At 41.7% G+C, this 47,789-nt stretch carries 46 protein-coding genes, 2 pseudogenes and 1 riboswitch; of the genes and pseudogenes, 14 read left to right on the top strand and 34 right to left on the bottom strand.

The window, feature by feature from the left end; genetic code table 11:
* Positions 1-998, top strand: a pseudogene (locus tag SMSK597_RS12675) (transposase); the annotation flags it as partial.
* A 165-nt stretch (positions 999-1,163) separates the two neighbouring features.
* Here SMSK597_RS12675 and SMSK597_RS04940 read toward each other — a convergent pair.
* The 3 genes from SMSK597_RS04940 to SMSK597_RS04930 all read right to left on the bottom strand — a co-directional run bounded on the left by SMSK597_RS04940 (position 1,164) and on the right by SMSK597_RS04930 (position 5,074).
* Entirely contained in the window at positions 1,164-2,039 is an 876-nt protein-coding gene (locus SMSK597_RS04940) for a DUF4435 domain-containing protein (RefSeq protein ID WP_001087490.1), read from the bottom strand.
* A complete protein-coding gene (locus SMSK597_RS04935) occupies positions 2,032-3,393 on the bottom strand; it encodes an AAA family ATPase (RefSeq protein WP_001281685.1) in 1,362 nt (453 codons plus the stop codon). The genes SMSK597_RS04940 and SMSK597_RS04935 overlap by 8 nt, the downstream gene beginning before the upstream one ends.
* A gap of 136 nt (positions 3,394-3,529) precedes the next feature.
* Positions 3,530-5,074: a peptide chain release factor 3 gene (locus SMSK597_RS04930; RefSeq protein WP_001025440.1), complete on the bottom strand. Its 1,545-nt coding sequence runs from the start codon at positions 5,072-5,074 to the stop codon at positions 3,530-3,532.
* 213 nt (positions 5,075-5,287) lie between these two features.
* Between SMSK597_RS04930 and gatC the strand changes: the two genes are divergently transcribed.
* The 6 genes from gatC (at position 5,288) to nusB (ending at position 10,019) form a co-directional block, all read left to right on the top strand.
* On the top strand, positions 5,288-5,590 hold the full coding sequence (gene gatC, locus SMSK597_RS04925; RefSeq protein WP_000705419.1) for an Asp-tRNA(Asn)/Glu-tRNA(Gln) amidotransferase subunit GatC: 303 nt from the start codon (positions 5,288-5,290) through the stop codon (positions 5,588-5,590).
* The gene (gatA, locus tag SMSK597_RS04920) at positions 5,590-7,056 is read left to right on the top strand and encodes an Asp-tRNA(Asn)/Glu-tRNA(Gln) amidotransferase subunit GatA (RefSeq protein WP_000143708.1); all 1,467 of its coding nucleotides are present in this window, start codon (positions 5,590-5,592) and stop codon (positions 7,054-7,056) included. Before gatC ends, gatA begins: the two co-directional genes overlap by 1 nt.
* Entirely contained in the window at positions 7,056-8,498 is a 1,443-nt protein-coding gene (gene gatB / locus SMSK597_RS0102105; RefSeq protein WP_001008658.1) for an Asp-tRNA(Asn)/Glu-tRNA(Gln) amidotransferase subunit GatB, read from the top strand. Before gatA ends, gatB begins: the two co-directional genes overlap by 1 nt.
* Before the next feature lie 131 nt (positions 8,499-8,629).
* A complete protein-coding gene (gene efp, locus SMSK597_RS04915) occupies positions 8,630-9,190 on the top strand; it encodes an elongation factor P (RefSeq protein WP_000568643.1) in 561 nt (186 codons plus the stop codon).
* Positions 9,191-9,211: 21 nt separating this feature from the next.
* The gene (locus SMSK597_RS04910) at positions 9,212-9,601 is read left to right on the top strand and encodes an Asp23/Gls24 family envelope stress response protein (RefSeq protein ID WP_000510574.1); all 390 of its coding nucleotides are present in this window, start codon (positions 9,212-9,214) and stop codon (positions 9,599-9,601) included.
* On the top strand, positions 9,594-10,019 hold the full coding sequence (gene nusB, locus SMSK597_RS04905) for a transcription antitermination factor NusB (protein ID WP_000203636.1): 426 nt from the start codon (positions 9,594-9,596) through the stop codon (positions 10,017-10,019). The genes SMSK597_RS04910 and nusB overlap by 8 nt, the downstream gene beginning before the upstream one ends.
* 220 nt (positions 10,020-10,239) lie before the next feature.
* Here nusB and SMSK597_RS04900 read toward each other — a convergent pair whose 3' ends face one another.
* The 13 genes from SMSK597_RS04900 to SMSK597_RS04840 form a co-directional block, all read right to left on the bottom strand.
* On the bottom strand, positions 10,240-11,007 hold the full coding sequence (locus SMSK597_RS04900) for an acetyl-CoA carboxylase carboxyl transferase subunit alpha (RefSeq protein ID WP_001017388.1): 768 nt from the start codon (positions 11,005-11,007) through the stop codon (positions 10,240-10,242).
* Positions 11,004-11,870, bottom strand: a complete 867-nt coding sequence (gene accD / locus SMSK597_RS04895; RefSeq protein ID WP_001173362.1) for an acetyl-CoA carboxylase, carboxyltransferase subunit beta — start codon at positions 11,868-11,870, stop codon at positions 11,004-11,006. The genes SMSK597_RS04900 and accD overlap by 4 nt, the downstream gene beginning before the upstream one ends.
* 36 nt (positions 11,871-11,906) lie before the next feature.
* Positions 11,907-13,274, bottom strand: coding sequence for an acetyl-CoA carboxylase biotin carboxylase subunit (gene accC / locus SMSK597_RS04890; protein WP_000488687.1), 1,368 nt, complete (start codon positions 13,272-13,274; stop codon positions 11,907-11,909).
* An 11-nt stretch (positions 13,275-13,285) separates the two neighbouring features.
* On the bottom strand, positions 13,286-13,708 hold the full coding sequence (gene fabZ / locus SMSK597_RS04885) for a 3-hydroxyacyl-ACP dehydratase FabZ (protein ID WP_000565515.1): 423 nt from the start codon (positions 13,706-13,708) through the stop codon (positions 13,286-13,288).
* Positions 13,705-14,190 carry an acetyl-CoA carboxylase biotin carboxyl carrier protein gene (gene accB, locus SMSK597_RS04880; protein WP_001052236.1) on the bottom strand — a complete coding sequence of 162 codons (486 nt, stop codon included), beginning with the start codon at positions 14,188-14,190 and terminating at the stop codon, positions 13,705-13,707. Before accB ends, fabZ begins: the two co-directional genes overlap by 4 nt.
* Positions 14,191-14,192: 2 nt before the next feature.
* Complete coding sequence (gene fabF, locus SMSK597_RS04875) at positions 14,193-15,428, bottom strand: beta-ketoacyl-ACP synthase II (RefSeq protein WP_000774067.1); 1,236 nt, start codon at positions 15,426-15,428, stop codon at positions 14,193-14,195.
* A 21-nt stretch (positions 15,429-15,449) separates the two neighbouring features.
* On the bottom strand, positions 15,450-16,181 hold the full coding sequence (gene fabG / locus SMSK597_RS04870; protein ID WP_001176196.1) for a 3-oxoacyl-[acyl-carrier-protein] reductase: 732 nt from the start codon (positions 16,179-16,181) through the stop codon (positions 15,450-15,452).
* A gap of 40 nt (positions 16,182-16,221) precedes the next feature.
* Positions 16,222-17,145 (bottom strand): ACP S-malonyltransferase, encoded by a 924-nt coding sequence (gene fabD, locus SMSK597_RS04865; protein ID WP_000167639.1) that lies wholly within the window; start codon positions 17,143-17,145, stop codon positions 16,222-16,224.
* Positions 17,138-18,112 carry an enoyl-[acyl-carrier-protein] reductase FabK gene (gene fabK / locus SMSK597_RS04860; protein WP_000857441.1) on the bottom strand — a complete coding sequence of 325 codons (975 nt, stop codon included), beginning with the start codon at positions 18,110-18,112 and terminating at the stop codon, positions 17,138-17,140. Before fabK ends, fabD begins: the two co-directional genes overlap by 8 nt.
* Positions 18,113-18,229: 117 nt before the next feature.
* Complete coding sequence (locus tag SMSK597_RS04855) at positions 18,230-18,454, bottom strand: acyl carrier protein (protein WP_000257838.1); 225 nt, start codon at positions 18,452-18,454, stop codon at positions 18,230-18,232.
* Positions 18,455-18,513: 59 nt separating this feature from the next.
* Positions 18,514-19,488, bottom strand: coding sequence for a beta-ketoacyl-ACP synthase III (locus tag SMSK597_RS04850; RefSeq protein ID WP_000852945.1), 975 nt, complete (start codon positions 19,486-19,488; stop codon positions 18,514-18,516).
* Positions 19,488-19,922 carry a fatty acid biosynthesis transcriptional regulator FabT gene (gene fabT, locus SMSK597_RS04845; protein ID WP_000386353.1) on the bottom strand — a complete coding sequence of 145 codons (435 nt, stop codon included), beginning with the start codon at positions 19,920-19,922 and terminating at the stop codon, positions 19,488-19,490. Before fabT ends, SMSK597_RS04850 begins: the two co-directional genes overlap by 1 nt.
* A 91-nt stretch (positions 19,923-20,013) precedes the next feature.
* On the bottom strand, positions 20,014-20,799 hold the full coding sequence (locus SMSK597_RS04840) for an enoyl-CoA hydratase (protein ID WP_000400060.1): 786 nt from the start codon (positions 20,797-20,799) through the stop codon (positions 20,014-20,016).
* Positions 20,800-21,205: 406 nt separating this feature from the next.
* On the opposite strand from SMSK597_RS04840, the gene SMSK597_RS04835 reads away from it, so the two are divergent.
* From SMSK597_RS04835 to serS, 3 genes are all read left to right on the top strand, one after another.
* Positions 21,206-22,570 carry an aspartate kinase gene (locus tag SMSK597_RS04835; RefSeq protein ID WP_000869642.1) on the top strand — a complete coding sequence of 455 codons (1,365 nt, stop codon included), beginning with the start codon at positions 21,206-21,208 and terminating at the stop codon, positions 22,568-22,570.
* 2 nt (positions 22,571-22,572) lie between these two features.
* On the top strand, positions 22,573-22,944 hold the full coding sequence (locus tag SMSK597_RS04830; RefSeq protein WP_000079363.1) for a DUF956 family protein: 372 nt from the start codon (positions 22,573-22,575) through the stop codon (positions 22,942-22,944).
* Positions 22,945-23,157: 213 nt separating this feature from the next.
* Positions 23,158-24,432 carry a serine--tRNA ligase gene (serS, locus tag SMSK597_RS04825; RefSeq protein ID WP_000884238.1) on the top strand — a complete coding sequence of 425 codons (1,275 nt, stop codon included), beginning with the start codon at positions 23,158-23,160 and terminating at the stop codon, positions 24,430-24,432.
* Positions 24,433-24,456: 24 nt separating this feature from the next.
* Here the strand turns inward: serS and SMSK597_RS04820 are convergent, their stop codons facing one another.
* From SMSK597_RS04820 to SMSK597_RS04795, 7 genes are all read right to left on the bottom strand, one after another.
* Positions 24,457-25,356: a TDT family transporter gene (locus SMSK597_RS04820; protein WP_000735976.1), complete on the bottom strand. Its 900-nt coding sequence runs from the start codon at positions 25,354-25,356 to the stop codon at positions 24,457-24,459.
* 227 nt (positions 25,357-25,583) lie between these two features.
* Complete coding sequence (locus SMSK597_RS04815; protein ID WP_004237463.1) at positions 25,584-26,132, bottom strand: carboxymuconolactone decarboxylase family protein; 549 nt, start codon at positions 26,130-26,132, stop codon at positions 25,584-25,586.
* A 131-nt stretch (positions 26,133-26,263) separates the two neighbouring features.
* On the bottom strand, positions 26,264-27,586 hold the full coding sequence (locus SMSK597_RS04810) for an alanine/glycine:cation symporter family protein (protein ID WP_000891464.1): 1,323 nt from the start codon (positions 27,584-27,586) through the stop codon (positions 26,264-26,266).
* 90 nt (positions 27,587-27,676) lie between these two features.
* A riboswitch (glycine riboswitch) is annotated at positions 27,677-27,765 on the bottom strand.
* Positions 27,766-27,964: 199 nt separating this feature from the next.
* Entirely contained in the window at positions 27,965-28,318 is a 354-nt protein-coding gene (locus SMSK597_RS13750) for a DUF6287 domain-containing protein (RefSeq protein WP_004237462.1), read from the bottom strand.
* Positions 28,281-29,024 carry a hypothetical protein gene (locus tag SMSK597_RS04805; RefSeq protein WP_004237461.1) on the bottom strand — a complete coding sequence of 248 codons (744 nt, stop codon included), beginning with the start codon at positions 29,022-29,024 and terminating at the stop codon, positions 28,281-28,283. Before SMSK597_RS04805 ends, SMSK597_RS13750 begins: the two co-directional genes overlap by 38 nt.
* A 61-nt stretch (positions 29,025-29,085) precedes the next feature.
* A complete protein-coding gene (locus SMSK597_RS04800) occupies positions 29,086-30,147 on the bottom strand; it encodes a hypothetical protein (RefSeq protein WP_001035288.1) in 1,062 nt (353 codons plus the stop codon).
* Positions 30,148-30,173: 26 nt separating this feature from the next.
* Entirely contained in the window at positions 30,174-31,127 is a 954-nt protein-coding gene (locus SMSK597_RS04795; RefSeq protein ID WP_025169657.1) for a hypothetical protein, read from the bottom strand.
* 216 nt (positions 31,128-31,343) lie between these two features.
* Here SMSK597_RS04795 and SMSK597_RS04790 point away from each other — a divergent pair, with 216 nt between their 5' ends.
* Entirely contained in the window at positions 31,344-32,273 is a 930-nt protein-coding gene (locus SMSK597_RS04790) for a helix-turn-helix domain-containing protein (protein ID WP_001150389.1), read from the top strand.
* 49 nt (positions 32,274-32,322) lie between these two features.
* On the opposite strand, the gene SMSK597_RS04785 is transcribed toward SMSK597_RS04790, so the two are convergent.
* The 3 genes from SMSK597_RS04785 to zapA form a co-directional block, all read right to left on the bottom strand.
* The gene (locus tag SMSK597_RS04785) at positions 32,323-34,659 is read right to left on the bottom strand and encodes an endonuclease MutS2 (RefSeq protein ID WP_001035044.1); all 2,337 of its coding nucleotides are present in this window, start codon (positions 34,657-34,659) and stop codon (positions 32,323-32,325) included.
* A gap of 198 nt (positions 34,660-34,857) precedes the next feature.
* Positions 34,858-35,406 (bottom strand): CvpA family protein, encoded by a 549-nt coding sequence (locus tag SMSK597_RS04780; RefSeq protein ID WP_000624349.1) that lies wholly within the window; start codon positions 35,404-35,406, stop codon positions 34,858-34,860.
* Positions 35,403-35,705, bottom strand: a complete 303-nt coding sequence (zapA, locus tag SMSK597_RS04775) for a cell division protein ZapA (RefSeq protein ID WP_000002019.1) — start codon at positions 35,703-35,705, stop codon at positions 35,403-35,405. The genes SMSK597_RS04780 and zapA overlap by 4 nt, the downstream gene beginning before the upstream one ends.
* Before the next feature lie 86 nt (positions 35,706-35,791).
* Between zapA and rnhC the strand changes: the two genes are divergently transcribed.
* The 3 genes from rnhC (at position 35,792) to recD2 (ending at position 39,901) form a co-directional block, all read left to right on the top strand.
* A complete protein-coding gene (rnhC, locus tag SMSK597_RS04770) occupies positions 35,792-36,673 on the top strand; it encodes a ribonuclease HIII (RefSeq protein ID WP_000146884.1) in 882 nt (293 codons plus the stop codon).
* A gap of 3 nt (positions 36,674-36,676) precedes the next feature.
* On the top strand, positions 36,677-37,291 hold the full coding sequence (gene lepB / locus SMSK597_RS04765; protein WP_001083986.1) for a signal peptidase I: 615 nt from the start codon (positions 36,677-36,679) through the stop codon (positions 37,289-37,291).
* Between the two features lie 243 nt (positions 37,292-37,534).
* Positions 37,535-39,901, top strand: a complete 2,367-nt coding sequence (recD2, locus tag SMSK597_RS04760; RefSeq protein WP_000454526.1) for an SF1B family DNA helicase RecD2 — start codon at positions 37,535-37,537, stop codon at positions 39,899-39,901.
* A 195-nt stretch (positions 39,902-40,096) separates the two neighbouring features.
* Here the strand turns inward: recD2 and tig are convergent, their stop codons facing one another.
* From tig to mvk, 8 genes and pseudogenes are all read right to left on the bottom strand, one after another.
* Positions 40,097-41,380 (bottom strand): trigger factor, encoded by a 1,284-nt coding sequence (tig, locus tag SMSK597_RS04755; RefSeq protein ID WP_000116491.1) that lies wholly within the window; start codon positions 41,378-41,380, stop codon positions 40,097-40,099.
* Between the two features lie 160 nt (positions 41,381-41,540).
* Positions 41,541-42,173 carry a response regulator transcription factor gene (locus SMSK597_RS04750; RefSeq protein ID WP_000698410.1) on the bottom strand — a complete coding sequence of 211 codons (633 nt, stop codon included), beginning with the start codon at positions 42,171-42,173 and terminating at the stop codon, positions 41,541-41,543.
* Between the two features lie 13 nt (positions 42,174-42,186).
* Positions 42,187-43,183: pseudogene (locus SMSK597_RS04745) on the bottom strand (envelope stress sensor histidine kinase LiaS).
* The gene (liaF, locus tag SMSK597_RS04740; RefSeq protein WP_001224647.1) at positions 43,180-43,878 is read right to left on the bottom strand and encodes a cell wall-active antibiotics response protein LiaF; all 699 of its coding nucleotides are present in this window, start codon (positions 43,876-43,878) and stop codon (positions 43,180-43,182) included. The pseudogene SMSK597_RS04745 and the gene liaF overlap by 4 nt, the downstream one beginning before the upstream one ends.
* A 76-nt stretch (positions 43,879-43,954) precedes the next feature.
* Positions 43,955-44,965, bottom strand: a complete 1,011-nt coding sequence (gene fni / locus SMSK597_RS04735) for a type 2 isopentenyl-diphosphate Delta-isomerase (protein ID WP_000210634.1) — start codon at positions 44,963-44,965, stop codon at positions 43,955-43,957.
* Complete coding sequence (locus tag SMSK597_RS04730) at positions 44,949-45,956, bottom strand: phosphomevalonate kinase (protein ID WP_000226749.1); 1,008 nt, start codon at positions 45,954-45,956, stop codon at positions 44,949-44,951. The genes fni and SMSK597_RS04730 overlap by 17 nt, the downstream gene beginning before the upstream one ends.
* Before the next feature lies 1 nt (position 45,957).
* Positions 45,958-46,896, bottom strand: a complete 939-nt coding sequence (gene mvaD / locus SMSK597_RS04725; RefSeq protein WP_000373471.1) for a diphosphomevalonate decarboxylase — start codon at positions 46,894-46,896, stop codon at positions 45,958-45,960.
* Positions 46,878-47,756, bottom strand: coding sequence for a mevalonate kinase (gene mvk, locus SMSK597_RS04720; RefSeq protein WP_000162301.1), 879 nt, complete (start codon positions 47,754-47,756; stop codon positions 46,878-46,880). The genes mvaD and mvk overlap by 19 nt, the downstream gene beginning before the upstream one ends.
* Between the last annotated feature and the right edge of the window lie 33 nt (positions 47,757-47,789).

Here is a 47,789-nt window from a genome sequence, read left to right as displayed (position 1 = left end):
TCGTTTCAAGTGTTATCACTGCTCGAAAATGATGGTAGCTGAGACTTCTATGACCGATATTGCCCATCAGCTGTTCATTTCAACTTCAACTGTCATTCGAAAACTCAATGATTTCCACTTTGAGTGTAACTTTAGACATCTGCCTGAGATTATGTCTTGGGATGAGTATGCCTTTACCAAGGGAAAGATGAGTTTCATTTCTCAGGACTTTGAAAAGCTCAATATAATCACTGTTCTTGAGGGGAGAACACAAGCTGTCATTCGAGATCACTTTCTTAAATACGATAGAGCCATTCGTTGTCAGGTGAAAATCATTACTATGGATATGTTTAGTCCCTACTATGCCTTAGCTAAACAGCTTCGCTTTCGAATTTCTAGGCTCAGGCTGAAACAGTCTCCCAGACTGTTTCACTCCCAAATGCTAAAATCGTTCTAGATCGTTTTCACATTGTTCAACATCTTAGCCGTGCTATGAGTCGTGTTCGTGTCCAAATCATGAATCAATTTGAACGAAAATCTCATGAATATAAGGTCATCAAACGTTACTGGAAGCTCATTCAACAGGATAGTCGTAAACTCAGCCATAAGCGATTTTATCGCCCTACTTTTCGTATGCACTTGACGAATAAAGAAATTCTAGACAAGCTTTTGAGCTATTCAGAAGACTTGAAACACCACTACAATCTCTATCAGCTCTTACTTTTTCACTTTCAGAACAAGGACCCTGAGAAATTCTTTGGACTCATTGAGGACAATCTAAAGAAGATTCATACTCTTTTTCAGACTGTCTTTAAAACTTTTCTCAAGGATAAAGAGAAAATCGTCAACGCTCTTCATTACCTTATTCTAACGCCAAACTGGAAGCGACCAATAATCTCATCAAACTTATCAAGCGCAATGCCTTTGGTTTTCGGAACTTTGAAAACTTCAAAAAACGGATTTTTATCGCCCTAAATATCAAAAAAGAAAGGACGAAATGTGTCCTTTCTCGATCTTAGCTTTTCTTCTACCCACTACAGTTGACAAAGAGCCAAAAAACAATGACATAGGAAAAACGAGCATCTCCATTTACGGAAATGCTCGTTTTTTGATATCTAGAAGTAGTTTCTGTCCTGCCTCTTTTTTAATTGTCTAACTTTTTGGGGTCAGTACAATAGAGATACTTAATCTACACTCTCTGTGATATAGTTTGAAATATCTTTATATAAGATAGTCTGTTGAAAGTCATATGAATCAACCACTAGAAGTATAAAATTCCAAAACTCTCTTTCTTTACCCTCTCCAAAATTATACGCTTTTGCAGAATCATTAAATAGTTTCATAAAAATTGGTAAAAAATCATGTCCATTAATAATTTGATAATCTTCTAATTCCTCTCTGTTTATACTGCAAATCTCTTCTTCTAAAAGTTTAACATAGTTTTCTCTATTAGATACAAAATCCGGACTTAAATAATACTGAAGATCAATAATCTCTTTTTTTATCGAATCTATTTTTTTATAAAACGACTTTTTGAAGTATGGTAATTTCTTTTTTCCATTTTGACCACTGAACCTCAGTTTAAATTTATCATCTCCGTCTTTATTATTTACATAACGATATAAACCAATTTCAAAACTTATTTCTTTTGCTTTATCAAGAGGATTTTCCGCTTCTCTTATTTCACCAGAATCGATAAAAGATTGTATATTAAACAAAGATAGAAAAAGAGTTTCCACATCATGATAATCTGTCAAAAAGACCCTATTACAGTTTGTTCTGTTCTCTCCAGTAATATGAGTTAAATCCGCATCTATTATTCCAATAGTCATCCGTTGTTCAACTACGTCAAGATCAGAATTAGTTACCATTTTGACTACTTCTTCCCACCCATTTACTGGAAAAAATTTCATATTTTCATGTTTTCTAGAAAAAAATGTTTTATACGCCATAACATCTGTCTCGCTTTCAACATAAACCTGAAATCGATTATTTTTTTCAGACATTCTATAACGATTTTGATACCTTATTGAATTCATTCCATTAATCATACTATTCATTCGAACTCTCCAAAACACCACTTAAATCATTAGTAAGTGCCCAGTTGTCATCAATAATATCTGGTGAATGTGTTGCTATAATCACTCTAAAGTTATTTTTTTCTATAATCCCCTGCAAATCCTGTATAAAGGCATTTTGCCACTCAACATGCAATGAAATTTCCGGTTCATCAATTAAAATAATTGAGTCTTTGTCTGTCAAAAATATTAGTTTAAAAAATAAATTGAACTCATTTTTTTCTCCCGAAGACAGTTTATGTAATGGAATATTTCTTTTCTCTACCGATGTTGATTTGACTAAAAATCCTTTATCTCTATCAATGTACAATTCTTTATGTTCAAATCTTTCATTAATGATCTTTTTGAATAAACTAACATTATTCTTCAATTTGTCATATTTTTTTAATTTCTCTTCTGTATTTCTAATGTATAAATCAATAGCATTTGCTGACTCTTTTGCCTGCTCAATAGTTATCGCTTTTCGATTCTCCTCAGAAGATAATAATCCCATCCTTGATAAAATTTGAGTTTTTTTAATCAATTCGTTATAGCGATTAAGTATACTATGTTCATCAACTGGATTATTTTGGGAATAATTAACTAAATCAAAAACAAAATTCGAATCCAACTTCACTGATACTTCATTGTATTCTTTTTCTGTTTCGTTTATCATCCGAACCAATTCTTTAGCATAGTATGTTATATTTTCTCGAGTAGCTAGTTCCCCATCTTCAATATTATAAATACGTTGTGTTTCAACAAATTCTGTTTTATTAGCATCAATTATTTTAGCTATTTTACCTGTTATTTTCTCTTTCTCAATAGGAGAATAAACTCTTCTCTGAACAAGCTGATTCCCAAATTCTTCAATTAGTTCAGTTCTTGAATACTGGAGACCAGTTTCCTCATCTAAAAATCTATTATAACTTATCTTATTTATTGTAGGCATAATTTTAGATATTTCAATAGCCTTTTGATTGATATCTGATGGAGAATAATAAGAACGTTTTGAAATATTCTCCAAGATAGTTAAATCAAATTCAAAGGATTCTTCTTTTTTTCCGCTTTCGTTGATTTCAAATAATAATTTATCGTCTCGTTCTACTTTGTTAACACTCCATCGAGAGCCGTCATTTAATACAAACTCAATTGAATCAAATTCTAAATCTATAAAAAACTCCCACTTAAGGCTAAAAAAATTATCAATGGCATTCAAAAAGTATGTTTTTCCAATTCCATTTTTCCCAATAATAATAGTAATTCCATCATCTTTTAAAAAAACACTATGATTAAATGTTCCGAACAAACCATTAATTGAAAATGAACTTATCCTAAAATTATTTAAGTCACTCACTTATTTTCTCACTTTCATACTCTGAAACTTTTTCTTCAAACGTTCTAACCTTATAATATAAACCAAAATATCAATTTACCATGAGGCTAACAGTCAAAACATGAAGAATTATTTTACTGCGTAATGTAATTATTTTTTACATCTTTTCTTCCAACTCCACGTCTGGATACTTGTCCGCAAACCAGCGGAGGGCAAAGTCATTTTCAAAGAGGAAGACTGGTTGGTCAAAACGGTCTTTAGCCAAAATATTTCGACTTGATGACATGCGTTCATCCAAGTCCTCAGGCTTGATCCAACGAACGGTCTTTTTACCCATTGGGCTCATGACTACTTCAGCGTTGTACTCACCTTCCATACGATGCTTAAAGACTTCAAACTGAAGTTGACCTACAGCGCCTAGCATGTACTCACCTGTTTGATAATTCTTGTAAAGCTGAATAGCTCCTTCTTGCACCAATTGTTCAATCCCCTTGTGGAAGGATTTTTGCTTCATGACATTCTTAGCAGAAACTTTCATGAAAATTTCAGGTGTAAAGGTTGGCAGTGGTTCAAATTCAAACTTGTTTTTTCCAACTGTTAAAGTGTCCCCAACCTGATAAGTACCGGTATCGTAAACACCGATAATATCACCTGCCACGGCATTGGTCACATTCTCACGACTTTCTGCCATAAACTGAGTAACATTCGAAAGTTTAGCTCCCTTACCAGTACGAGGCAAGTTGACACTCATACCACGCTCAAATTCACCTGATACGATACGGACAAAGGCGATACGGTCACGGTGGCGAGGGTCCATATTGGCTTGGATTTTAAAGACAAATCCTGAGAAATCCTTGTCGTAAGGATCCACAATTTCGCCATCTGTTTTCTTGTGTCCATGTGGTTCTGGAGCAAACTTGAGGAAGGTTTCAAGGAAGGTCTGCACACCAAAGTTTGTCAAAGCTGAACCGAAGAAGACTGGTGTCAATTCTCCAGCCAGAATCGCTTCCTCTGAAAACTCATTTCCAGCTTCATTTAAAAGTTCAATATCATCCTTGACTTGCTCGTAGAAAGGATTGGTGCCAAAAAGCTTGTCCCCATCTTCTAGACTAGCGAAACGTTCATCCCCCTTGTAGAGTTCCAAGCGTTGATTATAGAGATCATACAAGCCTTCAAAAGCTTTCCCCATCCCGATAGGCCAGTTCATCGGATAGCTCGCAATGCCCAAGACTTCTTCCAACTCTTGCAAGAGGTCTAGTGGCTCACGACCGTCACGGTCCAACTTGTTCATAAAGGTAAAGACTGGAATGCCACGGTGTTTCACAACCTCAAACAATTTCTTAGTTTGGGCCTCGATACCCTTGGCAGAGTCCACAACCATGACCGCAGCATCCACCGCCATCAAGGTACGATAGGTATCTTCTGAGAAGTCCTCGTGTCCTGGCGTATCAAGGATATTCACGCGCTTACCATCGTAGTCAAACTGCATAACAGATGAAGTAACCGAAATTCCACGTTGCTTCTCGATATCCATCCAGTCAGACTTGGCAAAAGTTCCTGTTTTCTTACCTTTAACCGTACCAGCCTCACGAATCTCGCCCCCAAAGTAGAGCAACTGCTCAGTAATGGTTGTTTTCCCCGCGTCCGGGTGAGAGATGATGGCAAAGGTACGACGTTTCTTAATTTCTTCTTGAATATTCATAAGTTCTCTTTCTTTGATTCTCTATTTTTAGTTTGTTCAATAGCTAAGAATGATTTTTACATTGGATTTTACCATTCCTTTCAACACTCCATTATATCGGATTTTAGCATTTTTTTCAATTTCTATTTCTTTTCACTTCCCCCTCCCTTATTTATAGGAAAATATGGTAAAATAGAACAGACTAAAAATCATCATTTCACGAAAGGATGCAAGATGAAAATTACGCAAGAAGAGGTAACACACGTTGCCAATCTTTCAAAATTAAGATTCTCTGAAGAAGAAACTGCTGCCTTTGCGACTACCTTGTCCAAGATTGTAGACATGGTTGAATTGCTGGGCGAAGTCGACACAACTGGTGTTGCACCTACTACGACCATGGCTGACCGCAAGACCGTACTCCGCCCTGATGTGGCCGAAGAAGGAACAGACCGTGATCGCTTGTTTAAAAACGTACCTGAAAAAGACAACTACTATATCAAGGTACCAGCTATCCTAGACGATGGAGGAGATGCCTAATGACTTTCAACAATAAAACCATTGAAGACTTGCACAATCTCCTTGTCTCTAAGGAAATTTCAGCAACTGAATTAACACAAGCTACGCTTGAAGATATCAAGTCTCGCGAGACAGCTATCAACGCTTTTGTGACCATCGCTGAGGAGCAAGCTCTTGCCCAAGCTAAAGCCATTGATGAAGCTGGAATCGACGCTGATAATGTCCTTTCAGGAATTCCACTTGCAGTTAAAGATAATATCTCTACTGACGGTATTCTCACAACTGCAGCCTCAAAAATGCTCTACAACTACGAGCCTATCTTTGATGCAACAGCAGTTACCAATGCAAAAGCCAAGGGTATGATTGTCGTTGGGAAAACCAACATGGACGAGTTTGCCATGGGTGGTTCAGGTGAGACTTCTCACTACGGTGCAACTAAAAACGCTTGGGACCACAGCAAGGTTCCTGGTGGTTCTTCAAGTGGTTCTGCTGCAGCTGTAGCTTCAGGACAAGTCCGCTTGTCACTTGGTTCTGATACTGGTGGTTCTATCCGCCAACCTGCCGCTTTCAACGGGATCGTTGGTCTCAAACCAACCTACGGAACAGTTTCACGTTTCGGGCTCATTGCCTTTGGTAGCTCATTAGACCAAATCGGACCTTTTGCTCCTACTGTTAAGGAAAATGCTCTCTTGCTCAACGCTATTGCTAGCGAAGATGCCAAAGACTCTACTTCTGCTCCTGTCTGCATTTCTGACTTTACTTCAAAAATCGGTCAAGACATCAAGGGTATGAAAATTGCTTTACCTAAGGAATACCTAGGCGAAGGGATTGACCCAGAGGTTAAGGAAACCATTCTGAATGCCGCTAAACACTTTGAAAAACTTGGTGCTATCGTTGAAGAAGTCAGCCTGCCTCACTCTAAATACGGTGTTGCTGTATACTACATCATCGCTTCATCAGAAGCTTCATCAAACTTGCAACGCTTTGACGGTATCCGTTATGGCTACCGCGCAGAAGATGCGACTAATCTTGATGAAATCTATGTAAACAGCCGTAGCCAAGGTTTTGGTGAAGAAGTGAAACGTCGTATCATGCTAGGTACTTTCAGCCTTTCATCAGGTTACTACGATGCCTACTACAAGAAAGCTGGACAGGTCCGTACCCTCATCATCCAAGATTTCGAAAAAGTCTTTGCGGATTATGACTTGATTTTGGGACCAACTGCTCCTAGTGTTGCCTATGACTTGGATTCTCTCAACCACGACCCAGTTGCTATGTACTTGGCTGACCTCTTGACCATCCCAGTCAACTTGGCTGGCCTCCCAGGAATTTCGATTCCTGCTGGATTCTCTCAAGGTCTACCTGTCGGACTGCAATTGATTGGTCCTAAGTACTCTGAGGAAACTATTTACCAAGCTGCTGCTGCTTTTGAAGCAACAACAGACTACCACAAACAACAACCCGTGATTTTTGGAGGTGACAACTAATGAACTTTGAAACAGTCATCGGACTTGAAGTCCACGTAGAGCTCAACACCAATTCAAAAATCTTCTCACCTACTTCTGCCCACTTCGGAAATGACCAAAATGCTAACACTAACGTGATTGACTGGTCTTTCCCAGGAGTTCTGCCAGTTCTCAATAAAGGGGTTGTCGATGCTGGTATCAAGGCAGCTCTTGCCCTCAACATGGACATCCACAAAAAGATGCACTTTGACCGCAAGAACTACTTCTACCCTGATAATCCCAAAGCCTACCAAATTTCTCAGTTTGATGAACCAATCGGCTACAACGGTTGGATTGAAGTCGAGCTAGAAGACGGTACGACTAAGAAAATCGGTATCGAACGTGCTCACCTAGAGGAAGACGCTGGTAAGAATACCCATGGTACAGATGGTTACTCTTATGTCGACCTCAACCGCCAAGGGGTGCCATTGATTGAGATTGTATCTGAAGCAGACATGCGTTCTCCTGAAGAAGCCTATGCTTACCTAACAGCCCTCAAGGAAGTTATCCAGTACGCTGGTATTTCTGACGTCAAGATGGAAGAAGGTTCTATGCGTGTGGATGCCAACATTTCCCTTCGTCCTTATGGTCAAGAGAAATTCGGTACCAAGACAGAGTTGAAGAACCTCAACTCCTTCTCAAACGTTCGCAAAGGTCTTGAATACGAAGTCCAACGTCAAGCTGAAATCCTTCGATCAGGCGGTCAAATCCGTCAAGAAACACGCCGTTACGATGAAGCTAACAAAGCAACCATCCTCATGCGTGTCAAGGAAGGGGCTGCAGACTACCGCTACTTCCCAGAACCAGACCTACCACTCTTTGAAATCTCAGACGAGTGGATTGAGGAAATGCGTACAGAGTTACCAGAGTTTCCAAAAGAACGCCGTGCGCGTTATGTATCTGACCTTGGTTTATCAGACTACGATGCTAGTCAGTTGACTGCTAATAAAGTCACTTCTGACTTCTTTGAGAAAGCTGTTGCCCTCGGTGGCGATGCTAAACAAGTCTCTAACTGGCTCCAAGGGGAGGTTGCTCAATTCTTGAACGCCGAAGGCAAGACACTGGAACAAATCGAATTGACACCAGAAAACTTGGTTGAAATGATTGCCATCATCGAAGACGGCACGATCTCGTCTAAGATTGCCAAGAAAGTCTTTGTCCACCTGGCTAAAAATGGCGGTGGCGCGCGTGAATACGTGGAGAAAGCAGGTATGGTTCAAATCTCAGATCCAGAAATCTTGATTCCAATCATCCACCAAGTCTTCGCCGATAACGAAGCTGCCGTTACCGACTTCAAGTCAGGCAAACGTAACGCAGACAAGGCCTTCACAGGATTCCTTATGAAAGCAACCAAAGGCCAAGCCAACCCACAAGTTGCACTTAAACTTCTTGCACAAGAATTAGCGAAGTTGAAAGAAGATTAATATGTAAAAGAAACCAGCCCTGAGGTTGGTTTTTTTCGCTCCTAACAAATTCCAATAACTATTTTGGCTTTATTTCCAGAAGATTTTATGGTAAAATGAAGAGTAATAATATTTATTAAAGAGGTAAAAACATGATTGAAGCAAGCAAATTGAAAGCTGGTATGACATTTGAAACTGCAGACGGAAAATTAATCCGCGTTTTGGAAGCTAGCCACCACAAACCAGGTAAAGGGAACACAATCATGCGTATGAAATTGCGTGATGTCCGTACTGGTTCTACATTTGACACAAGCTACCGTCCAGAAGAAAAATTCGAACAAGCTATTATCGAAACTGTACCAGCTCAATACTTGTACAAAATGGATGAAACTGCCTACTTCATGAACACTGAAACTTACGACCAATACGAAATCCCAGTCGTAAACGTTGAAAATGAATTGCTTTACATCCTTGAAAACTCTGATGTAAAAATCCAATTCTACGGAACTGAAGTAATCGGTGTAACTGTACCAACTACTGTTGAATTGACAGTTGCTGAAACACAACCATCTATCAAAGGTGCTACTGTTACAGGTTCTGGTAAACCAGCGACTATGGAAACTGGACTTGTTGTCAACGTTCCTGACTTCATCGAAGCTGGACAAAAATTGATCATCAACACTGCAGAAGGAACTTACGTTTCTCGTGCCTAATCTCTAGAAAGAGGTCATTCTATGGGAATTGAAGAACAATTTGGCGAAATCGTTATCGCTCCACGTGTACTTGAAAAAATCATTGCCATCGCAACTGCTAAAGTTGATGGTGTCCACTCATTTTCAAATAAATCCGTATCTGATACCCTATCAAAACTCTCTCTTGGTCGCGGCGTCTACTTAAAAGAAAACAATGAAGAGCTAACTGCTGACATCTATCTCTACCTTGAGTACGGTGTGAAAGTACCAAAAGTGGCTCTTGCTATTCAAAAAGCAGTCAAAGATGCTGTTCGTGATATGGCTGATGTGGAACTTTCTGCTGTCAACATCCATGTTGCAGGAATTGTTCCAGATAAAACACCAAAACCTGAGTTGAAAGATCTATTTAACGAGGACTTCCTCAATGACTAGTCCATTATTAGAATCTAGACGCGAACTTCGTAAATGCGCTTTTCAAGCTCTTATGAGCCTTGAATTCGGCACAGATATGGAAACAGCTTGTCACTTTGCCTACACGCATGACCGTGAAGATGCAGATGTGCAAATCCCTGCCTTTCTTCTGAACTTGGTTTCTGGCGTTCAAGCTCAAAAAGACGAGTTGGATAAACAAATCAACCAGCACCTCAAGTCAGGCTGGATAGTTGAACGATTGACCTTGGTCGAAAAAAACTTACTACGCTTGGGTATCTTTGAAATCACATCATTTGATACACCTCAGCTGGTAGCAGTCAATGAAGCTATTGAACTTGCTAAGAATTTTTCAGATCAAAAATCAGCCCGTTTTATCAATGGACTACTTAGTCAATTTGTAACTGAAGAAAATGAATAATCGAAAAGGTGTTTGGAAGACCAAACACCTTTTGACTTTCCCCTCTGCACAGAGTAAAAAACACATAAAAACTAGAACTGACTACCAGTTCTAGTTTTTGCGTATTCTAAAGAATTATACTCAATGAAAATCAAAGAGCAAACTAGGAAGCTAGCCGTAGGCAGTACTTGAGTACGGCAAGGCAAAGCTGACGTGGTTTGAATTTGATTTTCGAAGAGTATTAGTATTTTCTAAATCGTTGATAGCGTTCTTCCAACAACGCTTCTAACGATTTTTGTGAAAGTTTAGCTAACTCAGCTTGAAGTTCTTTCTTGACACTCTTAATCAGTTCTTTACTAGAAAGTCCTGCTTCAGAAATCACCTTGTCCACCACGTCCATTTCTAGCAGCTCATGTGAAGTGATTTTCATCAGTTCTGCTGCTTCCATGGCACGACTGCCATCCTTCCATAGAATGGAAGCAAAGCCTTCTGGACTGAGAATAGCATAAATAGAATTTTCCAGCATCCAAACACGGTCTGCGACTGCTAGAGCCAAAGCCCCACCTGAACCACCTTCACCGATAATGATAGCGATAATAGGAACTCTCAAATCACTCATTTCCATGAGATTGCGAGCGATAGCTTCCCCTTGACCGCGTTCTTCCGCTCCCACACCAGGATAGGCACCTGCTGTATTGATAAAGGTCACAACTGGACGGCCAAACTTTTCAGCCTGTTTCATCAACCGTAAAGCCTTGCGGTAGCCTTCTGGATGCGGTTGGCCAAAATTCCGTTTGAGGTTGTCTTGTAAGCTCTTGCCTTTTTGGATACCAACCACTGTTACAGCTTGGTCTCCAAGCCAGCCAATACCACCAACAACTGCACCATCATCTCGAAAAGAACGGTCACCATGTAATTGGATAAAGTCATCAAAAATGCCTGCAGCAAAGTCCAAGGTTGTCAAGCGACTCTGCTCACGCGCTTCTCTGACTATTTTTGCAATATTCATCTTGGACTCCCTCCGTGCAATCTGACTAGGCTAGCAATCGTATCTGGTAAGTCTCTTCTTTTGACAATAGCATCCACAAAGCCATGTTCCAATAAGAATTCTGCCTTTTGGAAATCCTCAGGTAAGCTTTCACGAACCGTATTTTCAATCACACGACGCCCAGCAAAACCAACCAAACTTTGTGGTTCAGCTAAAATGATATCGCCTTCCATAGCGAAGGAAGCTGTTACACCACCTGTCGTTGGATCTGTCAAAATGGTTAGGTAAAAGAGACCAGCATTTGAATGCCGTTTAACCGCTGCAGAAATCTTGGCCATCTGCATGAGACTCATGATCCCTTCCTGCATACGGGCTCCACCAGAGGCTGTGAAGAGAACAACTGGCAACTGTTCAACAGTCGCATACTCAAACAAGCGAGTGATTTTCTCACCTACAACTGTACCCATAGAAGCCATGATAAAGTTGGAATCCATAATACCAAGAGCCACAGTCTGACCTTTAATAAGAGCAGTTCCTGTCACAACGGCTTCATCCAGACCTGTTTTTTCACGCATAGTTGCTAGTTTCTTTTGATAACCAGGGAAATGCAAGGGATCCTTGCTTTCAATCCCTGTAAACAATTCCTTGAAGGTTCCCATATCAATCGTCAAAGCCAAGCGTTCTTGGGCAGAAATACGAAAGGTATAGCTACAATGTGGACAGATACGCTCACTTCCCAGATCCTTCTGATAAATGGTATACTTACAGCCTGGACACTGGGAGAATAATTCATCTGGAACCTCTGGCTTGGCTTGAGGTTTTTCCCTAACCGAACGATTGGGATTGATTCGAATATACTTATCTTTTTTACTAAATAGAGCCATTGATTCCCCTTTTCGGTTTAAACTCTTGAAGTCATTTTATTCTTTTTCTTGATATTTAGGTAAGAAGGTTTCCATCAAGAAGGAAGTATCATAATCCCCAGCAATAACATTGCGATCTGAAATGAGGTCAAGCTGGAAATCTGCATTGGTCTGCACCCCTTCAATCTCTAGTTCATAGAGGGCACGTTGCATTTTCATCAAGGCATCAAAACGATTTTCGCCGTGTACGATGATTTTGGCAATCATACTATCATAATAAGGTGGAATGGTATAGCCTGGATAAACTGCTGAATCCACGCGCAAGCCAACTCCACCACTTGGCAGATGGAGATTAGTAATCTTACCTGGACTTGGAGCAAAGTTAAAGGCTGGATTTTCTGCATTGATCCGACACTCGATGGCATGACCACGTAGGACAATATCTTCTTGCTTAACAGACAGTGCCTGACCTGCCGCAATGCGAATCTGTTCCTTAACGATATCTACACCTGAAACAAACTCTGTTACTGGATGCTCTACTTGTACACGAGTATTCATCTCCATGAAATAGAATTTACCACTGGCTTCATCAAAAAGAAACTCAATGGTCCCTGCATTTTCATAACCAACAGACTCTGCAGCTCGAACAGCAGCAGAACCAATTTCATGACGCAGCGTTTTTCCGATTGCAATTGAAGGACTTTCTTCCAAAACCTTTTGATTATTTCGTTGAAGAGAACAATCTCGTTCCCCCAAGTGAATCACATTTCCGTGTTCATCTCCTAGGATTTGAACCTCGATGTGACGAGCTGGATAGATAACTCGTTCTATGTACATGGCACCATTGCCATAATTGGCCTTGGCTTCACTAGAGGCAGTTTCAAAGGCTGAAACGAGGTCCTCTGGTTTTTCAACCTTACGAATCCCTTTACCACCTCCACCTGCTGAAGCCTTTAGCATAACAGGATAGCCAATTTTTTCAGCAACAATCAAAGCTTCCTCAGAGTTATGCACTTCTCCATCCGAACCTGGAATGACAGGCACACCAGCTTTGATCATCTGAGCACGCGCATTGATCTTGTCTCCCATCATATCCATGACATGACCAGATGGACCGATAAACTTGATACCAACTTCTTCACACATGGTAGCAAATTTGGAATTTTCACTGAGAAATCCAAAACCTGGGTGAATGGCTTCTGCCTCAGTCAAGACTGCAGCTGATAGAACCGCATTGATATTGAGATAAGACTCAGTTGACTTACCAGGACCGATACAAACAGCCTCATCTGCCAAAAGCGTATGAAGGGCTTCCTTATCAGCAGTTGAATAAACCGCCACCGTCGCAATCCCCAGTTCACGCGCCGCACGGATAATACGAACCGCAATTTCACCACGATTGGCAATTAAAATTTTTCGAAACATGGAGAACCTCCTTAGTTCCCTATTGCAAAGGTTAGAGTACCACTAGCTGCAAGCTTGCCATCCACTTCAGCCTTGGCTTCAACCACAGCAATGGTGCCTCGACGTTTTACAAAAGTCGCTGTCATAACCAATTGGTCGCCTGGTACAACCTGCTTCTTGAATTTAACCTTATCCATACCAGCGTAAAAGACCAGTTTTCCTTTATTTTCAGGTTTTGATAACTCCAAAACACCAGCTGTTTGCGCCAAGGCTTCCATGATCAGAACACCTGGCATAACTGGGTATTGAGGAAAATGGCCGTTAAAGAAAGGCTCATTGATGGTCACATTTTTGATGGCAACAATGGTATCCTCACTCACTTCCAAGACACGGTCCACTAGGAGCATAGGATAACGGTGGGGAAGGGCTTCTTTGATTCCTTGAATATCGATCATTTGATGCGTACCAATCCTTTACCAAACTCAACCATTTCTTCGTTAGAGACGAGAATTTCCGTTACCACACCATCCTTAGGTGCTGGAATTTCATTCATAACTTTCATGGCTTCGATAATGACCAGTGTTTGACCTTTTTTGACACTATCACCAACTGTAACGAAGGCAGGTTTATCAGGACCAGCAGCCAAGTAAGCCACCCCAACAAGTGGGCTCTCTACAACATCTCCCTCAGCAGCCACATTTGTTTCAGCTAGCGCCGAAGTTGCTTCCACTACAGTTTCTTCTGGAGCAGATGTAGGTGCCACTGGACTCGGTGTTGCTAGAACGGGTGCTGGAGCGACTTGAGCTGCAACTTCAGGCACTGGTCTAGCTTCATTCTTGCTAAACTGCAACTCATCCGTCCCATTTTTATAAGAAAATTCTCTCAAACTTGACTGGTCAAATTGGGCCATCAAGTCTTTAATATCGTTTAAATTCATACTTATTTATTCTCCCAACGTTTGAAAGCAAGAACTGCATTATGGCCACCAAAACCAAAGGTATTTGAAATAGCGTATGGAATTTCTTGCTCCAAGCCTTGTCCATAAACGACATTGGCTTCGATATAATCTGATACTTCACTTGTTCCAGCTGTCATTGGTACAAAGTTATGACGCATAGCCTCGATTGTTACGATAGCTTCTACTGCACCTGCAGCCCCCAGCAAATGTCCTGTGAATGATTTGGTTGATGATACAGGTACTTCCTTACCAAGAACAGCCACGATCGCACCACTTTCTCCTTTTTCATTAGCAGGAGTTGACGTTCCGTGAGCATTGACATAGGCTACTTGCTCTGGAGAAATCTCAGCTTCCTCCAAGGCTAATTTGATGGCCTTGATAGCTCCCTGACCTTCTGGATGTGGTGAAGTCATGTGGTAGGCATCACAAGTATTTCCGTAACCAACCACTTCAGCAAGGATAGTAGCCCCACGTTTTTCAGCGTGTTCAAGGCTTTCAAGAACCAACATCCCAGAACCTTCACCCATGACAAAACCATTACGGTCCTTATCAAATGGGATGGAAGCACGAGTTGGGTCCTCTGTAGTTGAGAGAGCAGTTAGGGCTTGGAAACCAGCAATAGCAAAAGGTGTAATAGAGGCTTCTGAACCACCTACCAACATAACGTCTTGGAAACCAAATTTAATTGAGCGGAAGGCATCCCCAATCGCGTCATTTGATGAAGCGCAGGCAGTATTGATGGATTTACAAACACCGTTTGCTCCAAAACGCATAGCAACATTTCCTGAAGCCATATTTGGTAAGGTTTTTGGAAGGGTCAATGGTTTCACACGTTTTGGTCCTTTGTCACGGAGTCGAAGCACTTGATCTTCAATTTCCTTGATTCCACCAATACCAGAGGCCACGATAACACCAAAACGATCCTTGTCAAGAGCCTCTACATCAAGACCTGCATGATTGACAGCTTCTTGAGCTGCATACAAGGCATATAAAGAATAGTTATCGAAACGATTAGTATCTTTCTTAACAAAGTATTTATCAAAAGGAAAATCTTGGATTTCTGCTGCATTATGCACATCAAAGTCACTATGATCAAATTTTGTGATTGGACCAATTCCGATTTTTCCAGTTGTCAAACTGTTCCAAAATTCTTCTGGTGTATTTCCGATTGGAGATGTTACTCCATAACCTGTTACTACTACGCGATTTAGTTTCATCTTTTTCACCTCTAGCTTCTGCTACATACTGAGGCCGCCATCAATGGCAACCACTTGACCAGTTAGATAATCTTGGCCTGCTAAAAATACTGTCAAATCTGCAACCTGCTCCGCCTGCCCAAATTCTTTCATAGGAATTTGCGTCAGCATGGCATCTTTTACCTTGTCTGATAGAATAGCTGTCATATCGGACTCAATCATTCCAGGTGCAATAGCATTAACCCTAATATTGCGATTGGCCACTTCACGCGCCACAGACTTGGTAAAACCAATCAAACCAGCCTTAGAAGCAGCATAGTTAGCTTGACCAATATTTCCCATCAAACCAACAACACTAGACATATTAATGATAGCACCTTCTCTGGCTTTCATCATCGGTTTCAAGACTGATTGTGTCATGTTAAAGGCACCAGTCAGGTTAACCTTGAGAACTTTTTCAAAATCCGCTTCTGTCATCTTGAGCATCAGGGTATCTTGGGTAATTCCTGCATTGTTGACCAAAACATCTACTGAACCCAGCTCAGCAATAGCTTGCTCAACCATACGCTTAGCGTCTGCAAAATCCGACACGTCTCCTGAAATGGGAACTACCTTGACACCATAGTCTGCAAACTCGGCTAGCAAGTCCTCTGAAATTGCCCCACGGCTGTTTAAGACAATGTTGGCTCCTGCTTGAGCAAACTTGTGGGCAATGGCAAGACCAATTCCACGACTCGAACCTGTAATAAAGATATTTTTATTTTTTAGTTGCATTCTTTTCTCCTGTTTCCTCTTGTATTTATGGAAGAAGGGATTACTCGTTTTCTAGCAAGGCTTCCAAACTCGCCTGATCTTCAACATTGGCTAGTTTAACCGTTTTATCAATTTTTTTGACAAAGCCTGACAAAACTTTCCCCGGTCCAATCTCGATAAAGTTGGTTACGCCTGCTTCTTGCATAACCGCAATACTTTCATAGAAACGAACTGGTTCCTTGACCTGACGCGTCAAGAGTTGTGCGATATCTTCTTTTTTCATGACAGCTGCTTCTGTATTGCCGACTAGGGGACAAGTAAAATCTGAAAAACTTACTTGAGCTAGAGTTTCAGCTAATTTCTGGCTAGCAGGCTCAAGGAGAGCGGTATGAAAAGGACCTGAAACCTTGAGAGGAATCAAGCGTTTGGCACCTGCTTCTTGCAAGAGTTCAACAGCTCGATCAACTGCAATCACTTCTCCACCAATCACAATTTGTGCAGGTGTATTATAGTTTGCTGGAGTAACCACTCCAAGTTCAGCAGCTTTTTGACATGCTTCCTCAATGACCTCTACTGGCGTATTGAGAACTGCTACCATCTTGCCAGAACCAGCAGGAGCCGCTTCTTCCATGAATGCTCCACGCTTAGCTACCAAGGCAACCGCATCTTCAAAATCCAAGGCGCCACTGGCCACCAAGGCAGAGTATTCTCCAAGGGACAAACCAGCAACCATATCAGGCTGATAGCCCTTTTCTTGCAATAAACGGTAGATAGCAACTGAAGTTGCTAAAATAGCTGGTTGCGTATAGCGGGTCTGATTGAGTTTTTCTTCTTCCGTATCAATGAGATGACGCAAATCATAACCGAGTACCTGACTCGCTTGATCAATCGTTTCTTTGACAATCGGGTAGTGATCATAGAGATCCCGTCCCATACCTAGATACTGGGCACCTTGGCCAGCAAATAAAAAGGCTGTTTTAGTCATTTCTTACAACTCCTGCCCAACGAGAGGCTTCTTCTTGAATTTTCTTAGCTGCTCCATAGTACAAATCTTTTAGGATTTCTTCAACGCTTTCTTCTTTGGAAACAAGCCCTGCAATTTGACCTGCCATAACAGACCCACCATCCACATCTCCGTGAACAACCGCTTTGGCTAGGGCACCTGCTCCCATTTGTTCAAAGATTTCTAAATCAGGATTTTCCTGTTTAAAGGCATCTTTCTCAGCTTTTTCAAAATCACGAGTCAATTGATTTTTAATAGCACGAACAGCATGGCCAAAGTGTTGAGCTGAAATCGTAGTATCAATATCTCTAGCTTTTAAAATCTTGGCCTTATAATTTGGATGGGCATTAGACTCTTTGGCAACGACAAAACGAGTTCCAACCTGAACAGCCTCTGCACCTAGCATAAAGCCAGCCGCAGCACCTTCACCATCCGCAATCCCTCCTGCCGCAATAACAGGAATAGATACAGCTGCCACCACTTGACGCACCAAGGTCATGGTTGTTAATTTACCGATATGCCCCCCAGCTTCCATTCCTTCTGCGATAACAGCGTCCGCACCAATTTTTTCCATTCGTTTAGCTAGGGCAACGCTTGGTACAACTGGAATAACCGTGATCCCAGCTTCATGGAAGCGTTCCATGTATTTTCCAGGATTTCCTGCGCCTGTTGTCACTACCTTAACACCTTCCTCGATAACGAGGTCTACAATATCTTCCACAAAGGGAGACAAGAGCATGATGTTGACACCGAAAGGTTTATCCGTTAACGATTTAATCTTATCAATATTTGCCTTGACAACTTCTTTCGGGGCATTTCCCCCACCAATAATGCCTAGTCCACCAGCCTTGGAAACAGCCCCTGCCAAATCACCATCAGCAACCCAGGCCATTCCTCCTTGAAAAATAGGATAATCAATGTTCAATAATTCTGTAATACGCGTTTTCATAGTGCCTCCATCGTTTCTTGCTTACGTAATAGTTCGATACTGTCATAATTTGACAATCAAACTATTGCCTAAACAAGAGGGAGCGGGTTCCCCTACTCCTTCTATCTTATATTCTGCTTATTTTGTTTGCTCTTCAACGTAGGCAACCAAGTCACCAACTGTTTTCAAGTCATCTTCTGCTTCGATTTGGATATCAAAAGCATCTTCGATTTCTGAGATTACTTGGAACAAGTCCAATGAATCTGCGTCCAAATCATCAAAAGTTGATTCAAGTGTCACTTCTGATGCGTCTTTTCCAAGTTCTTCAACAATAATTTCTTGTACTTTTTCAAATACTGCCATGATAGGACTCCTTTAAAATAAATAGTTTTTTTATAACAATGTGTTCACCACATGATTACCTAAATTGTAAGAATGAGCGTGCCCCAGGTCAAGCCTCCACCGAAGCCTGATAGCAGAACAGTCTGGCTACCATCTAAACGGATGAGTCCTTGTTCTACACACTCTGAAAGTAAAATCGGGATACTGGCTGCACTGGTATTGCCATATTCCATCATATTAGCTGGAATTTTATCTCGGTTAACACCGATTTTTCTAGCCATCTTATTCAAAATACGGTCATTAGCCTGATGAAGTAGCAGATAATCCAAGTCTGTCGCCTCTATAGGAGATTCATCAATAGTCTGTTTGATAGACTTGGCTACATCTCGAATAGCAAAATCAAAGACTGCGCGTCCATCCATCTTCAAAAATGAATCTGCACTTTCTTGATCTGAAAAAGGAGAATGCAGGCCTGAATGCCCATAAGTTAGACATTCGCTTCGTGAACCATCGCTATTGAGACTCTCCGCTAGGAAATGTTGCTTATCGCTAGCTTCTAACAAGACGCCACCAGCACCATCTCCAAACAAAACAGCTGTTGATCGGTCCGACCAATCGACTGCCTTAGAGAGGGTTTCACTACCAATCACCAAGCCTTTTTGAAAGCGACCAGAAGCGATAAACTTTTCAGCAGTTGAAAGAGCAAATACAAATCCACTACAAGCAGCTGTTAGGTCAAAAGCAAAGGCCTTATTAGCACCAATATTAGCTTGAACACGAGCAGCTGTAGAGGGCATCATCGAATCTGGAGTAATGGTAGCTAGGATGATAAAATCCAGCTCCTCTCCTGTTATTCCAGCTTTTGCCATCAGTTTCTTAGCAACCTCTGTAGCCAAATCACTAGTAGATTCTGTTCTTGAAATATGCCTTTGTCGTATTCCCGTCCGACTTGAAATCCACTCATCATTGGTATCCATAATCTGAGCTAAGTCGTGATTTGTAACCACTTGCTCTGGCACATAATGAGCAACCTGGCTTATTTTTGCAAAAGCCATTATTTCAAATCCTCCAAAAATTGATAAAGATTGGTCAAACCTTTGCTCATAACATCAATTTCTTCCTTACTCATACCATCAATGATTTTTTCAACCATGGCCTTGTGGAAGCGTTTATGTAGCCTATGAACCAAGCGACCCTTCTTTGTCAAATGTAGATGCACCACACGACGATCCTGCTCTGAGCGAATGCGTTCAATGTAACCCTTGCGTTCGAGATTATTCAAACTAGTCGTAACTGTCCCAAGAGTCACCATCAACTCTTTTGACACTTGACTTGGTGTCACGTCTGGGAATTTCCCAATCACATCAATCGTATGCATTTCTTTGATGGAGATATCCTTGAAACGACTACCTCTCAAGCTAACTTCCTCAATGACGAGGACATTGTTAAATATAGATGTTAAATATTCATTAATTCGTTGGTAGTCCAATCTTTCTTTCCCTCCTTCTCAAAAACTTTTACAATCAAAACATTTGACAAAAGAATTATATCAAACTTCAAAGAACAGTGCAAGTATTTTTTTATTTTCCTGTAAATTTAGGCCGTCTTCTCTCCGAATGAGCTCGCACTCCTTCTTTGAAATCCTCTGTTTGAGCTAAGGATTCCTGTAGGTTCAGTTCTAAAGTAGCATAATCTTGCCAGTCTTTAAATTGGCTCTCCCAAACCAACTTCTTAATGGCAGCATAGGAATTAGCTGAACCTCGTCTCAATTTTTTAAGAAGCTGTTCTCTCGTCTTTTCAAGTTTATCAGCTTCAGAAACGCGGTAAACCAGCCCCCACTCTAGAGCTTTTTCTGCGTTCAAAGCCTCACCTGTCATAGCTAATTGAGCAGCACGCGTCACACCAATACTTCGACTCAAGAGATGAATCCCTCCTGCATCCGGAGCCAAGCCAACTCCAACAAAAGCTTGGATAAATTTAGCCTTATCCGTTGCCAGACAGAAATCTGCAGCAACAGCCATATTCGCTGCGGCACCTGCAACAGCTCCATTAACCTCCATCAAGACAGGCTTTGCAATTTGCTTGATTTTATAAGAAATAGCATTGACTAGTTCTGCGATTTTCGTCAATGATGGAATATCATCCTCATCCACTGCCCTCTTCATCTCTACTAAATCTCCCCCAACTGAAAAGACTTTGCCATTCGCGTTGATTAAGACAAAATGCACAGCCGGATCCTCTTCTGCCAAAATCAACGCTTCTAAAATCTCCTCACACATAGGGATATGAAAACCATTCGCGACCTCAGGACGATTCAAGGTAAGGATTGCCAAGTCCTCATCAATCTGATAAATAATGTGTTCCATCGGGACTCCTTTTTATTTTATAAGCAGTTTATACTCTTCGAAAATCTCTTCAAACCACGTCAGCTTTGCCTTGCCGTAGGTATGGTTACTGACTTCGTCAGTTCTATCCACAACCTCAAAACAGTGCTTTGAGCTAACTTCGTCAGTCTTATTTACAACCTCAAAGCAGTGCTTTGAGCAGTCTACGGCTAGCTTCCTAGTTTGCTCTTTGATTTTCATTGAACATTAAATTATTTTGTTTTCAAAGTATATCTTTTTTAGGAGCAGAAAGCAAGAAAAAATCGACTGAAAGTGTCTCAGCCGATTGGAAAGTCTCGCTTTAGGCTAGAAAACATCTTATTTTCTTCATTGAAAAAAGGCTTTCTTTCTGCTATAATCGTATAAAATACTTACTTTAGGAGTTCTTATGAAAGTTGTTAAATTTGGAGGTAGTTCTCTTGCCTCTGCTGGTCAATTAGAAAAAGTTTTAAACATCGTTAAAAGCGATCCAGAGCGTCGTTTTGTCGTCGTTTCTGCGCCTGGTAAACGCAATGCTGAAGATACTAAGGTTACGGATGCCTTAATTAAATACTACCGCGACTATGTTGCTGGTAACGATATTAGCAAGAGCCAAAACTGGATTATCGACCGCTATGCTGCTATGGTTAGTGAACTAGGACTAAAACCAGCTGTGCTAGAAAAAATTTCCAAAAGCATTCGCGCCTTGGCCACTCTTCCTATCGAAGAAAATGAATTTCTCTACGACACTTTCCTAGCAGCCGGTGAAAACAACAATGCCAAATTGATTGCTGCCTACTTTAACCAAAATGGGATTGATGCACGCTATGTTCACCCTCGAGAAGCTGGTATTGTAGTCACAAGTGAACCTGGTCACGCTCGCATTATTCCATCAAGTTATGACAAGATTGAGGAATTGACAAATACAAATGAAGTCCTTGTCATTCCTGGTTTCTTTGGAGTTACCAAGGAAAATCAAATCTGTACCTTCTCCCGTGGAGGATCGGATATTACAGGTTCTATCATTGCTGCAGGGGTTAAGGCTGACCTCTATGAAAACTTTACAGACGTTGATGGTATCTTTGCAGCCCACCCAGGTATTATCCACCAACCACACTCGATCCCTGAGTTGACCTACCGTGAAATGCGTGAATTGGCCTATGCAGGATTCTCAGTCCTTCATGACGAAGCCCTTCTTCCTGCCTACCGTGGAAAAATCCCTCTCGTTATCAAGAATACCAACAACCCTGACCATCCAGGTACTCGTATCGTTCTAAAACATAGTAGTGACAAGTTCCCAGTAGTGGGAATTGCTGGTGACTCAGGCTTTGTCAGCATTAATATGTCGAAATACCTCATGAACCGTGAGGTTGGATTTGGTCGCAAGGTTCTGCAAATCCTTGAAGAACTCAACATCGGTTGGGAACATATGCCAACAGGCATCGACGATCTTTCAATCATCCTTCGTTCTCGTGAACTAACTCCTATCAAGGAAGAAGAAATCCTTCGTCAGTTGGTTCAAAAAGCTGAAGTAGACCATGCAGAAATCGAACACGACCTTTCAATCATTATGATTGTTGGTGAAAAAATGAAGAGCCATATTGGTGTCACTGCTACTGCAACACGCGCTCTATCTGAAAACAAGATCAACATCCAGATGATGTCTCAAGGTTCTAGTGAAGTTTCTATCATGTTTGTTGTCAATAAAGACCAAGAAAAAGCAGCAATCAAAGCCCTCTACAATGCCTTTTTCGGCGAAAGTAAGGAAGACTAATCATGGCCCAATCGCTTAATAAAACAGTGCTTCTCAGCACGACAGGCACTTCCTACCTCTCTATAGCTGGGAAAGTTGGGAAATTCCTTGTCGGAGATCAGGCTTTGGAATTTTACCCCGATGTCAATGTTGAACAATTTATCCAGATTCCTTGGAGCCATATCAATCAGATTGGAGCCAATGTCACTGGACGTAAAATCAGTCGCCACTTCGAAGTCTTTACAGACAGAGGAAAATTCCTCTTTGCTTCAAAAGACTCAGGTGCCATTCTCAAAATTGCACGCGAAAAACTGGGGAATGACAAGGTCGTCAAACTTCCGACCCTAATTCAGACAATTAGTCAAAAATTTAAAAATCTATTTGCAAAAAAGTAGAAACTTTAGTATAATCATAGCAACGGATAAGTAGGTTATCTTCTTCTTTCAGAAAGTCTGCGGGTGTTGCGAGCAGATAGGAGGGATAGGTGAAATTCTACCGTTAGTAACAATTACATACACAATCAAGTGCACACCTGTGAAGTTGGATGGAACCGTGGCCCTGCCACTCCAACGCTTTGTCAGGTGTGCTTTTTTCATAAAGGAGTTCTTATGTTAGATATCAAACGTATTCGTACAGACTTTGATGCTGTCGCAGAAAAATTGGCTACACGTGGTGTAGATGCTACTGTCTTAAACGAGATGAAAGAAATCGATGCTAAACGTCGTGACATCTTGGTCAAGGTTGAAACTCTCAAGGCTGAACGTAACACAGTTTCAGCTGAGATTGCCCAAGCCAAACGCAACAAAGAAAATGCAGACGACAAGATTGCTGCCATGCAAACTCTATCTGCTGAGGTCAAAGCCTTGGATGCTGAATTGGCAGACATCGATGCTAAATTGACAGAATTTACCACTACTCTTCCAAATATCCCAGCTGACAGCGTTCCTGTTGGAGCTGACGAAGACGACAATGTTGAAGTTCGCCGTTGGGGTACTCCACGAGAATTCGATTTCGAACCTAAAGCTCACTGGGATCTTGGTGAAGACCTTGGCATCCTTGACTGGGAACGCGGTGGTAAGGTAACAGGTGCTCGCTTCCTCTTCTATAAAGGCCTCGGTGCTCGTTTGGAACGTGCTATCTACAACTTCATGTTGGATGAGCATGGAAAGGAAGGCTATACGGAAGTCATCACGCCTTACATGGTTAACCATGACTCTATGTTTGGTACTGGGCAATATCCAAAATTCAAGGAAGATACTTTTGAACTCAGCGATAGCAATTACGTCCTTATTCCTACAGCTGAAGTTCCTCTGACAAACTACTACCGTGATGAAATCCTTGACGGCAAAGACCTGCCAATTTACTTCACTGCTATGAGTCCATCATTCCGTTCTGAGGCTGGTTCTGCTGGTCGTGATACTCGTGGCTTGATCCGTTTGCACCAATTCCACAAAGTTGAAATGGTTAAATTTGCCAAGCCAGAAGAATCTTACGAAGAATTGGAAAAAATGACAGCAAACGCTGAAAATATCCTTCAAAAACTTAACCTTCCATACCGTGTCGTTGCTCTCTCTACAGGAGATATGGGCTTCTCAGCTGCTAAAACTTACGACTTGGAAGTTTGGATTCCAGCACAAAATACCTACCGTGAAATCTCAAGTTGTTCAAACACAGAAGATTTCCAAGCCCGTCGTGCCCAAATCCGTTACCGTGATGAAGCAGATGGCAAGGTGAAACTCCTTCATACCTTGAACGGTTCTGGACTTGCAGTTGGACGTACAGTGGCTGCTATTCTTGAAAACTACCAAAATGAAGATGGTTCTGTAACCATCCCAGAAGCGCTTCGTCCATACATGGGTGGAGCTGAAGTCATCAAACCATAAAAAATAAGGTTTAGCTATTTCTAGCTAGACCTTTTTTCGTAACCAAATCAAATAAGAACCTAGTACAAAGAATAAAATAGTTAGGCATATAATGGTTTCAGCCACTACCAAATAATCCAAAAATGGAAGTTTCAAGAGTCCCTGAGCCATCTTGAGCGAAGTAGCTGTGATAATAGTTGGGAAGGTAAGGGCTGAGAAGGCTGGTTGAAAACCTTGTTTTAAAATATTGGGCAGGCGAGTTAAAACAAAGAAAAAGAAGGATTGAGAAGCCAAAATCATGACGATTAAGAGCCAAGTCGGCAGGCTAGCTCCTCCAACTCGAACCAGGGAAGCCAAGAGTAGAGAAAAAGGAGCACAATAGATTCCTTCTTGGCCAAGCAAGGCTAGTGGAAGTGGATGTTTCTTTAAATCGCTATAAATAAGCGGGTAGAGATAGAAGGTTAGGAGAAAACCAAAACTCAAGGTCGCATAGGCAATTTCGATGATGCCTACAAGAGGATAGGTTAAAGCAGCTACTGCTATCCCCACATAAAGCACCGTCCAGCTTGGAGTCGCATGAACCCTCCGACCCGGACAAGCAAACTTGATGGTGAAACCAGCAATCAAGGCCACATCCAAGAGAAATGAAAACCACCAGAGCCCTTGCGCAACCAAAGGAAAATGAGGGAATACGCGAAAGACATAAGTTGATAAAATCATCCCAGCCATGGGAAAGGTGGCCATTCCTGACAAAAGAGGAGGCTTGGTCAATTCTTGCTTGGTTTCATTCCAATTAAAGAGATGCAAAATCAGAAAGTAAATCCACAAAATCAAACCTGTCAGACTCAACAGATGGGACAGAACCGGCAACGTATCTAAAATAAGATTTCCAGCTCCTGCCAAACCTAGCAAACAACCTGAAAATACTAAGGGGAGTTTTTTCATCCTAACCTCCAATAATCATGTTAGTTTCAGTATATCATAAAAGCTCTTAAATGAGGACTTAATACTCATCGAAAATCTCTTCAAACCACGTCAGCTTCTATCTGCAACCTCAAAACACTGTTTTGAGCAACCTGCGGTTAGCCTCCTAGTTTGCTCTTTGACTTTCATTGAGTATTAAAAAAAAACGAAGTCCGATTATTTCAGACTTCATTTTACTCAGATATGAATTAAGCATAAGATTGCAATTCTGGGTTAATTGGGGTATTGGCTAGATTGTTGGCATAGTTACAGAGGCTTGCTAGGCTGACACCAAGAACCACATCCAAGGCATTTTGTTGCGTGTAGCCAGCTTCTAAAAACTCAGCCAAGGCTTCATCCCCTACACGACCCTTAGTATTGATAACTGCCAAAGTAAACTTAGCTAGGGTATCCAATTTAGGATCTGTTTCGATTGGAGTACGATTGCGAAGGGCTTGAAGCAGATCATCATTCATCTGGATTTGTTTGATTGAAAAGGCTGTGTGACCTGCAACACAGAAGGCACAACCATTGGTCACGGCTGCCGTGATTTGCACGACTTCGCGCTCAACGGGTGTCAGGCTATTGCGACGGTTGATAGCTCCGACAGTACGATAAGCCTCTAAAGCAGTTGGTGCATTAGCCAAGAGACCGATTAGGTTGGGAATATAGCCATTGTTATCCTTTTGCACCGTTTCTAGAACTTCTTTCACTTCTGCTGGTGCTGATTCGACTGTATGGATGGTAAATGTTGTCATCATAAAACCTCTTTTCATTTTGTTGAAACCTAGTCTATCACAGATTCTATACCTTGTATAATATATATTTTAAATTACACTGATAGAAATTTTTTATGAAAGCAAAAAATCACACGCGGTGTGTGATTTCATTATTTATCAAAATACTTTTTAGTCTCAGCAATGACAACTGGTGATAAGACCAAGAGAGCAATCAAGTTTGGTAGTGCCATCAAGGCATTGACAATATCTGCGATAATCCAGACCATATCCAACTCGATAAATCCTCCCAGCAAGACCATGAGCACAAAAACCACACGGTAGAGCCAGATAAAGCGAACCCCAAAGAGGAACTCGAAACAACGTTCTCCGTAGTAGTTCCAACCTAGAATCGTCGTGAAGGCAAAGAGTACAAGGAAGATGGTCAGGAGTGCAGGTCCAAAGTGTGAAAAGACTGTTGAGAAGGCTGACTGAGTCAAGGCAACCCCATTCAAATCACCACTCCAAACACCAGTTACCAAGATGGTCAAACCAGTCAGAGTACAGATAATGAGGGTGTCAATAAAGGTTCCTGTCATGGAAATCAAACCTTGCTCTACTGGTTCATTTGTCTTAGCCGCAGCAGCTGCAATGGGAGCTGAACCAAGACCAGATTCGTTTGAGAACACACCACGCGCCACACCATTTTGAATAGCCATTCGAATGCTGGCGCCGGCAAATCCACCCACCGCAGCAACAGGACTAAAAGCGGATGTCAAGATTAAAGCGATTGTGGCAGGAATTTTTCCAATATTAAAGAAAATAACTGTAAGAGTTCCCAAAATATAGATGATAGCCATAAAAGGAACAACAGTAGTTGAAACCTTTGAAATGGACTTGAGCCCGCCAAAAACTGCAATTGCTACAAATACGGACAACACAAGAGCTGTGATGGCTGGTGAAATAGTCGTCGTATTTTGGATAGATTCTGTAATCGAGTTCACTTGGGTGAAGGTTCCGATTCCCAACAAAGCTACTAAGACACCTGCGATAGCAAAAAAGATGGCAAGTGGTCTCCACTTTTCTCCCATTCCTAGAAGAATATAGTGCATTGGACCTCCTGCAACAGCACCGTTATCGTCTTTAGTCCTGTATTTAATAGCTAATAAACCTTCCGCATACTTGGTTGCCATGCCAAAGAAAGCCGCCATCCACATCCAAAAGAGAGCTCCTGGTCCACCGACCTTGATAGCTGTCGCCACCCCGATAATATTTCCCGTACCAACTGTCGCTGCGAGTGCTGTACACAAGGCCGCAAAGCTGGATACATCGCCATGCCCCTTGTCCTTAGTAAAAATAAGCTGGAAGGCCTTGGGCAGACGCAAAACCTGCAAGAGTCCTAGACGAGCAGTTAGGTAAATCCCTGTCCCGACCAAGAGAATCAAGAGGGGCGGTCCCCAAGCAAAAGCATCGATTGATTTAAGCAATTCTAACATTTCCTTCTCCTATCGTTTCAACCCCAAAAGAAAGAGCACATGCAAGATACATGTACTCTGGAATGCTTAGATAAATGCTAAAAAGCGGTCTATCCTAGCTCTGTCCTTTTACCTGAGAGTTTGAGCAGTTGCCTGCCTTGCCCCTTCGGTGCCTTTACGGTCTCTCCAGAGTTCCGTCCATTTACAGTCATGAAAAATCAAACGATTTGCCACTTCTATTAAACTTCATTCGGTGTTGGTATTTAATTGATTCTTATTTTACAAAAAATGTTGGCTTTTGTCAATGGATTTTGGGAAAATCTTATTTGACTCTGTAGAAAAAGATTGAGCATTCCCATTTGCGTGAGGTGCTGTTAATTAAATGAATATATTTCACTCCTAGTCTACACGATATAAGAATTGTTCTGGTTTATTATGTACTGGAAATGAAGCACGATAGAGAATTCTATCTTTACTAATATCCGAAGCGTCTGATATTAATCCATCCATTGATGTCTCATCAGGTATTCTAACACCTGCTGGTATGAATTGAATAAAGACTCCAAAAGATGGACCTGAATAGCGAGCTCGTAGAAACTCATTTACTATTTCTGATTCTGCAAGGTCAACTTTAAATTTCTCTGGCGCTATCAAGCCATCTTTACTAAAGACTAAGTCTTCTCCTCCGTGACCATTACTCCATTTTCCCTCAATACTAGAAAAATCTCCATTTTTTATGGCATTTATATCCATTTTTTTTAGAAGCAGTTTCGCTAGTTGAAGATGATGTCTCAGCTGTCCCCTTATCTGCACTTGCCCCTCCAGGAATCTTATCTGAAACAGACTTCCAGCTTAAGGTCTCTAGAGAAATGGGAGAACCGACCCCAAGATCTGCTAGTTCTTGAGCCTCCTTACCCTTTACCAAAGACTGTCCATCTTCACTAAATTGATAGTGGGTATAGATATGACTCGTTGCTGTACCAGCTCCACGATATAGCAGAGAATTATCTGGCAAGATACCGACTGTCATTCTCTCACCAATCTGGTCTAAACGATTTTCTTGATTGGTCAGGCGAATCACCTTTCCATCTTTCAAAGTACGGATATCAAGCAAACTCTTTTCGCCACTCTTCATTTCAAGAGCCAGCAGGAGTTCATCTACTCCGTCGTTATTCAAATCTGTCTTATGGTAAACCACATCTGTATAAAAGCCTTGAGAAGACTTCACTTGACTAGCCAGAGGATCGACATCCATACCTGTTGGCAAGGTGCCTTTAGCTACTTTTTCATAGTCATCCAAAACTTTATTATAGGAACTGTAATCTATCTCTGGACTTGCTGCAGATGTATCTGATGTTGAATCAGATGGTGTTTCTGCGCTTTTGTTCCATGGTAGATACTGACAGCCTCCTAGAACTAGTGTCAGTAAAAGTGTTGTGGCTAATAAAAACTTTTTCATATTACTCCCTTATCTAAGAGAAAGAAACCAGCCTGTGCTAATTCCTTTCACTATTTTTATTTTATTTAACCCACTTACCTGAACTATCTACTTGGTAGCCATCTGGGGTACGTTCGTTGACTGCCATCTTACCATTTGATTTGAGATAGTAGTCACCTACCCATGTGTTACGAGCATAGCTTCCTTCTGACGTTAGGTAATAGTAAGATTGGTAGCTACTATCATAGATCCACTCACTCTTAGCCATTTTACCATCTGATTTGAGGTAGTAACTTCCAGCCCAAGCATTACGCGCATAGCTACCCTCTGCTGTCAAGTAATAGTATGATTTATAGTTATTGTCATAAATCCACTCGCTCTTAGCCATGTAGCCACCTGATTTGAGGTAATAACTTCCTGACCAAGCATTTTGAACAAAGTTACCTGAAGCATCTAGGTAGAAGTAGGAATTGTACTGAACATCAAAAATCCATTGATTGACTACTTTAACACCAGCTTTATAGTAAGAAGAACCTGACCAACCAGTCTGACCTGAGTTAGAGCTAGTGGCTGGTTTTGGAGTTTCAGATGCTTTTGGTGTTGTAGTTGATTGTGTTGAAGATACTAGACCAGCAAATTTACCGTCTTTAATACTAAAGACAGGAGATTCTCCTTTGTATTGATGACGAAGCTTAGTTTGAGGATCGATATAAAATTCACTCACATAGGCTTCATATTTATATTCTCCGTCAGGAATCGAATCATATAAATAAGAGTCATTGCTACTTTTTGTTAAATCATAGGATCTTAAACTAACTTGTGCTCCAGTATCATCATCGACAACTTCTTTTGTTTTAGCATTAACCAGTTTCGTTCTTACAAAAATATAATCTTGCTTACTATTCCAATTATTAACAAAATTAGGATTGACACTATCAGTTGAAAAAGTTACAGAAACGCCACGATTTTTATCATAGCCAACCAAACTTAGATTGACCTTGTGATCAACATTACCAACTGCAATGATGTCATCCGCATGCACTGTTTGTGCTGAAAAAGGGAGAACTCCTGCTGTGTCGATTGTTGATACTACTCCAACTGTTGAAAGTGCCACAGCACATACTAATAATTTCTTTTTATTCATGTTATTTTCCTCCATTTTATAGTTTTTTATTTAACCCACTTACCTGATTCATCCACTTGATAACCATCTGGGGTACGTTCGTTGACTGCCATCTTACCATTTGATTTGAGATAGTAGTCACCTACCCATGTGTTACGAGCATAGCTTCCTTCTGATGTTAAGTAATAGTATGAATCATAGTTTTTATCAAAAATCCACTCTTTTGTAGCCATCTTACCATTTGATTTAACATAATAATCACCAACCCAAGTACTGTAAGAATAGCTCCCCTCAGACGTTAGATAATAGTAGGCACCATAGTTCTTATCAAAAATCCACTCACTCTTAGCCATGTAACCACCTGATTTAAGGTAATAGTTTCCTACCCAAGAATTTTGGACAAAGTTACCTGAAGCATCTAGGTAGAAGTAGGAATTATAGTTTTTATCGAAAATCCACTTACTGATAACTTTACTACCATTTTGATAATAAGATAAACCCGACCATCCATCTCTTTGATTCGGTGTTGATTGACCAGACGTTTTTGAAGTTGTAGTAGTTGTTGATTGACTAGACGTTTTGGGAGTTGTAGCAGCTGTTGATTGGTTAGACGTTTTGGGAGTTGTAGCAGCTGTTGTTTTACCAGTCAGCTTCTTCACAGCCTCTTTAAACTCGTCTACAGTTCCCTTCCACTCTATGTAATTGGCACCAGACTTATTCTCAAGAGCTATATAGTTGCGATCGGATTCTTCGAAGTAAGATAATTCTGGAGTAGTTTTTGTAGCCCAAATAATGGGACGATTGGCAGTTCCCTTCCATCCTTTAAATACTTCTGAATCATTGGGAACAAGAATATAGTATTTTGCAGATGGATTAATCGTCTGGGTGTCAGCCTGCACCGTTTGTGCTGAAAAAGGTAGAACTCCTGCTGTGTCTACAAGAGAGACAAGACCAAATGTTGCAGCCGCTAGGCTGGTTACTAAAACTGTTTTTGACTTCATCATCAAAAATCTCCTTTAAATTTTTATTGTTTACGGTTACAGTATAGCATGCTATTTACCTTATTTACGAAAAGCGTATTTATATTTACCTTTATTGAACAATTACCCCCCCCCCCCCCCCCGAAACGCGTAACTATATTTACTTTTTTCTAAAAATTCCCTTAAAAACTGGTAGAATTATGATAGAATGGAAAAAAGGACTTGAGGAGATTTAGGATGCAAGATGAAAGTGTTTATGGATTAGTCTATAAGGCTATTCGTGAGGAAAGAGGGTTTACTCAGAAGGAAGCTGCTGGTACAACGGTGACTCCTCACTTTTTACGTCAGTTTGAACAAGGGAAATCTCGAATAACCATTCAAAAATTTGAAGAGATTCTATCTAATATTGGAATTGATAAAGAGACCTTTGATAGTCTCAAAACGCAGATGTTTCCAACTGAATTTCATAAATTACAGGCTCAAGTTGCTGATTTGGCCTATAAGCGTGAATTTAAAAAGATTATTAGTTTGATTAATCAACCCATGGAAAATCCTGGGATCGCTGAACACTATGTGATTGCCAATCGTGTAGTCAATAAATTTGCTATCGCAAACATCATCGGCGATTCTTTTCTGACTCCAAAAGATTATCAAGAATTAGAATATATCAAGAACTATCTGAGTGAATTGGACGATTGGAATAAAATTGAGGTTAATATCTTTTCATCTATCCTGCCTCACTTTTCAATCGAATTTTTAGATTACAGGCTCTACCACTTATTAGACACTCTAAAAAAACAGACTGAATACCATTCAATCCGTACTGCTGACTACTATATTGCCTGCTTAAGAACTGCTATCAAACATTACTCTGTCAATGGCTACTATGATAAGGCTGAGAATTTAGCGGTGAAGACTCTGGAAGTGATTAATACTTTCCCTCTACTGAGTACCAAGATGACAGAAATGATTAATCTTTCCATGGAACGGGCTAATAATTTTCTCCGACAAGATGATGTCAGAGGTCTAGAACTTGCTAAACACATTTTTGCTAGTCTCGATAACTTTGAAAAAATTTATCCAAATCAACTTTTGACACGAATGAGAGAGGATTTCTTTGTTACTGTCACACAGCTCAATCACACAGGGCAACCTTTAGACATCTAGTCTAGAAATCAAAAAAGCTTGAGGAATCTTGTATTTCCTCAGGCTTTTCTTATCCTCTAAAGGTCACAATAGTCGCTCCACTGCCTCCAGCATTTTGTGGGGCATAGCCGAAACTCTTGACATGCTTGTTTCTTTGTAGGTATTTGGTGACACCTTCACGGATAACACCTGTTCCGATACCATGGATGATATCAACTTGAGCCATATTGTTAAGCAAAGCTTGGTCGATAAAGGCATCTAGCTCATTCATGGCTTCTTCGTAACGTTTGCCTCGAAGGTCCAGTCTGGCTTGTGGACCACGACCAGAAGTTCGTTTCACAACATTGACCTGTTTCTTCTTGACTTGCTTTTCTTGCTGGGCTTGAACAAGGTCAAACTCTTTTTCTTCCAAGGTCATCTTAATCAAGCCGACTTGGGCTTCCCAGCGGCCATCTTTGAGTTGACTGATCAAGGTACCACGCTGTCCATAACTGAGAACCACGATATCATCTCCCACCTTTGGAGCTCGTTTTTTCTTAGCCTTTTGAAGGACCTTATTTTTAGACAAGTCCACTTTTTCAGGTGCCAATTTTTTCAGTTTGGCCTTGGCTTCAATGATTTCATGGGGTTTGAGTTGGGATTTACTGTGGAGATTTTTGAGAATCTGGTCACTTTCACTGAGGGCCATGTCCACAATCTCACTAGCTTGTTCACGCGCCTTATTAAGCTCGGTTTCCTTTTCACGATTGAGTTCGTTGTAGAGCTTTTTGAGAGCACGGTTCATCTTGAGATTTTCTTGCTCCACCTCGCGGATATTGTCCAAGCGTTTACGACTCTCTAGCGTCTGCTCTTCTAGTTGCTCAATGATACGATTGACATCATTGTCTTGATCGACCTGCTGACTGGCATCCCCTACGATGACTTCAGATAGGCCTAGACGTTTGGCAATTTCGAAGGCATTGCTTCGGCCAGGCACACCCTGCATAAAGCGATAGGTCGGGCGAAGAGTTGCAGTATCAAACTCCATGCTGGCATTTTGCACAAAGGCTGTCTCGATACCATAGACCTTGAGTTCGGGATAGTGGGTAGTCGCCATGGTCTTGACTTGACGCAGGCGAAGGTCCTCCAGAATAGCCATGGCAAGGGCAGCTCCCTCTTGAGGGTCTGTACCAGCACCCAACTCATCCAAGAGTAAGAGGGAATGTTGATTGACCTTGCCAAGAATATCCACGATGTTGGTCATGTGGCTAGAGAAGGTAGACAAACTCTGCTCAATAGACTGCTCATCGCCAATATCAGCAAAGATTTCTTCAAAAATACCCACACGGCTTCCCTTATCTGCCAAAATCGGTAATCCTGACTGGGCCATAACCTGCGTCAAGCCCAGAGTTTTAAGCATGATGGTCTTACCACCAGTGTTGGGACCTGTGATGACAATAGCTGTTAAATCCTGGCCAAAATGGACATCATTTGCGACGGCATTTTTGACCAAAGGATGGCAGACATGTAGCAGTTGAATCTCTTGATTTTCTGACAGCTTAGGAACGACTGCTTGCCTTTCTTGGATAAAGCGGACCTTGGCACGAATCAAGTCCAGATGGCCGATAATCCAAGCGTCATTAGCAATCTCAGCCGCATGAGGGCGGACACGCTCCGAGATTTCTTGGAGAATACGAAGCATTTCATAGCGCTCATCTGCTCGCAGACTAGCAATATCTTCGCTCAGTTTGACCACCTCACGGGGTTCGATATAGACGGTGTTTCCACTAGCAGAAATATCATGAACGACACCTGCAATCTTATTGCGATAGGTGTTTTTGACTGGTAAAACCTGACGACCATTTCTGCTGGCAACAATACCTTCTGTCAACATCTGCGCTTTTTGCTTGAGCAGGTCCTGTAAAACATCGCGTACCTGACTCTCGCTATCATGGATTTTTCTGCGGATTCGTGCCAATTCTTCACTGGCAAAATTTTCAATGAAACCTGCATCATTAAAGGCTTGGAGATTTCCTTGTAATTGCGGAAAATCATGTAATTTCTCAAACCAGAGGGCTAATTCTTCCAAACTGACATTTTCCAGATTGGCATAAAAACTTTGCAATTCTCGGCTAGACAGAAGCACGCGCTTCAAGAGTATAAACTCCTCAATATTGAGGTCTGCGCCCATCTCCAATCGCTTGCAGACTCCTGCGATTTCCTTGGTTGCAAGAATGGTAAAATGCGGTTGCTCAACAAAAAGAGCCTGCATTTCCTTCATCTCAGCAAAAGCCTGTTTAATTTTATCTGCTTTGGCAGTCGGAGCTAGCTGTCTCAATTGCTCCAAGCCCTGCTCGGTCAACAAATGGGGTTCAAACAAGGCCTTGACCTTATTGAACTCTAACGTTTCTAATATTTTCTTGTTCATCGTTATTTCCTTGTCTTTGAATGTCTATACTCTTCGAAAATCAAATTCAAACCACGTCAGCGTCGCCTTACCGTACTCAAGTACAGCCTGCGGCTAGCTTCCTAGTTTGCTCTTTGATTTTCATTGAGTATTAGGTGTAGTAACTTTTTACATTCAGTCAAATCTGTAAACAAAGGGCTAGGAAAACTCCTGCCCTTTTTATCCGATTAAATTTGTCACCCAGATTTGTTTGAGCCAACTAGTTGTTACTGGTATGCTCTGGATGATGTGTTTTGCGACGATACTCTTTTCAAGAGGATTTTGTATAGCCGCCATGGGAATGGTCGCCAAGATGGTCAAGGCCATTTGCAAGACAAATAAGGTCACCAACATGGACAAGATCCCTGCTGAAACTTGGAACAACTTACCTCCCAGTTTTTTACTAGGAATCAAGTGTAACAAAAGACCAAGTAAACGACCAATGCTATAGACAATCCCAAATACAAGCAAGTAGCCGATACCTGCATAAAAGACCTTATCTAACTGAAAGAGTTGATCCGATGGGAAAAAGAAAGTCCCCTGACCTTCCTGTGGATTTGCATAAGGGACCAACAAATGAAATTGCTCTCCAAGCCCCTTGTAAAACTGGCCAGCCACAAAAGCCGATGCCAGTGCTGAAATCAGGTAATAAACCTGTAAGAGCAGTCCTCTCCGATAGCCGATATAAAATCCCCAAGCCAAGACCAATAGAAGAAAGAGTGAAATCATAAGGAATCCTCAATCTTGCTCTGTTCTTGCTTGCAAGTCACAAGCTTGTGACGGAGTTCTTCTAATTCTTGCTCCTTATCATCAAATTCAATCTCACGGCTGAGCTGAGTTGATAAACAGTTGACTGCCAACAAAAGAGCGATGGTTTCATCATCTGCACTAGGCATTTGTTCTTTAATTGCTTGGTATTTTTCTGTCGCAACCTTGGCGATTTCCTCCATAAAAAGGTTATCATGCTCGCTTGTCAAGGTTAATGATTTTTTCCCGAATGTAAATTTGAATCGATTTAGATTTGCCATAAAATTCACCTCACGATATTATACCAAAATTCGCTAACTTTGTCAGTTTTTACAAATTTGCCTGCTTTTATGGTACAATAGAAACTATGGCAAGTATAACACTCACACCAAGCGAAAAGGAGATTCAGGCTTTTCTTGAACACTATCAAACCAGTCTGGCTCCCAGTAAGAATCCCTATATACGCTACTTTTTGCGACTACCTCAGGCAACGGTTTCTATCTATACTTCTGGAAAGGTCTTGCTTCAGGGTGAAGGGGCTGAGAAATACGCTCATTTCTTTGGCTATCAAGCTGTAGAGCAAACCAGCGTACAAAATCTTCCTTTAATTGGGACAGATGAGGTTGGAAATGGTTCCTACTTTGGTGGACTTGCAGTTGTGGCTTCCTTTGTCACACCTGACCAGCATGCCTTCTTGCGAAAACTCGGTGTGGGGGATTCTAAAACTCTGACCGACCAAAAGATTCGTCAGATTGCCCCTATCCTCAAAGAAAAAATCCAGCACCAGACACTGCTTCTCTCACCAAGCAAGTACAACGAGGTCATCGGAGACCGCTACAACGCTGTTTCGGTTAAGGTAGCCCTCCATAATCAGGCTATCTATCTCCTTCTTCAAAAAGGCATCCAGCCCGAGAAAATTGTGATTGATGCCTTTACCAGTGCTAAAAATTATGACAAGTACTTGGCACAAGAGGCCAATCATTTCAGCAATCCTATCAGCTTGGAAGAAAAGGCTGAGGGCAAATACTTGGCTGTCGCAGTTTCTTCTGTCATTGCGCGTGATCTCTTTCTGGAAAATCTAGAAAATCTGGGACGAGAACTGGGCTATCAACTTCCAAGTGGAGCTGGAACGGCTTCTGACAAGGTGGCTAGCCAGATTTTGCAAGCCTATGGTATGCAGGGACTTAACTTCTGCGCCAAACTGCACTTTAAAAATACTGAAAAAGCGAAAAAACGCTTAGAAAGGTAAGTTATGAATTCATTTAAAAATTTCTTAAAAGAGTGGGGATTATTCCTCCTGATTCTGTCATTACTAGCTTTGAGCCGTATCTTTTTTTGGAGTAATGTCCGCGTAGAAGGCCATTCCATGGATCCTACCCTAGCGGATGGCGAAATCCTCTTTGTTGTTAAGCACCTCCCTATTGACCGTTTTGATATCGTGGTTGCCCATGAGGAAGATGGCAATAAGGACATTGTCAAACGTGTCATCGGAATGCCTGGCGACACCATTCGTTACGAAAATGATAAACTTTACATCAATGACAAAGAGACAGATGAACCTTACCTAGCTGACTACATCAAACGTTTCAAGGATGACAAACTCCAAAGCACTTACTCAGGCAAGGGATTTGAAGGAAATAAAGGAACTTTCTTTAGAAGTATTGCTCAAAAAGCCCAAGCCTTCACAGTTGATGTCAACTATAACACCAACTTTAGCTTTACTGTTCCAGAAGGAGAATACCTTCTCCTCGGAGATGACCGCTTGGTTTCGAGTGACAGCCGCCATGTAGGTACCTTCAAAGCAAAAGATATCACAGGGGAAGCTAAATTCCGCTTCTGGCCAATCACCCGTATCGGAACATTTTAAGAATCCTAAGAGGCCGAGAATCACCAATCTCAGCCTCTTCTTCTATCGTGAGAATATGATTATTCACTATCCAGTTTGATTAAGATAGAAACAAAGTTATACTCAATGAAAATCAAAGAGCAAACTAGGAAGCTATCCGCAGGTTGCTCAAAACAGTGTTTTGAGGTTGCAGATGGAAGCTGACGTGGTTTGAAGAGATTTTCGAAGAGTATTAACTCTCACCTATTCATACAAAGGAATTTTATGGAAGTTTATTTTTCAGGAACCATTGAACGGATTATTTTTGAAAATCCCAGCAATTTTTATCGCATCCTCCTCCTAGAAATCGAAGATACGGACGCAGAGGATTTTGATGATTTTGAAATCATTGTTACTGGCACCATGGCTGATGTGATTGAGGGAGAAGACTATACATTTTGGGGACAAATTGTCCAGCACTCCAAGTATGGGGAACAACTGCAAATCAGCCGTTATGAACGTGCAAAACCAACTAGTAAGGGCTTGGTCAAGTACTTTTCAAGTAGCCATTTCAAGGGAATTGGTCTCAAGACAGCTCAGAAAATCGTCGACACCTATGGCGACAATACCATTGACGAAATTCTGCAACACCCAGAAAAGTTAGAAGGTATCGCAGGACTATCTGCCAAAAATCGCGAGGCTTTCGTCTCCACTCTCCGTCTCAACTACGGAACGGAGATGGTCTTGGCCAAACTAGCCAACTACGGCATTCCCAACAAACTAGCCTTTCAGATTCAAGACTTTTACAAGGAAGAAACCCTTGATGTGGTTGAAAATTATCCCTACCAATTGGTCGAGGATATCAAGGGTTTGGGCTTTACCATTGCTGACCAATTAGCGGAAGAACTAGGCATCGAAAGTCAGGCTCCTGAGCGCTTCCGTGCCGGTCTAGTTCATAGTCTTTTTCAGGCCTGTATGGAAACAGGGGACACCTATGTTGAAGCACGGGATTTGCTAGAACAAACCCTTACTCTCCTTGAATCTTCTCGCCCCGTGGAACTGGATCCCAGCCAAGTAGCTCAAGAACTCTCCTACCTGATTGAAGAAGACAAGGTTCAGCAGATTGATACCAAGATTTTTGACAACAGCCTCTTTTTCGCTGAGGAAGGTATCCGCAGTCACTTGGTTCGTATCCTTGAAAAAGGAAAACAGAAGAGTCATGATTTAGAAACCATTCAAAAACATATCGCTACTGTCGAAGAAGATCTGGAGATTGAGTATGATAACATTCAAAAACAAGCTATCTGTGATGCTATCCAGAATAAGGTCTTTATCCTGACAGGTGGACCTGGTACTGGTAAGACAACTGTTATCAATGGGATCATCGCTGTTTATGCCCTTTTAGAAGGACTTAACCTCAGAAAAAAAAGTAATCTGCCTATTCTTCTTGCTGCTCCAACTGGTCGAGCTGCTCGCCGCATGAATGAATTAACAGGCTTGCCAAGTGCGACCATACATCGTCACTTGGGAATGACAGGTGACGATGATACCAGTCATCTGGAAGATTATCTGGATGCCGACTTTATCATCGTAGATGAATTTTCTATGGTGGATACTTGGCTGGCAAATCAACTCTTCTCCAACATCTCTTCTAACAGTAAAATTCTCATCGTAGGTGACAGCGACCAGTTGCCTTCTGTCAGTCCTGGACAGGTTCTAGCGGATCTGCTTCATATTCCTTTGATTCCTCAGACTCGCTTGGAAAAAATTTACCGGCAAAGCGAAGAATCAACTATCGTCACCCTAGCTAGTCAGATTCGACAGGGCATCTTGCCAGCTGATTTCACCCAGAAAAAAGCTGACCGTTCCTACTTTGAAATCGCTAGTGGCCATATTCCTGCCACCATTGAAAAGATCTTAGGCGCTGCCCTCAGAAGTGGCATTCCTGCCCGTGATATCCAAGTTCTGGCTCCCATGTACCGAGGGACTGCAGGGATTGATGCCATCAACCAACTCATGCAAGATCTGCTCAATCCACCACAAAAAGACCAACTTAGTTTTGAAGCTCCCCAGTGCCACTATCGCAAGGGAGACAAGGTCATTCACTTGGTCAACGATGCTGAAATCAATGTCTTTAACGGAGATTTGGGAGCTATCACAGATCTGATCCCTGGTAAATACACCGAGTCGAAACAAGACGAGATTGTCATTGATTTTGACGGTAATGAAGTCTCTTACCCCCGTAACGAATGGTATAAGATTCGCCTAGCCTATGCCATGAGTATTCATAAGTCTCAGGGAAGTGAGTTCCCTGTTGTCATCCTGCCTATCACTAGTGCTAGTAGGCGTATGCTGGAGCGCAATCTCATCTATACAGCCATTACACGCGCCAAAAGCAAGCTTATCTTACTAGGTGAATTACAGGCCTTCGACTATGCTACCCAGCACATCGGAACTGCCCGAAAAACCTATCTGATTGAACGCTTCAGTGATTTATTGGAGAATGTTGAAGAAAAGCAACCAGCTATCTCTGAAACAGTCACATCAAGTACCTCCGAACAATCCTACATCTTGACCGAAGAAAACTGGGACAGTATCCCAGCCATGATTGGGATTACAGACGCAGACCTCAAAGAGATTTTTGGAAAATAGTGCATCAGAAAACCCACCAATTTAGGTGGGATTTTTGTTTATTAATACTCAATGAAAATCAAAGAGCAAACTAGGAAGATAGCCGTAAGCTGTACTTGAGCACGGTAAGGTGACGCTGACGTGGTTTGAAGAGATTTTCGGAAAATAGCGCATAAGAAAACCCACCTAGTCAGGTGGGATTTTTGTTTATTAAGATTATTTTACTGTTGCTGTGCTTGTGATCAATTCAACAGCTTTTTTGATTGTGATATCGTGTTTCAACATATCAGCTGAAAGCAAGCTTTGTACTTGTGCAACTTCCATGTTGTAGTCTGCTGCCAATTGCTCAACTTCTTTTTGGATTTCTTCTTCTGAAGCGTCAAACCCTTCAGCTTTGGCAACTGCTTCGATAACAAGGTTAGTCTTAGTACGTGACTCAGCTTCTGCTTGGTATTGATTGTGAAGGTCTTCTTGAGTAGTTCCAGTGATTTGGAAGTACATGTCAGGGTTGATACCTTGACGTTGCAAGTTTCCAAGGAATTCGTTTACTGAGCGGTGAACTTCTTCGTGGATCATTTCTTCTGGAAGTTCTACGATTTCAGCGTTTTCTACAGCTTTATCAATTGCTGCACCTTCTACTGCATCTTTGTAAGCTTCTTCTTTAGCAGCAGCCAATTCGTTACGGTATTTTTCTTTCAATTCAGCAAGTGTTTCAACTTCTTCGTCGATGTCTTTTGCAAGCTCATCGTCAAGAGCTGGAACTTCTTTAGCTTTTACTTCGTGGATAGTTGTTACGAATTTAGCTTCTTTACCTGCAAGGTCTTCTGCTTGGTAGTCTTCTGGGAATGTTACGATAACATCAACAGTTTCGCCAGCTGAGTGACCTACCAATTGGTCTTCAAAACCAGGGATGAATTGACCTGAACCAAGTCCAAGTGAGAAGTTTTCACCTTTTCCACCGTCAAATTCAACACCGTCGATAGAACCAACGAAGTCGATGACAACAGTGTCGCCGTTTTCAGCAGCAGCTTCTTTGATAACCAATTCAGCCAAGTTGTTGCGTTCGCGTTCGATACGCTCTTCAACATCAGCGTCAGTTACTTCTTTTTCTACATCAACTGATACTTCAAGGTTTTTGTAGTCACCCAATTTTACTTCAGGTTTTGTAACAACTTCAGCAGTGATAACCCAGTCTTGACCTTTTTCCATTGAAGTTACGTCAATTTTTGGTTGTGCAACCACTTCAAGACCAGCTTCTTTTACAGCTGCTTCATAAGCGTTTGGCAAAAGAGCGTTCATAACGTCTTGGTAAAGTGATTCTTCACCAAATTTCTTGTCGAAGATAGGACGTGGAAGGTGACCTTTACGGAAACCTGGAACATTAAGAGATTTCTTCACTGAGTTGAAGACACGGTCCAATTCTGGTTTGATTTGGTCTTGAGAGATAGTGAAAGTCAAGACACCACGGTTTGTTTCTTTGTTTTCAAATGATACAGACATTCTGTCATTTCTCCTTAAAATTTTTTAAATACAGTCTATTATAACATAAATGAGCGACTTTTTTCAAGTAACGAATGCGCTTTTCAATGATGGGAGAGGTACTTGCTTGCTTCTTTGATACTAAATTAAGTCATTTCTCCGATATTATTTTATATAACTACTAAAAGTCCTCATGCCCTACCAAATGGTGCTGAAAAGCATAGACTGCTGCCTGGGTGCGATCACTGACTTCAAGTTTTGCAAGGATATTGGACACATGGGTCTTGACCGTCTTGAGAGAGATAAAAAGTTCGTCTGCGATACGCTGATTTTCGTAGCCCTTGGCGATGAGTTGTAGTACATCTCGCTCACGCGCAGTCAAGTCCTCATGTAGTTCTATGTGATTGCGGTGGTATTCGACCTTCTTGCTGACCTCTTGCTCAATGGCCAGCTCGCCAGTAGCTACCTTACGGACGGCATGGAGTAGTTCGTCTGCTCTAGAAGTCTTGAGCATATAACCCCTAGCACCAGCGTTCAAGACAGGCATGATTTTTTCATTGTCTAGGTAAGAGGTCACAATCAAAATCTTGGCTTCAGGCCATTCTTTGAGAATGGCTAAGGTCGCGTCAATCCCATTCATCTCAGGCATGACAATATCCATGACAATGACATCTGGACGCAATTCCAAGGCCAAGTCAATACCCTGAAATCCGTTTGCCGCCTCTCCCACAACTTCTACATCGTCTTGGAGGTCAAAGTAGCTTTTCAAGCCCAATCGGACCATTTCATGGTCATCTACTAGTAAAATTTTCATCTTTACTCCTTTATCATTCCTTATCAATCAGGGGAATACGAATATCAACTGCCAACCCTTGCTTGGGAGCTGTCAAGAGTTGAACTGTTCCAGCCATATCTTCAACCCTCTCTTTGATATTTCGCAGTCCATAACTCAAGTCGTCTAAATTCCCTAACTGGAAACCAATCCCATTGTCCACCACCTTCAGCTGCAATTCAAAATCTGTCTGATAGAGATAGACATCCAAACAAGAGGCCTGGGCATGGCGAAGGGTATTGCTGATCAACTCTTGCAGGATACGGAAGATATGCTCCTCGATTTTCTTAGGTAATTTCGTCACGTTTTGCTTGAAACTAACCTTGAGATCACTCTTGTCCTCAAGCTCTTTTAAGAGGATTTGAATCCCCTCTATCAAGCTCTTCTGTTCCAATTCAACCGGTCGCAAATGCAGGAGCAAGACTCTCAAGTCCTTCTGGGCTGTTTCTAAAATAGCTGTGACACTCTGCAACTGGGTCTGCATCTTTTCTCTATCCAATTTCAAAGCCTGCTGGCTGACACCTGATAAAATCATGTGAGCTGCAAACAATTCCTGACTAACCGTATCGTGCAAATCCCGAGCAATCCGCTTCCGTTCTTTCTCGATGATTTCCTCTTCCTGAGCAAGACTGTGATTTTCAGCTTTTTGAAGAGCTTCTGTCAAAAGGTTAAGTTTCCCTGACAAGAACTCGAAACTGGCATCCAACTCTGGATCAGCAATCTGAACCACTTCTTGTCCTGCTAATAAACGCTTGAGATTAGCCTGCATTTTTCTTAGAGAAAGCTCTTCAACACCTCTCCAAAACAGGGCTAAGAGACAGGCCATGGACATGCTGAATACCAACAACAAAAAGATAAATTTTTCTTGTTTTTTCGACATCGTGCAAGAAAATAGACCAGTCAAAATCAAGGATTTCCATCAAGCTGTGGGAGAAAAATAAGACAAACAGAAAGGAGGTGAGAGCAATCATTACATAAGCTTGTTTTTTCATCCTCTGACCACCTCCACATCCCCAATCATAGTGGTCAAGAAAATCTTGACACTCTTGTTACTCTTAAGATAGTCTCTTGTTTCTTGATGATAGTGTTCATTGCGGAGAGCACGCTTGGGCTGATTGAAAAAAGTCAAATCCCCATAGAGACAGTTAACACTGAGACTAACTTCTACATCTACGGGTACAATGATTTTAGTCGTTCCTACCATCTTTCTAAGTATAATGACATTGTCATGATTGGTTAGGATGACCCTCTCCAGATGAATGGTGTCCTTGCCCATGAGGCGAAAAAGATTGATATCATCAAACTGGCAAATCTGGTAGCTTGAAAAATGGTGGAGATTTCCGAACCAACGATTTTTCTCCTTCTTAACCGTCACCACCTCTTCAAAAACTAAATTTGTCTGCTCTTTTTCCTGGTTCATCATCGGATAAAGAAGAAAAAGGCTGTAGATGACCGCAACAAAAATAGCTAGAATCACAAAAGGATTGAGCATGACGATGAAAAAGAAGAGAATGGTTGCCACTACTAAAAGAAGGTTATTGCCCTCTTTACCAGTGTAATAACGAATCAAAAGCAAAAAGAGGAATAGAATCAGCAGAAAACGCGAAAAATGCTCTGATACCATCAAAATCAGAGCTCCTGTCAAAAGACAGGCTTCGATAAATAAAAAGATTTTAAATTTTCTCATAGGTTTATCCTCTCCCTTCTATTTTATCACAATTCAAAAAAGTCACCTCGGTCTGAAGATGGAAAAAAGGCGGTGGTTACGCCTTTTTCATCTGATCATTTGCTTCTTTTAATTTTCCATATAGAAGATAATCTACTTTTTGCAGTTCTGCTATGGTAGCACAATTAAGGGCACACATAATCAAGCGTAGATCTGCTTTCCAGCCTTGGACAATGTCAATCACTTCTTCGACTGTGTGTGTTTCAACCAATTCCAAAACTGTTCGAGACAGTCCTACAGCCTTGGCACCAAAGACCAAGCACTTAATCATATCCAGCGGATTCCGAACGCCACCACTGACCAAGAGTTCGACCTTGTCTTTCCAGTCTTGGGCATTGAGAAGGGCCTGCATGGTGGACTGGCCCCATTGATTGAGGTAATCACGTTGTCCACTGCGACGATTTTCAATATAGGCAAAGCTGGTGCCACCACGACCTGACAGGTCAAAGGTTCGAACACCCAGATCATAGGCTCTTTCGATGGTCTTGGCATCCATTCCAAAGCCCACTTCCTTGAGGACAATCGGAACAGGAATTTGCTGGCTATAGTCTGCTAGATGCGATTGCCAGCATCTGAACTTCCTTTCCCCCTCAGGCATCAGTAATTCCTGCATGACATTGACATGCACCTGTAGGAGAAGAGGATTCATCTCATCTACAGTCTGAAGTCCTAACTCGACAGGCTTGTCCAATCCAATATTGGTTCCAAGAAGGAGATTTGGATGATCAGACTTGACAGAAAAAGAGTCATCTGCTGGATCTTTAAGGGCTGCGCTATAAGAACCCGTTACAAACAAAATACCACAGGCTTCCGCCACTTGAGCCAGCTTTTGATTGATTTCTCTTCCCTTATCGCTTCCACCCGTCATGGCATTGATATAGAAAGGAAAGTCCCACTTTCGACCAGCAAATTCTGTCGACAGATTGATTTCATCTAGGTCGTAAAGAGGCAAGGAAGCATGAATCAACTCCACCTCATCAAAGCTATTATAGGAACTTTTCTGCTCAAGAGCATAGCGGATATGCTCGTCCTTACGATTTGTCGTCATGTCCTATCCTTTCTTGATATAAGAGCTCAATCCCCAGATCGGCCCAACGGTTTTTTAGAGTTTCAGTTGATTGCTCATCAAAACTCAAGGCAATCCCACAGTCACCACCACCAGCGCCACTACTCTTGGCAACAGCCTGCAAATCTTGACTGGCTTCTTTCAACTGTCTAAGCGAAGTCGTGTAAATATCTGCGCTCAAGCCTTCTAAAAGTTGACTGGCTACTTCTACTTGCTCGATAATTTTTTCTGCTTTCCCCTGCTCCAAGGCTTCTACCAAAGAAGCCACCGTTTCTTTTGAGGAATTTAAAAAATTCTGATTGATATTTTGCTTGATTTGCTGGACCATGTGACTCGATACAGCCACTTCCTTGGTCCATCCCACTAGGAAATCACATTCTAAAGTTGGTTTCACTTGCGAAATTGAAAAGCCCCAATCACGCTCTAAAACTGTCGCCAAGTTTTCTTCTTCCAACCAAGCAGCCACCTTCTGGCGATCAAATGACTGGTAGAGAACCAATTCCTCTGCCACAATACAGGCAAGGTCTCCCATAGAACCATTATCTCCGCGCTTGAGCAAGACAGCGCTGGCTAACTTGAACAAGAGACCCTGATCAACCGTAATATCATATAAAACCAACAAGGCCTTGATAACCAAGACAACGACGCTACCGCTAGAACCTAGACCAAACTTTTTGCCCTCCCGTTCCATTTTGCCACGGATTTCCAAGGAAAAGGGTCGCAAGGTTTGCCCACGATAAACGAGGAAATCTTCCACTAAAGCAATCGTTTCTTGAATCAAGCTATAGTCAGGATTTGGTGTCAAATCCACTGCGAAATCAAACATATCCGAATAAATACGGTAACTATCAGAAAAAGCAATCTCCCCCTTCATATAGATGGGAATAGCCTTTATCAAGGCCAACTGCCCAGGCTCTAAAATAGCATATTCGCCTGCCCAATAGAGTTTTCCACAAGTTTTAACAGCAACCATCTTAGCTCAAATCCTTTGTTTTTGACACAATCAAGCGATAACGTTGACCGAACATTTCTGATAAATGCTCCAAGTCTTTCTCCTGACAGAGGACTTTGACATTGGGACCAGCATCCATGGTAAAGTAGCAGGCCTCTCCTTTCTCACGCAGCTGGCGAACAAAGTCCATAGCCTCATAAGAGGCATCCGTCAGATAAGAAAAGGCTGGTGACGCTGTCTTCGTCGTAGCGTGCATAGCAAGGGCATTTTTCTCCGTCAATTCCCCAACCTTGGCAAAATCATTCTCTTTGAGATAAACCAGCATATCCTGATAGTCTTTCTCAGACTGACGGACCCAGTCGTCAAAAGTCGTCGATGTTTCCACACAAAGTTTCATCCCATCACGGCTAGAGATTGGTTTTTTCTTGTCTTCTAGCACCAACATAATCATAGCTAGCTTCAAGTCTGTCTCTACCGGGTAAATCTCTCCGCTATCCTTATCCCAGGCACCTAACGGTCCATAAAAACTTCGAGAAGAAGATCCTGAGGCAAACTTAGCCTCCTGTGCCAACTGACTTCTATCCAATCCAAGCTGAAAATAAGCGTTGCAAGCCTTGACCAGGGCGGACAGACCACTAGAACTTGAGGACAGGCCCGCTGCGGTAGGCATATTGTTCTGAGTATCAATACGGACAAAGCCTTCACCATCTGGACGGTAACGGTCGATAATCTTACTCATCTTGGCATGCTCCGCCTCATTTTGTAGCTGACCATTGATATAAAAGGCATCAGCTGTTGCATCCGTCGGTAGAGATGACAAAGTCGTCTCCGTGTACATATTTTCCAAAGTCAAAGAAATACTGCTAGTAGCAGGCACCATCTCTTTTTCTTTTTTCTTTCCCCAATATTTGATAATAGCAATATTTGCGTAGGAACGTACTGTTACAGGCTCTCTATCCATGTCTGAACAGCTCCTTTCTCTTCTAATCTTTCTACTAGTTCTTGTGCGTGTGTTAAATTATCTGCCAAGGCTATAATACAACCTCCTAGTCCACCACCGCTCATCTTGGCACCCAGAGCACCATGGCTAAGAGCCGTTTCAACTAGAGAATCCGCCTCAGGACTACTAACACCAATTTCTTTTAAATGTAAATGCGCTTGACTGAGGATTTGTCCCAGTTTTTCAGCATCTTTTTGTAAAATCGCATCTTCTGCTTGCTGGGTCATTTCTCCCAAGGCATGCAAAAACGGTAGGGCATCTTTCCCCTTACTTTGAACCACTTGGATGGCTTCACGAGTATGACCATAAACGCCCGTATCAGCAATCACCAAATAGGCGGATAAGTTCATCTCAAGCTCTGTAAATCCTACGTTCTTGATAAAGCGAATAGGCTGGTCACTGAGACAGGTCTTAGCATCCAAACCACTTGGATTCATATGGGCAATCATCTCCGCCCGATTGACCAAGATTTCTAGTACATCATGAGGCAGATTTGCCTGATAGTAGTCAAATACCGCACGAATGGCCGCTATGCTGATAGCCGCTGACGAACCCATTCCCCGCTTCTCAGGTATAGCCGAGTCAATCTCACAGCGAATGCAGGCTTCTTTGATATTCAAATACTCCAGCGAAGCATACACCGCCATGGACAAGGTATCCTCCTTATAGAGACGCCAAGGACTTTCAGCAGGAACTACCTTACAAGTCACCTCGACCTCCAAAAGAGGCAGGGAAATGGCAGGATAACCATAAACAACCGCATGCTCCCCTATTAGAATAATCTTACTATGTGCCTGACCGACACCAATTTTTTTTGTCATTTTTTCCTTTTGCTAGACGAAAAAGCCGTCCTA

The sequence above is a fragment of the Streptococcus mitis SK597 genome (genome assembly GCF_000148545.1).
Lineage (GTDB): Bacteria > Bacillota > Bacilli > Lactobacillales > Streptococcaceae > Streptococcus > Streptococcus mitis_C.
The sequence above is the reverse complement of the archived record's forward strand: the minus strand, read 5'-3'. Positions and strand labels throughout refer to the sequence as shown.

What these genes read in the sequence shown, in the direction of transcription:
- SMSK597_RS04940 (WP_001087490.1), bottom strand. Translation starts at nt 2,039, where the DNA reads ATGAATAGTATGATTAATGGAATGAATTCAATAAGGTATCAAAATCGT.
- SMSK597_RS04930 (WP_001025440.1), bottom strand. Translation starts at nt 5,074, where the DNA reads ATGAATATTCAAGAAGAAATTAAGAAACGTCGTACCTTTGCCATCATC.
- gatC (WP_000705419.1), top strand. Translation starts at nt 5,288, where the DNA reads ATGAAAATTACGCAAGAAGAGGTAACACACGTTGCCAATCTTTCAAAA.
- gatA (WP_000143708.1), top strand. Translation starts at nt 5,590, where the DNA reads ATGACTTTCAACAATAAAACCATTGAAGACTTGCACAATCTCCTTGTC.
- gatB (WP_001008658.1), top strand. Translation starts at nt 7,056, where the DNA reads ATGAACTTTGAAACAGTCATCGGACTTGAAGTCCACGTAGAGCTCAAC.
- efp (WP_000568643.1), top strand. Translation starts at nt 8,630, where the DNA reads ATGATTGAAGCAAGCAAATTGAAAGCTGGTATGACATTTGAAACTGCA.
- SMSK597_RS04910 (WP_000510574.1), top strand. Translation starts at nt 9,212, where the DNA reads ATGGGAATTGAAGAACAATTTGGCGAAATCGTTATCGCTCCACGTGTA.
- nusB (WP_000203636.1), top strand. Translation starts at nt 9,594, where the DNA reads ATGACTAGTCCATTATTAGAATCTAGACGCGAACTTCGTAAATGCGCT.
- SMSK597_RS04900 (WP_001017388.1), bottom strand. Translation starts at nt 11,007, where the DNA reads ATGAATATTGCAAAAATAGTCAGAGAAGCGCGTGAGCAGAGTCGCTTG.
- accD (WP_001173362.1), bottom strand. Translation starts at nt 11,870, where the DNA reads ATGGCTCTATTTAGTAAAAAAGATAAGTATATTCGAATCAATCCCAAT.
- accC (WP_000488687.1), bottom strand. Translation starts at nt 13,274, where the DNA reads ATGTTTCGAAAAATTTTAATTGCCAATCGTGGTGAAATTGCGGTTCGT.
- fabZ (WP_000565515.1), bottom strand. Translation starts at nt 13,708, where the DNA reads ATGATCGATATTCAAGGAATCAAAGAAGCCCTTCCCCACCGTTATCCT.
- accB (WP_001052236.1), bottom strand. Translation starts at nt 14,190, where the DNA reads ATGAATTTAAACGATATTAAAGACTTGATGGCCCAATTTGACCAGTCA.
- fabF (WP_000774067.1), bottom strand. Translation starts at nt 15,428, where the DNA reads ATGAAACTAAATCGCGTAGTAGTAACAGGTTATGGAGTAACATCTCCA.
- fabG (WP_001176196.1), bottom strand. Translation starts at nt 16,181, where the DNA reads ATGCAACTAAAAAATAAAAATATCTTTATTACAGGTTCGAGTCGTGGA.
- fabD (WP_000167639.1), bottom strand. Translation starts at nt 17,145, where the DNA reads ATGACTAAAACAGCCTTTTTATTTGCTGGCCAAGGTGCCCAGTATCTA.
- fabK (WP_000857441.1), bottom strand. Translation starts at nt 18,112, where the DNA reads ATGAAAACGCGTATTACAGAATTATTGAACATTGATTATCCTATTTTT.
- SMSK597_RS04855 (WP_000257838.1), bottom strand. Translation starts at nt 18,454, where the DNA reads ATGGCAGTATTTGAAAAAGTACAAGAAATTATTGTTGAAGAACTTGGA.
- SMSK597_RS04850 (WP_000852945.1), bottom strand. Translation starts at nt 19,488, where the DNA reads ATGGCTTTTGCAAAAATAAGCCAGGTTGCTCATTATGTGCCAGAGCAA.
- SMSK597_RS04840 (WP_000400060.1), bottom strand. Translation starts at nt 20,799, where the DNA reads ATGGAACACATTATTTATCAGATTGATGAGGACTTGGCAATCCTTACC.
- SMSK597_RS04835 (WP_000869642.1), top strand. Translation starts at nt 21,206, where the DNA reads ATGAAAGTTGTTAAATTTGGAGGTAGTTCTCTTGCCTCTGCTGGTCAA.
- SMSK597_RS04830 (WP_000079363.1), top strand. Translation starts at nt 22,573, where the DNA reads ATGGCCCAATCGCTTAATAAAACAGTGCTTCTCAGCACGACAGGCACT.
- serS (WP_000884238.1), top strand. Translation starts at nt 23,158, where the DNA reads ATGTTAGATATCAAACGTATTCGTACAGACTTTGATGCTGTCGCAGAA.
- SMSK597_RS04820 (WP_000735976.1), bottom strand. Translation starts at nt 25,356, where the DNA reads ATGAAAAAACTCCCCTTAGTATTTTCAGGTTGTTTGCTAGGTTTGGCA.
- SMSK597_RS04815 (WP_004237463.1), bottom strand. Translation starts at nt 26,132, where the DNA reads ATGACAACATTTACCATCCATACAGTCGAATCAGCACCAGCAGAAGTG.
- SMSK597_RS04810 (WP_000891464.1), bottom strand. Translation starts at nt 27,586, where the DNA reads ATGTTAGAATTGCTTAAATCAATCGATGCTTTTGCTTGGGGACCGCCC.
- SMSK597_RS13750 (WP_004237462.1), bottom strand. Translation starts at nt 28,318, where the DNA reads ATGGATATAAATGCCATAAAAAATGGAGATTTTTCTAGTATTGAGGGA.
- SMSK597_RS04805 (WP_004237461.1), bottom strand. Translation starts at nt 29,024, where the DNA reads ATGAAAAAGTTTTTATTAGCCACAACACTTTTACTGACACTAGTTCTA.
- SMSK597_RS04800 (WP_001035288.1), bottom strand. Translation starts at nt 30,147, where the DNA reads ATGAATAAAAAGAAATTATTAGTATGTGCTGTGGCACTTTCAACAGTT.
- SMSK597_RS04795 (WP_025169657.1), bottom strand. Translation starts at nt 31,127, where the DNA reads ATGAAGTCAAAAACAGTTTTAGTAACCAGCCTAGCGGCTGCAACATTT.
- SMSK597_RS04790 (WP_001150389.1), top strand. Translation starts at nt 31,344, where the DNA reads ATGCAAGATGAAAGTGTTTATGGATTAGTCTATAAGGCTATTCGTGAG.
- SMSK597_RS04785 (WP_001035044.1), bottom strand. Translation starts at nt 34,659, where the DNA reads ATGAACAAGAAAATATTAGAAACGTTAGAGTTCAATAAGGTCAAGGCC.
- SMSK597_RS04780 (WP_000624349.1), bottom strand. Translation starts at nt 35,406, where the DNA reads ATGATTTCACTCTTTCTTCTATTGGTCTTGGCTTGGGGATTTTATATC.
- zapA (WP_000002019.1), bottom strand. Translation starts at nt 35,705, where the DNA reads ATGGCAAATCTAAATCGATTCAAATTTACATTCGGGAAAAAATCATTA.
- rnhC (WP_000146884.1), top strand. Translation starts at nt 35,792, where the DNA reads ATGGCAAGTATAACACTCACACCAAGCGAAAAGGAGATTCAGGCTTTT.
- lepB (WP_001083986.1), top strand. Translation starts at nt 36,677, where the DNA reads ATGAATTCATTTAAAAATTTCTTAAAAGAGTGGGGATTATTCCTCCTG.
- recD2 (WP_000454526.1), top strand. Translation starts at nt 37,535, where the DNA reads ATGGAAGTTTATTTTTCAGGAACCATTGAACGGATTATTTTTGAAAAT.
- tig (WP_000116491.1), bottom strand. Translation starts at nt 41,380, where the DNA reads ATGTCTGTATCATTTGAAAACAAAGAAACAAACCGTGGTGTCTTGACT.
- SMSK597_RS04750 (WP_000698410.1), bottom strand. Translation starts at nt 42,173, where the DNA reads ATGAAAATTTTACTAGTAGATGACCATGAAATGGTCCGATTGGGCTTG.
- liaF (WP_001224647.1), bottom strand. Translation starts at nt 43,878, where the DNA reads ATGAGAAAATTTAAAATCTTTTTATTTATCGAAGCCTGTCTTTTGACA.
- fni (WP_000210634.1), bottom strand. Translation starts at nt 44,965, where the DNA reads ATGACGACAAATCGTAAGGACGAGCATATCCGCTATGCTCTTGAGCAG.
- SMSK597_RS04730 (WP_000226749.1), bottom strand. Translation starts at nt 45,956, where the DNA reads ATGGTTGCTGTTAAAACTTGTGGAAAACTCTATTGGGCAGGCGAATAT.
- mvaD (WP_000373471.1), bottom strand. Translation starts at nt 46,896, where the DNA reads ATGGATAGAGAGCCTGTAACAGTACGTTCCTACGCAAATATTGCTATT.
- mvk (WP_000162301.1), bottom strand. Translation starts at nt 47,756, where the DNA reads ATGACAAAAAAAATTGGTGTCGGTCAGGCACATAGTAAGATTATTCTA.